The sequence below is a fragment of the Asticcacaulis sp. DW145 genome, assembly GCF_037101385.1.
Classification (GTDB): domain Bacteria; phylum Pseudomonadota; class Alphaproteobacteria; order Caulobacterales; family Caulobacteraceae; genus Asticcacaulis; species Asticcacaulis currens.
In genome coordinates this window covers 704718-762388 of the sequence record NZ_AP029024.1, presented here as the reverse complement: position 1 = coordinate 762388, position 57671 = coordinate 704718, and the positions used below count along the sequence as shown (strand labels likewise).

The 57671-nt window shown below is 61.6% G+C and carries 49 protein-coding genes and 2 tRNA genes (2 of these 51 cut by a window edge); 19 read left to right on the top strand and 32 right to left on the bottom strand.

Translation table 11 applies throughout. From position 1 onward, the window contains the following. A protein-coding gene (locus AACH73_RS03510; RefSeq protein ID WP_338735438.1) for a methyl-accepting chemotaxis protein crosses the window boundary here: on the bottom strand, nucleotides 1-463 show its 5' end (the start). 1484 nt of this gene lie to the left of the window's left edge; the window shows 463 of its 1947 coding nt (coding positions 1-463); its start codon is at nucleotides 461-463; the stop codon falls past the left edge of the window. Nucleotides 464-619: 156 nt separating this feature from the next. Continuing rightward, nucleotides 620-1891: an amidohydrolase family protein gene (locus AACH73_RS03505; protein ID WP_338735718.1), complete on the bottom strand. Its 1272-nt coding sequence runs from the start codon at nucleotides 1889-1891 to the stop codon at nucleotides 620-622. Between the two features lie 151 nt (nucleotides 1892-2042). On the opposite strand from AACH73_RS03505, the gene AACH73_RS03500 reads away from it, so the two are divergent. Then, on the top strand, nucleotides 2043-2207 hold the full coding sequence (locus tag AACH73_RS03500; protein WP_338735436.1) for a hypothetical protein: 165 nt from the start codon (nucleotides 2043-2045) through the stop codon (nucleotides 2205-2207). Here AACH73_RS03500 and aguB read toward each other — a convergent pair. The 3 genes from aguB to AACH73_RS03485 form a co-directional block, all read right to left on the bottom strand. Next, complete coding sequence (gene aguB, locus AACH73_RS03495; RefSeq protein WP_338735434.1) at nucleotides 2204-3088, bottom strand: N-carbamoylputrescine amidase; 885 nt, start codon at nucleotides 3086-3088, stop codon at nucleotides 2204-2206. The two genes, AACH73_RS03500 and aguB, sit on opposite strands and share 4 nt — an antisense overlap. Nucleotides 3089-3188: 100 nt before the next feature. Next, a complete protein-coding gene (locus AACH73_RS03490; RefSeq protein ID WP_338735432.1) occupies nucleotides 3189-4235 on the bottom strand; it encodes an agmatine deiminase family protein in 1047 nt (348 codons plus the stop codon). 176 nt (nucleotides 4236-4411) lie between these two features. After that, nucleotides 4412-6859, bottom strand: coding sequence for a TonB-dependent receptor (locus AACH73_RS03485; protein WP_272740583.1), 2448 nt, complete (start codon nucleotides 6857-6859; stop codon nucleotides 4412-4414). A gap of 374 nt (nucleotides 6860-7233) precedes the next feature. Between AACH73_RS03485 and AACH73_RS03480 the strand changes: the two genes are divergently transcribed. Next, the gene (locus tag AACH73_RS03480) at nucleotides 7234-8859 is read left to right on the top strand and encodes a glycosyltransferase family 39 protein (protein WP_272740584.1); all 1626 of its coding nucleotides are present in this window, start codon (nucleotides 7234-7236) and stop codon (nucleotides 8857-8859) included. A 211-nt stretch (nucleotides 8860-9070) separates the two neighbouring features. On the opposite strand, the gene AACH73_RS03475 is transcribed toward AACH73_RS03480, so the two are convergent. Further along, nucleotides 9071-10300 (bottom strand): OmpA family protein, encoded by a 1230-nt coding sequence (locus AACH73_RS03475; RefSeq protein WP_272740585.1) that lies wholly within the window; start codon nucleotides 10298-10300, stop codon nucleotides 9071-9073. A 368-nt stretch (nucleotides 10301-10668) separates the two neighbouring features. Here AACH73_RS03475 and AACH73_RS03470 point away from each other — a divergent pair. Continuing rightward, nucleotides 10669-10758 (top strand) — tRNA-Ser (locus AACH73_RS03470). A gap of 219 nt (nucleotides 10759-10977) precedes the next feature. Here AACH73_RS03470 and AACH73_RS03465 read toward each other — a convergent pair. The 6 genes from AACH73_RS03465 to AACH73_RS03440 all read right to left on the bottom strand — a co-directional run bounded on the left by AACH73_RS03465 (nucleotide 10978) and on the right by AACH73_RS03440 (nucleotide 21002). Continuing rightward, on the bottom strand, nucleotides 10978-12672 hold the full coding sequence (locus AACH73_RS03465) for a hypothetical protein (RefSeq protein WP_272740601.1): 1695 nt from the start codon (nucleotides 12670-12672) through the stop codon (nucleotides 10978-10980). Between the two features lie 163 nt (nucleotides 12673-12835). Beyond that, nucleotides 12836-13906 carry a serine hydrolase domain-containing protein gene (locus tag AACH73_RS03460; protein ID WP_272740602.1) on the bottom strand — a complete coding sequence of 357 codons (1071 nt, stop codon included), beginning with the start codon at nucleotides 13904-13906 and terminating at the stop codon, nucleotides 12836-12838. Between the two features lie 273 nt (nucleotides 13907-14179). Then, nucleotides 14180-17092, bottom strand: a complete 2913-nt coding sequence (locus AACH73_RS03455) for a TonB-dependent receptor (protein ID WP_338735428.1) — start codon at nucleotides 17090-17092, stop codon at nucleotides 14180-14182. 186 nt (nucleotides 17093-17278) lie between these two features. Continuing rightward, nucleotides 17279-19264 carry a prolyl oligopeptidase family serine peptidase gene (locus tag AACH73_RS03450; RefSeq protein WP_338735427.1) on the bottom strand — a complete coding sequence of 662 codons (1986 nt, stop codon included), beginning with the start codon at nucleotides 19262-19264 and terminating at the stop codon, nucleotides 17279-17281. Nucleotides 19265-19458: 194 nt separating this feature from the next. Continuing rightward, nucleotides 19459-20454: an endonuclease/exonuclease/phosphatase family protein gene (locus AACH73_RS03445; RefSeq protein WP_338735426.1), complete on the bottom strand. Its 996-nt coding sequence runs from the start codon at nucleotides 20452-20454 to the stop codon at nucleotides 19459-19461. Between the two features lie 17 nt (nucleotides 20455-20471). Then, the gene (locus AACH73_RS03440; protein ID WP_338735425.1) at nucleotides 20472-21002 is read right to left on the bottom strand and encodes a hypothetical protein; all 531 of its coding nucleotides are present in this window, start codon (nucleotides 21000-21002) and stop codon (nucleotides 20472-20474) included. 201 nt (nucleotides 21003-21203) lie between these two features. Here AACH73_RS03440 and AACH73_RS03435 point away from each other — a divergent pair, with 201 nt between their 5' ends. Both AACH73_RS03435 and AACH73_RS03430 read left to right on the top strand, forming a co-directional pair. After that, on the top strand, nucleotides 21204-22409 hold the full coding sequence (locus AACH73_RS03435) for a pyridoxal phosphate-dependent aminotransferase (protein WP_338735424.1): 1206 nt from the start codon (nucleotides 21204-21206) through the stop codon (nucleotides 22407-22409). A 120-nt stretch (nucleotides 22410-22529) separates the two neighbouring features. Then, nucleotides 22530-23591, top strand: a complete 1062-nt coding sequence (locus tag AACH73_RS03430) for a glycosyl transferase family 4 family protein (RefSeq protein ID WP_272740608.1) — start codon at nucleotides 22530-22532, stop codon at nucleotides 23589-23591. 88 nt (nucleotides 23592-23679) lie between these two features. On the opposite strand, the gene AACH73_RS03425 is transcribed toward AACH73_RS03430, so the two are convergent. The 3 genes from AACH73_RS03425 to AACH73_RS03415 form a co-directional block, all read right to left on the bottom strand. After that, nucleotides 23680-24192 carry an N-acetyltransferase gene (locus AACH73_RS03425; RefSeq protein WP_338735423.1) on the bottom strand — a complete coding sequence of 171 codons (513 nt, stop codon included), beginning with the start codon at nucleotides 24190-24192 and terminating at the stop codon, nucleotides 23680-23682. Continuing rightward, entirely contained in the window at nucleotides 24182-24613 is a 432-nt protein-coding gene (gene arfB, locus AACH73_RS03420; RefSeq protein WP_272740610.1) for an alternative ribosome rescue aminoacyl-tRNA hydrolase ArfB, read from the bottom strand. The genes AACH73_RS03425 and arfB overlap by 11 nt, the downstream gene beginning before the upstream one ends. 229 nt (nucleotides 24614-24842) lie before the next feature. Further along, a complete protein-coding gene (locus tag AACH73_RS03415; RefSeq protein WP_272740611.1) occupies nucleotides 24843-25304 on the bottom strand; it encodes a Dps family protein in 462 nt (153 codons plus the stop codon). Nucleotides 25305-25566: 262 nt separating this feature from the next. Between AACH73_RS03415 and nadA the strand changes: the two genes are divergently transcribed. The 3 genes from nadA to nadC all read left to right on the top strand — a co-directional run bounded on the left by nadA (nucleotide 25567) and on the right by nadC (nucleotide 29227). Continuing rightward, nucleotides 25567-26682: a quinolinate synthase NadA gene (gene nadA, locus AACH73_RS03410; RefSeq protein ID WP_338735422.1), complete on the top strand. Its 1116-nt coding sequence runs from the start codon at nucleotides 25567-25569 to the stop codon at nucleotides 26680-26682. A gap of 144 nt (nucleotides 26683-26826) precedes the next feature. Next, on the top strand, nucleotides 26827-28377 hold the full coding sequence (locus AACH73_RS03405; protein ID WP_338735421.1) for an L-aspartate oxidase: 1551 nt from the start codon (nucleotides 26827-26829) through the stop codon (nucleotides 28375-28377). A gap of 1 nt (nucleotide 28378) precedes the next feature. Then, nucleotides 28379-29227 carry a carboxylating nicotinate-nucleotide diphosphorylase gene (gene nadC, locus AACH73_RS03400; protein WP_272740614.1) on the top strand — a complete coding sequence of 283 codons (849 nt, stop codon included), beginning with the start codon at nucleotides 28379-28381 and terminating at the stop codon, nucleotides 29225-29227. 26 nt (nucleotides 29228-29253) lie between these two features. Here nadC and AACH73_RS03395 read toward each other — a convergent pair whose 3' ends face one another. The 4 genes from AACH73_RS03395 to AACH73_RS03380 all read right to left on the bottom strand — a co-directional run bounded on the left by AACH73_RS03395 (nucleotide 29254) and on the right by AACH73_RS03380 (nucleotide 33449). Further along, on the bottom strand, nucleotides 29254-30360 hold the full coding sequence (locus AACH73_RS03395; protein ID WP_338735420.1) for an acyltransferase: 1107 nt from the start codon (nucleotides 30358-30360) through the stop codon (nucleotides 29254-29256). Nucleotides 30361-30553: 193 nt separating this feature from the next. Then, nucleotides 30554-31573, bottom strand: a complete 1020-nt coding sequence (locus AACH73_RS03390) for an efflux RND transporter periplasmic adaptor subunit (RefSeq protein WP_272740616.1) — start codon at nucleotides 31571-31573, stop codon at nucleotides 30554-30556. A 17-nt stretch (nucleotides 31574-31590) separates the two neighbouring features. Next, nucleotides 31591-32322 (bottom strand): ABC transporter ATP-binding protein, encoded by a 732-nt coding sequence (locus AACH73_RS03385; protein WP_272740617.1) that lies wholly within the window; start codon nucleotides 32320-32322, stop codon nucleotides 31591-31593. Continuing rightward, nucleotides 32319-33449: an ABC transporter permease gene (locus tag AACH73_RS03380; protein ID WP_272740618.1), complete on the bottom strand. Its 1131-nt coding sequence runs from the start codon at nucleotides 33447-33449 to the stop codon at nucleotides 32319-32321. Before AACH73_RS03380 ends, AACH73_RS03385 begins: the two co-directional genes overlap by 4 nt. Nucleotides 33450-33812: 363 nt before the next feature. On the opposite strand from AACH73_RS03380, the gene flgF reads away from it, so the two are divergent. The 5 genes from flgF (at nucleotide 33813) to AACH73_RS03355 (ending at nucleotide 38379) form a co-directional block, all read left to right on the top strand. Beyond that, nucleotides 33813-34562 (top strand): flagellar basal-body rod protein FlgF, encoded by a 750-nt coding sequence (flgF, locus tag AACH73_RS03375; protein WP_338735419.1) that lies wholly within the window; start codon nucleotides 33813-33815, stop codon nucleotides 34560-34562. 12 nt (nucleotides 34563-34574) lie between these two features. After that, on the top strand, nucleotides 34575-35363 hold the full coding sequence (gene flgG, locus AACH73_RS03370; protein ID WP_272740620.1) for a flagellar basal-body rod protein FlgG: 789 nt from the start codon (nucleotides 34575-34577) through the stop codon (nucleotides 35361-35363). A gap of 12 nt (nucleotides 35364-35375) precedes the next feature. After that, complete coding sequence (gene flgA / locus AACH73_RS03365; protein ID WP_338735418.1) at nucleotides 35376-36188, top strand: flagellar basal body P-ring formation chaperone FlgA; 813 nt, start codon at nucleotides 35376-35378, stop codon at nucleotides 36186-36188. Between the two features lie 9 nt (nucleotides 36189-36197). Then, nucleotides 36198-36926, top strand: coding sequence for a flagellar basal body L-ring protein FlgH (flgH, locus tag AACH73_RS03360; RefSeq protein ID WP_338735417.1), 729 nt, complete (start codon nucleotides 36198-36200; stop codon nucleotides 36924-36926). Nucleotides 36927-37065: 139 nt separating this feature from the next. Beyond that, a complete protein-coding gene (locus AACH73_RS03355; RefSeq protein ID WP_338735416.1) occupies nucleotides 37066-38379 on the top strand; it encodes an O-antigen ligase in 1314 nt (437 codons plus the stop codon). Nucleotides 38380-38481: 102 nt separating this feature from the next. Here AACH73_RS03355 and AACH73_RS03350 read toward each other — a convergent pair whose 3' ends face one another. The 3 genes from AACH73_RS03350 to AACH73_RS03340 form a co-directional block, all read right to left on the bottom strand. Further along, on the bottom strand, nucleotides 38482-39570 hold the full coding sequence (locus AACH73_RS03350; RefSeq protein ID WP_338735415.1) for a quinone-dependent dihydroorotate dehydrogenase: 1089 nt from the start codon (nucleotides 39568-39570) through the stop codon (nucleotides 38482-38484). Next, a complete protein-coding gene (locus AACH73_RS03345; protein ID WP_338735414.1) occupies nucleotides 39570-40079 on the bottom strand; it encodes a histidine phosphatase family protein in 510 nt (169 codons plus the stop codon). The genes AACH73_RS03350 and AACH73_RS03345 overlap by 1 nt, the downstream gene beginning before the upstream one ends. 197 nt (nucleotides 40080-40276) lie before the next feature. Continuing rightward, complete coding sequence (locus tag AACH73_RS03340) at nucleotides 40277-42163, bottom strand: ABC transporter ATP-binding protein (RefSeq protein WP_338735413.1); 1887 nt, start codon at nucleotides 42161-42163, stop codon at nucleotides 40277-40279. Between the two features lie 63 nt (nucleotides 42164-42226). On the opposite strand from AACH73_RS03340, the gene AACH73_RS03335 reads away from it, so the two are divergent. Further along, the gene (locus AACH73_RS03335) at nucleotides 42227-42646 is read left to right on the top strand and encodes an MAPEG family protein (protein ID WP_272740627.1); all 420 of its coding nucleotides are present in this window, start codon (nucleotides 42227-42229) and stop codon (nucleotides 42644-42646) included. Nucleotides 42647-42687: 41 nt separating this feature from the next. On the opposite strand, the gene AACH73_RS03330 is transcribed toward AACH73_RS03335, so the two are convergent. The 9 genes from AACH73_RS03330 to AACH73_RS03290 form a co-directional block, all read right to left on the bottom strand. Then, nucleotides 42688-43806: an ABC transporter ATP-binding protein gene (locus tag AACH73_RS03330; RefSeq protein WP_338735412.1), complete on the bottom strand. Its 1119-nt coding sequence runs from the start codon at nucleotides 43804-43806 to the stop codon at nucleotides 42688-42690. Nucleotides 43807-43819: 13 nt separating this feature from the next. Then, nucleotides 43820-44638, bottom strand: coding sequence for an ABC transporter permease (locus tag AACH73_RS03325; protein WP_272740871.1), 819 nt, complete (start codon nucleotides 44636-44638; stop codon nucleotides 43820-43822). Nucleotides 44639-44715: 77 nt separating this feature from the next. Further along, the gene (locus tag AACH73_RS03320) at nucleotides 44716-45627 is read right to left on the bottom strand and encodes an ABC transporter permease (RefSeq protein ID WP_272740629.1); all 912 of its coding nucleotides are present in this window, start codon (nucleotides 45625-45627) and stop codon (nucleotides 44716-44718) included. Nucleotides 45628-45696: 69 nt separating this feature from the next. After that, nucleotides 45697-46806, bottom strand: coding sequence for a spermidine/putrescine ABC transporter substrate-binding protein (locus AACH73_RS03315; RefSeq protein WP_338735411.1), 1110 nt, complete (start codon nucleotides 46804-46806; stop codon nucleotides 45697-45699). Between the two features lie 187 nt (nucleotides 46807-46993). Beyond that, nucleotides 46994-48367 (bottom strand): glutamine synthetase family protein, encoded by a 1374-nt coding sequence (locus AACH73_RS03310; RefSeq protein WP_338735717.1) that lies wholly within the window; start codon nucleotides 48365-48367, stop codon nucleotides 46994-46996. 63 nt (nucleotides 48368-48430) lie between these two features. Next, complete coding sequence (locus AACH73_RS03305; protein WP_338735410.1) at nucleotides 48431-49771, bottom strand: aspartate aminotransferase family protein; 1341 nt, start codon at nucleotides 49769-49771, stop codon at nucleotides 48431-48433. Then, a complete protein-coding gene (locus AACH73_RS03300; RefSeq protein ID WP_338735409.1) occupies nucleotides 49768-51219 on the bottom strand; it encodes an NAD-dependent succinate-semialdehyde dehydrogenase in 1452 nt (483 codons plus the stop codon). The genes AACH73_RS03305 and AACH73_RS03300 overlap by 4 nt, the downstream gene beginning before the upstream one ends. A 4-nt stretch (nucleotides 51220-51223) precedes the next feature. Then, nucleotides 51224-52744, bottom strand: coding sequence for an aldehyde dehydrogenase (locus tag AACH73_RS03295; protein WP_338735408.1), 1521 nt, complete (start codon nucleotides 52742-52744; stop codon nucleotides 51224-51226). 223 nt (nucleotides 52745-52967) lie between these two features. Next, on the bottom strand, nucleotides 52968-53675 hold the full coding sequence (locus tag AACH73_RS03290; protein ID WP_272740634.1) for a GntR family transcriptional regulator: 708 nt from the start codon (nucleotides 53673-53675) through the stop codon (nucleotides 52968-52970). Between the two features lie 127 nt (nucleotides 53676-53802). On the opposite strand from AACH73_RS03290, the gene AACH73_RS03285 reads away from it, so the two are divergent. Then, the gene (locus AACH73_RS03285) at nucleotides 53803-55134 is read left to right on the top strand and encodes an aspartate aminotransferase family protein (RefSeq protein ID WP_338735407.1); all 1332 of its coding nucleotides are present in this window, start codon (nucleotides 53803-53805) and stop codon (nucleotides 55132-55134) included. 192 nt (nucleotides 55135-55326) lie between these two features. On the opposite strand, the gene AACH73_RS03280 is transcribed toward AACH73_RS03285, so the two are convergent. Continuing rightward, entirely contained in the window at nucleotides 55327-55590 is a 264-nt protein-coding gene (locus AACH73_RS03280; RefSeq protein ID WP_338735406.1) for a hypothetical protein, read from the bottom strand. A gap of 179 nt (nucleotides 55591-55769) precedes the next feature. Between AACH73_RS03280 and AACH73_RS03275 the strand changes: the two genes are divergently transcribed. The 4 genes from AACH73_RS03275 to AACH73_RS03260 form a co-directional block, all read left to right on the top strand. Then, nucleotides 55770-56237 (top strand): hypothetical protein, encoded by a 468-nt coding sequence (locus AACH73_RS03275; RefSeq protein WP_272740637.1) that lies wholly within the window; start codon nucleotides 55770-55772, stop codon nucleotides 56235-56237. 63 nt (nucleotides 56238-56300) lie between these two features. Further along, nucleotides 56301-56576, top strand: coding sequence for a metal/formaldehyde-sensitive transcriptional repressor (locus tag AACH73_RS03270; protein WP_272740638.1), 276 nt, complete (start codon nucleotides 56301-56303; stop codon nucleotides 56574-56576). Further along, a complete protein-coding gene (gene dmeF, locus AACH73_RS03265; RefSeq protein WP_338735405.1) occupies nucleotides 56573-57529 on the top strand; it encodes a CDF family Co(II)/Ni(II) efflux transporter DmeF in 957 nt (318 codons plus the stop codon). The genes AACH73_RS03270 and dmeF overlap by 4 nt, the downstream gene beginning before the upstream one ends. A 71-nt stretch (nucleotides 57530-57600) precedes the next feature. Further along, nucleotides 57601-57671 (top strand) — tRNA-Leu (locus AACH73_RS03260); it runs 13 nt beyond the window's last position.

Genomic DNA, 57671 nt, shown 5'->3' with positions numbered 1-57671 from the left:
TGCTGCCTTCCATCGCCTTGAACTGCGCATCAAAGGCGTCCCGCAGGGCGGGTTCGGTTTCGGGCGTCGCGGTCAGCACGGCCTGCCCGGCGGCGCGGTAGGCCTGAAGCGCCGTCAGCGTTTCCGCAAACCGCTTTTTGAGGTTGTCCGGCACGTCTTCGGCCTGATTGGCCCGCAGATTTTTTTCGAACGTATCGGCGTGGTCCTTAAAACCGTCGGCCACAGCCGCCGCGCCCGCCACATCGCCCGTCTGATGTGCCAGAAGCGCTTCCAACACGTCGGCGCGCATGGCGTCGTGCATCATATCGGCGGTCATGTGCCGCTGTGTAATCTGGCTGATCAAAGACGACTGATGCGCGTGCGCCTGCGCGTAGCGCGACGCGACGCTATTGGCCGCCACCATGCCGAAGACCAGAACCGCGCAGATAACCCCCAGACCGATAAATTTTGTACGTAGCTGCATTCCGGCCTTCCCCAACGCTGATAATCGGGCCCGTTAAGACCCCGCGTCAGGGTTGCAGCAACAGCCTTAACGTTCATTTAACGTAACGCCGTTCACTTTTTCGACATAATAAAAAGGGGCAACCAATTCAATCGCGTAGAAAACATACCCTCGTTATCACAGCTTTGTGATCACGACCCCGCCCTTCATGACGAAGACCGGGCGTTCCAGCACCGTCACATCGCTGAGCGGATTGCCCGTGACCCCCACCATGTCGCCATAATGACCGGGACGCAGACTGCCGACATCCTCGCTGCGCCCCAAAGCCTCTGCGGCGATCACCGTGGCCGACTGAAGCGCCTGAAGCGGCGTCGCCCCATAGCGCACCATGATGGCAAATTGCCGGGCATTGTCGCCATGCGGATAGATACCGGCATCGGTTCCATAGACCATCTTTACCCCGGCCCTGAGGGCCTTGCCGTAGTTCTGACGCTGCACCTCGGCGATTTCACGATCCTTGCGCAGGCTCTCTTCGGCCACGCCGTTGCGCTGGCCTTCAGACTGCGTATAGTCGGTATTATAGATGTCCATCGAGAAGTAGGCCCCCTTCTCTTTCGCCAGGCGGATACCTTCGTCATCGACAAGGCTGGCGTGTTCGATCGTATCGACCCCGGCCCGCAGCGCCACCTTGATGCCATCGGCCCCATGCGCGTGGGCGGCCACCTTCATGCCGGCCATGTGCGCTTCGTCAGCCACTGCGGCCATTTCCTCATAGGTCAGTTGCCGCGCCCCGACGCTGGCCCCGCGCGAAAAGACGCCGGAGGTGGCGCAGATCTTGATGACGTCAGCGCCATATTTTTTCAGGGTACGCACCGATTTGCGCGCTTCCCACGGGCTGTCGGCATTGAGCGGGTTTCTGGCATCGAACGACGGTGGCAGCCAGGTGGAGTCGCAGTGTCCGCCGGTAGCGCCAAAGCTCATCCCCGCCGCCACGATCCGCGGCCCCGGCAGCACGCCTTCGTCGATCGCTTCGCGCAGGCCGATGTCGTTATAATCCCCGGCCCCGACATTGCGCACGGTGGTGAAGCCGGCCTTCAGCGTCTTTTCGGCATTGGCCGCCGCCACAAAGGCCCAGAAGCGATCCGTGTGCGACAGGCCACTGTAGCCGCCGTATTCCGGGCTGTTGTCGAGGTGCACATGCATGTCGATCAGGCCGGGCACCAGCGTCACACCGGGCAGATCGACATAGTCCGCACCGGCGGGCGGCTTCATCGTCAGGGCGCTGCCGACCGCCGTGATGCGCCCATCGGTGACGATCACCAGCGGCTGCTCGATCACCTTGCCGGTTTCGACCTCAATCAGTCGCTCGGCCCTGACCGCCACCGTATCGGCCTGCGCCGCCCCCGCCATCATCATCAGGGCCGCCCACGCCACACCCACCTTATGCATCTTCATATCCAGCCTCTTAACGCTATTCGGGTAGGATAGGCACAAGGCGACAGGGAATGTAAGGGTTTATTGCGCGCTTACGGAGGTCGTTCACAGCCGTGTTTCGGCCTTATACAGAAGGCGACAGGCTCCGGCAAAAAGGAGCCCTGCCATGGACGATACGTCTCATACCCCCTATCGCTGTGACCACACCGCGCCGGGTCACCCCCTCCGCACGGCGCGTAACGCCGCCGAATGGAGCGGACTGGTGCTGGCGGTGCTCGGTCTGGTCGGGTTCAGCCTGTACGTCTATGAGTTACTGGTGGGTATGTTCTAGGCCACCGGACGCGGGCTGGCCAGCGCCCCGTAAAGATCGGTGCGCCGGTCGCGGAAAAAGCCCCAGGCGGCGCGGTGCGTATTCAGGTAGTCGAGGTCGAATTCGGCCACCAGAACGCCCTCTTCACCCTTACCGTATTCCTCCACCTTGTCGCCGCGGTGGTTGGCGATGAAGCTGTGTCCATAGAAGGTCTGACCACAGCCGTTTTGCGGCGAAATCAGGCTTTCAGTGCCGATGCGGTTGGAGGCCACCACCGGGATAACATTGGCGACGGCGTGGCCCTGCATGACGCGCTGCCACGGGGCGGCGGTATCCAGCTCCGCATCGTGCGGCTCGGAGCCAATGGCGGTGGGGTAGAACAGAATCTCCGCCCCCAGCAGGGCCATGGCGCGCGCCGCTTCCGGATACCACTGATCCCAGCAGATGCCGACGCCAATACGGGCGAACTGCGTATCCCACACCTTGAAACCCGTATCTCCCGGACGGAAATAATATTTTTCCTGATAGCCGGGGCCGTCAGGGATATGGCTCTTGCGATAGACGCCCAAAAGCTCACCGCCCGCGTCGATCATGACCAGCGAATTGAAATAGTGCGGGCCTTCCTTCTCGTAGATCGAGGTGGGGATGACGACATTCAGCTCGGCCGCCAGCTTTTGCATGGCGAGGACACACGGATGGGTGCGCCACGGGAAGGCGGTAGCAAACCAGCGCTCCTCCTGACTGACGCAGAAATATTCGCCCTGAAACAGCTCCGACGGCAGGATGATCTGCGCGCCCTTGGCCGCCGCTTCGCGCACCAACGCCTCGGTTTTGGCGATGTTCGCGGCCATATCGGGGCCATAGGCGGTTTGCAGCGCGGCAACGGATACGGTTCGGGTCATGCTGGATACTCCGCGAGTGTGAAGGGGGAAAGACCCCCACCACCCCGGCCATAAATGGCCGCGGTCCCCCGCCCCACAAGTGGGACGGTATGAATTATTTTCAGGCCTTGATCAGCGGCACTTGCTGGCTGATGCAATGGAAGGAGCCGCCACCGGTCAGGATGGCGTTGGACGGCAGGCCGAACACCTGACGTTCGGCAAACAGGGTTTGCAACGCCTCAACCGCCATTTCGCCCGGCCGCTCATTATAGACCGGCACGATGACGCAATCATTGGCGATCAGGAAATTCATGTGCGAGGCCGGGATGATTTCGCCGTCCTCGTCCAGCGTGCGGCCCGGCGACGGAATACGCACCACCTGAAGCTTGACGCCGCGCGCGTCGGTCTGCTGACTGAGGGTTTTCGCCACCGCATTGTAAAGGTCGGCATTGGGATCATCCGCGCCATAGGCGACGGGGCAGACCACCACACCGGGCGCCACAAAGCGTGCCAGATTGTCGATATGGCCATCGGTATGGTCGTTGAGCAGGCCGTCATCCAGCCAGATGATCTTGCGCGCCCCCAGCGCGGTTTGCAGCGCGCGCTCAGCCGTGGACTGCGTCCAGTCGGGATTGCGATTCGGGTTCAGCAGGCACTGGCGCGTGGTGAGAACCGTACCGAACCCATCGTGTTCCAGCGAACCGCCTTCGAGCACAAAGTCCTGCGTTTCCGGCACGAAGCCGTCGTGGTCAGCCACCTGAGACGCGACCTGATCGTCATATTTCAGATGATACTTGCCGCCCCAGCCATTGTTCAGGAAGGCGACCGGCAGGGGCAAATGGCGGTCCTGCGCGTCTTCGGCATTGACATAGATGGGACCGGTGTCGCGAAACCAGATGTCACCGAAACGCCCATCGACGATCTCGACCTTTTTCATGTCGGACAGCAGCGATTGCGCCGCCTTGCGCGCTGCGTCGCCCATGACCATCAGCTTGACGTGCTCGTCGCCGGCTTCGGCCAGCACGCGCACCAGCGCCGCGACCTCGGCCTGCGCCTCGATCAGGTCTTCCTGCCACAGATTTTCGTGGCTGGGAAACCCGACCCACATGGCCTTGTGCGGCTCCCATTCAGCCGGAACGATACGGGAAAGGTTCGGATTTTGGCTCATGCCAGACCCCGGTAAAATGCAGGAGGACAAACGTAAGGCTTTGAATGGGGGTCTTTTACACAGCGTCAACCCGTTTGGCCATGCCTTTCCGCGACGACAGGTCGCAGAATGCACCACAAAAAAAGCGGCCCTCCGTTTCCGGAGAGCCGCTCATGTTCATCAAACCGTGTCCGGTCTTAGAACTTGGTGCTGAGGGTCAGCATGACCGTGCGTGGTGCACCCACGTTGTACGACGGGGTTTGCGCCGTGCGGATGGTGGTGCCGCTCGGAGTCGCCAGCAACTTGGTATTGCTGACGGTCGTCAGGTTACCGTAGTACTTTTCATCAAACATGTTGATGGCGTTCAACTGCAGGAAGGAACCTTGCTTGAAGAACGGCACGTAATAGCGCAGCGAACCATTCCACACCGTGTAGCGCGGCGACTTGGCGTCGTTTACGTCAGATACAAAACGCTCGCCGACATACTTGCCGATCAGGGTAAGCGACAGCTCCTTCGAGATGTCGTAGGTGCCGCCGTAGTTGAACATCCATTCCGGCACTTCAACCAGCTTCTTGCCCTTGGTCGGGATGTAGAGGGTATCACCCACATTATCGGTTCCCTTGGCAACGGTGACCTTGGCTTGCGGCAGGTCCGACTGCACTTCGGAATCAGTATAGGTTACACCACCGAGCAGCGACAGGTTTTCGACCGGCTTGAAAGCAAACGAGCCTTCCCAACCGTTCATCTTCACCTTGCCGACGTTGCGGTCGAAATAGGTGTCGGTCGCCGTGTCGTAGGACGACACGATGCGGTTGTTATAGTCCTTGGTCCACACAGCGAAGCTGGCGGTCAGGTTCGAAGCGTTATAGCGGTAACCGCCTTCAATGCCCTTGGTGGTTTCCGGCAACGGGTTAGCGACTTGCGTCTTGCCGTTCAGGAGCGTGATCGCATAGTACTGGTCGGTCTTGGGCGAGGACAGGTTCTCGGTGTAGCTCACGAACACCTGACCATGATCGGAGACCTTGTAGGTCGCGCCGAAGCTGGGCAGGGTCTTGGCAAACTTCACCTTGGTGTTGTACGGACGGATAAAGGCACCCGACACGTCGGTGAAGGTCACGCTGCCATCCGCATTAACCGCGGCAGGCGCTTGGGTGGTGCAGAACGGCGAGGAAGAGCCCGTACCCGTGACCGACGAGTAGCACTTCTGGTGCAGGTGGCGCACCATCTGCTGATCGCGAGCACCGATGGTAACGAACAGCTTGTCGTCGAAGAACGAGCCACGATATTCGAACGACAGAACGTCAACGTTCGCTTTCGAATATCGGTCGCGGCGCTGATACATCGACCCGTCGCGGCCGTAGAGACCGATCGAGGCATCGTCTTTGGCACCAAACACATCCTTCGGCGAACCATCGGCGTTGACGAAGGTGCCTTCACCCGTTTGCGTCGTGCGGCCGCGATCAGCCGAGTAGTTGACACGCAGAGTATGCTGATCGTTGAAGCGATAGATGGCCGACGACTGGAAGCCGATACGATCGGTGTGGGTCGTATTCGGGTTGTAGATGGTGAGCGCCGTCGAAGAAATCACGCCGTCTTTATTGGCGTCAAAGTTCTTGAAGTTGGCGTTGGTCCACGAACCAATACGGCCCGTCGTTTCCGTCAAGGTCGAGGTACCGCCACCGTTGGCCAGTACGTACTGATAGTTGGCATCCGCCGTAAAGGTCAGCTTATCGGTGAGGTTCCACTTCGACTTGAAGCGCAGGTTACCCGTGTTGGACGGGTTGACGTTGGCCGGGCCCGCGCTGTTGTAGTAGAAGCCGTTGGCGTTCAGCGTGGCTTCGTTCTGGCTGAAGATGAAGCGGTTGCGGTTCTCGTTGTAGTGACCCGACAGGCTCATATAGCTGCCGTTGTCGAGAACCGGCTGATAGATGCTGAAATTGACCTGCTTCTTTTCCAGCGTCGGATCGCCTAGGTTGGCCGGCTCATCCGTGAAGGTGTCATACTTCTGGTAGGAAGCGGCAAGGAAAGCCTTGGTGCCCCACGGCCCCACCTTGCCGGTGTCCAGCAGAGCGAAGATGCGCTTGTAGTTGAAGTCACCGACTGACAGGTTGGTCAGGACGCCGAACTCATCGGCCGCCTTGCGGGTGGTGTAGTTGACGGTACCACCGGTCGCCGAGGCCGACATGGAGTCGATGTCGGTCGCCATGGTTAGAACCGAAGCCGACGAAATCAGTTCCGGGTCCATCTGCTGATTGGTGTAGATGGCGTAGTTACCGGCGTCGTTCAGTTGAACACCGTCAAAGGTCAGCGACACGCGCGAATTGTCAAGGCCGCGCACGAAGATATCGCCACCCGACGAACCATAGGGGTCGTTAGATGTGAAGTTGACGCCCGGCAGGACGTTCAGGGTTTCGGCGATCGTCTGACCAGCCGACTGAGTGGAGATGAAGTCCTGACCGATAGTCGATTTCGACTTCGTGCCGGTTTCCTTGTCGATTGGGCCAGCGCCGCGCTTGGAGCCCTTAACGACGATTTCCTTGACGGTTTCGACTTCCTGCGTCGCCGTCGATTGGGCCAGAGCGCCATGGGCGGCGAAGACGCCCGTCAGGGCCGTACCGGCCAGAATCCACTTGTTCATTTTCATATCGGAGTATCCCCTCTCCAGGTTTACAAAAGAGAAAAGCAGCGCCGTGGCGCGGATCACGCCATTGCCCGTTTTCAAGCACCATCACTTAAACGTTTAGGTCGGTTTCCACCTTTAGCCGCTTTTGTGCCGCTTTCTGAGCCAAAAGTGCGAAGGTTTGATGACAATTGTGACAGGCGGAACGATCTGCGCTGAAATTGCCACAGTTTATGTCAGCGAAAAGCGCTTTTACGACACAGTCCGTAATCATTCGTGTTTGCGCGTCGCGCGGAGGCGTGTCATTCAGCGAAGATGCGTCTGCCTGCCCGACTTGAGGACGACCTCAAACCATGGCGCACCGCACAAGGCTCCTTCCCGCAAGCGATCGTTTCACCATGTCTCAGCCCGCCGCCCCTGCTCCCCTGTCCGCCCCTGCGCGCTACGTCCTGTGGGGGCTGGGACTGTTGTTTCTGCTGCGCGTCGGGCTGCTGTTTACCACCTATACCAATCTCTACCCTGACGAGGCGCAATACTGGCTGTGGTCGCGGAAACTAGACTTCGGCTACTATTCCAAGCCCCCGATGATCGCCTGGCTCATCCATCTGTCCACACTGACCTCCAGCGCCGAACCCTTCGTGCGGTTGTTTGCGCCCCTGCTGCATTTAGGGGCCGCCCTGTGCCTGTGGGGCACCGGGAAACGGCTGTTTAATGAAGCCACAGGCCTGACCGCCGCTATTATATACAGCCTGATGCCGGGCGTGGTTCTGTCGTCGGCCATCATCTCGACCGATGCCCCGCTGATGTTCTTTCTGTCGGCAACTCTCTATTTTTACAGCCTTTTCCTGACGACTTCCGGTGAGAACACGCGTCTGAAGACCGCACTGGGCATGGGACTGGCCTTCGGAGCCGCCTTCCTCAGCAAATATGCCTGCCTCTACTTCCTGATCGGTGCCGCCGGTCATGCCCTGTGGGTGCCCTCGGTCCGCAAGAGCTGGAGCCTACGCAGTCTGGCGCTGTTTGTCGGGGCCTTCATCGTGCTGATGTCGCCCAACCTGTACTGGAACGCCACGCATGGGTTTCAGACCGTGTCCCATACGGCGGACAATGCCAACTGGCACTGGGGCAAGCTGTTCAACCCCGGTTCTTTGCTGACCTTCTGGCGCGATCAACTGGGCGTCTTCGGTCCCGTGCCGGTTGTCCTGATGCTGCTTGGCCTCGCCGGTCTTGTGCGCCCCCGCGCGGGCCTGTTGCAGCGCGATAACAGCGGGAGTAAGGGCGACCATCTGATCGGGTTGGCGTGCCTCACCCTGCCCCCTCTGATCTTTGTCAGCGTTCAGGCCTTGCTGTCGCGCGCCAATGCCAACTGGGCCGCCGCCGCCTACGTGCCGGCCAGCGTACTGGTCGCGGCCTTTGTGACCTGCGGTTTAAGCGTGTCTATCCGGTCACACACATTGTGGCGGCCGGCACTGGCGGCGGGCGTGGTGATTCAGGTCGCGATTATGGCCGTCTTCATGCTGGGAGTCGCGTCACCGGAACTGACGCAGGCTCTGGGCCTGAGCAATACGGTGAAACGCGCCCGCGGTTGGGACACGCTCACCCAGGCCATTATTGCCAAGGCCCAGACGGACGCGCGCCCTACGGCCATCGCCGTCGATAACCGCAATGTCTATAATGCCATGGCCTATTATGGTCGGGACTGGTTCGCGGCCAACCCCGATGTGCCGCTTAAGGCCTGGGTGCGCGAGGCCCATCCCAAATCACAGGCGGAAACCGAAGCGCCTCTGACGACCGAAGCCGGCCAAAATGTGCTGATCGTCTCCTATGTCGATGGCTTTATCCCGGATATTCGCCGGGACTTCGCGGCCACCGGTCCGGGCGAATCTCTCAAAATTGCGCTGGATCACAAACGCACCCGCGATTTCACCCTGTTCCGAGGGTACGGCTTCCAGCGCGCCCCGCGTGATCCGGTCACGGGTCATCCGATAGGCTCGGCGCTGGATACACCTGACGACGATCAATAGGCGGGTTTTTGGAAGCCTAAATCCCAAGACATTAAGACGCAGGGGCCTCAGGTCCCTGCACCCCATCCCCATCCCCATCCAGCAGGGGGATGGGCCCGCCGGTTCACAATCTTCCTCTATAAACGCCAGATCCCAGCAGCGCAGGCACAAAAAAACCCGGCCTGCGAACAGGCCGGGTTTCTTGTTGTCTGTCGATACCGACAGCGTTCGATTAGAACGCGATGTCGATGGTCGAACGACGGTTCAGCGGTTCCTTCACGCCGTCGCCGGTGGCGACTGCCGGAGCCGATTCACCCTTCCAGTCAACGGCCAGGATCGAACCCGACACGCCGAGACCGGCCAGAGCGTCAGCCACGGTCTTGGCGCGACGTTCCGACAGGCGGATGTTGTAGGCAGCCGAACCCGAGGTATCGGCGTGACCAACGACAACCACGCGGGTCGCGTTACCGGCCTTCGCGTAATCAGCGGCCTGTTGCACGATCGCTTGCGCGTCGGCGGTCAGGGTGGACTGATCGAATTCGAAGTACACGATGAATTCGCGCGCTTCGTACTTCACCGCTTCTTCAACCGGCGGCGGAGGCGGCGGCGGAGGCGGGGGAGGCGGAGGCGGCGGGGGGGGAGGCGGAGGCGGCGGGGGCGGCGGGGGCGGAGGCGCACCGAACGTCCAGCGCAGACCGACGGTCACGGTTTGGTCGTTGAACTTGCCTGAGAACGAACCGGGGTTCAGCGCCGTGGTGGTCGAGGTCGAGTCGAAGTTGACATCTTCCGTCGTCAGGTAACGGTAGGTAAGGTCAAGGTTCAGACGATCCGACAGAGCCCAGGCAAAACCGGCCAGCGCCTGATAGGCGGCGACGGTGTCTTCACCCGAGATGGTCAGGTTCTGACCGGTACCGGTCGGGTTGACCGAATACTGACCCGTGAAGTCAGCCTTCACGCGGTCCAGACCGACGCCCAGACCGACGAACGGATGGAACTTCGATTCCGGAATGAAATCGTAGATCAAGTTCGCCATGAAGGTCGTCTGATCAAACGAACCCACCGGGCTGCCACAGGGGGTCGAAGCCGTGCGGGTCACGCCCGGCGTGCAGAGCGCGGTAGCGGCCGGAGCCGAACCGGCACCGTAAGACGCCGGATAGACGCGTGCGAAACCGCGAGCGGCATCGACGTCACCCGGACGGTAGCCGCCTTCGAATTCCACGCGCCAGTTCGGGTTATAGCGGTAACCGAGGCGCGCAAAGCCCGCCCAGTCGTCCTTCGTCGAAACATCATAGACGAACGGCGAACCGTCCGGCATGTTGTTGGCCGAACGCGCGCCATATTCGGATTTCGTGTTGTAGCCGAGGTCGACAGCGCCGTACCAGCCTTCGGCTTCCTGAGCGGCGGCGCCAGACGCCATCGCCAGTGCGACGAGCGCAGCGCCCGCCAGCAAGTTGAGTTTCATGTGTAATGCCCTCTCTTGGCCATCGATGAGGCCGCCGAATGTACGCACGACGGGCTAACCGTAATTACAAACGCCTACATAACTGCGGGAACATATCTTGCCTAGCACCTAAAATGCCATTTTGGTTGAAAATGTGCCCATTAATACGTCTTTAACGACGACTGACACCCGAAAGACACTACAGGAAGTCGTGCCATTTTTCGAACGCAGTTGCCCTACGTCGTCGCTTTCGGGCCGTAAGTTTTCAATAATTAAATGTGCAGAACTGTGGAAAGGGGCTTGCGTTGCGGACGGCTTGTGAGTAGGAGAACGGCCCTGCCCGCGACCACAGGGCGACGTCCACGGACGAAATATACACCTTGATATACGGAGAGGTGGCAGAGTGGTCGAATGTACCGCACTCGAAATGCGGCGTAGGTGCAAGCCTACCGTGGGTTCGAATCCCACCCTCTCCGCCATCAAAACTTACAAACCCGAATTTATTATTTCTGCAGCCCACCCTTCTGATCAAGACCGGTATTTACCGCGCTGGTTGGGGCGGATTCAGAGGAATGCCGCTGGACGCATTGAGCGGCAGCGCGTTGTTTACGCAACACACCTCATCAAAACGACCCAGCCTCTCGACCCACTTCGTCAGGTTGACCGTTTGTGCGGAGGTAAGGGCTGAGGCCTGCCTGTCACGCACGACGACCTGTAAGTTTACGAATACCGGCGGCCAGCCAGCCGGTGACGGTTTTGGGAGCTTCGATATTGCCCCATACCAATCGGTGTGAAGCACGCCGCTGGCGCAGTTCCTCGAAAGGCGGCAACAGAGACAGGCGGCAGGATTCATCAGCCACATAGCGTCCAAGCGCAGGGTTCCAATGAACAGACGGCTCACGTCGCGGAAAATCTTCGGGCAGCAAGCGCACAATCTCATCGTCCACCGTGTTCCATAACCAGGCCAGATCGTGCCGCCCGGCATAGGAGGTGATATAGTTGAGGATGCACCAGTCGTCATGCCCGCGTTCGATGGACAGCCCTCCCTGAAAACTGCGGATACGGTGCTTGTCGGGCGGCTGATGGCGAAGCAGGGCCATATTGACCGTATAGTCGTCGTGCAACCCCTCCAGTTTCGCCTGTTGCCACGCACCTGAACGCAGATTGAAACGCACCAGCCACCCCGTGGCCTCAGTTAAGGCGGCATGGGTGGGATGCGCCGCCTGAGTCGTGCGGACATAGACGATGTCGTCACCCCCAAGCACGAACAGACCCTCCAGAGTCGTTGGTTGGGCAAACGGCAATTGCCCCTTGCCCATTACCACCCCCGTCCGGCTGTCAATAAGATGATAACTGACTGCTGCCGTGTGCCCGCTTTCATCGGGATTGGCCGCGCCGAAAACGGCGATCTTATCTGCGTCGAGCGGTAAAAGGTGGGCCTGCGCGTGGAGCTCGGCAATGTGTTGGAATTGCGCGCCGTCAAAGCGTAACAGGGACGCCCGTGCCTCCGGTGTTACGGGCTGGCGGCCGATCCGCAGGGCGGACGCATTGTGCCACGTCGCCGCCTCATCCGCGCGCACCTTCTGAAACAATACCTGACCGAAGCCGGTAAAGCCCAGATTATCGCCGTGACGGCGTTCGCTGCCGGGAATTTCGGTGACGATCGGCGTGTTGTAATCGCTGATCAGGGCCACGCAACTGCGGTAATCGTCATAAATCTTCTGACGTTTCTGCGGCTTTTGCCATTCCCAATACTGACCACCTTCGATGCCGTAGAGGGGCATAAAACTATGGCCGGCCGCCTGCAGGTCATAAAAGCCCGTGGCATCGACCTCTGTCAGGGGGAAGGTATGCAAATCGACCAGCCCCGATACGTCTTCGCCCGCCTCGTTTTCGAAATCCAGAAAGACCTGACGCACATCCGGCCTCCAGACACCCCCATAGCTTCGATGCCAGTCGTCTTGTGTGGCGATGGGCGGCAATTTGGCCTTCACCGCCTGTTTGCGTCCGGGTTTCATCGATTTGGCGAGGGGTGCCAGACGTTCAAAACCAAAATCTGGTATGTCCTCCGCGTCATCCCATTCGGCCGCTATACCGTTGAGAGCGGCCCGGCAAACAGTCTCTCCCTGCCCGGAGGGCGCGACCAGAAGCCTGTATTCGTCGCCTAGGGTATCAATATTCCAAAGCTCATAGCCATACTCGGCCAGAAACACCGACAGCCGCTCGAAGCAGGTTTCCGGCAGTTCATTGGTCAGCTCATCGCGAAGATGCTCAAAGGCATCGGACTTGAAAAAGGCCAGGTCGGGGTAATGCTCCGGGAAAAAACCCAGATAGTCCCGGCCAACGAACTTCCAGTCGATGCCTATGATGGGGGTATTTTCCAAACTCATCATAATTCAGCCGAAACTTCCCATGTGAGCATCCTGTGGGCGCCCGATCGGTGCAGAAATACCACCCAATCCGACTGCGGGGAAGCCGGAAGGTGGTGTTTTGACCATCAGCAGCCGGTGCTGAAACAGGCGTATTTCGACCTTACGATGCGGCATCTCCAACGGTCTATCCGTCCATTTGACCGCGCAGAAAGTCGATCAGTTCAGGATTGCTGCGTGTGCGCTCAAGAAGCGGCAGAATAATGCGCCACCCGTTATCGCTGTTGGTGAGGATGACTATGCCATCCCCATGGGCACGATCAATCGCGGCGAAGGTGAATGCGCCCGCATCCTTACCCGTATGCAACAGGGTCGTACCGCCGGGAAACCCGAGGAGTTGCCACCCCAGCCCGAAGCCGATCCACGGCGGACAGGTGGCCGCTTTCGCGCCACCACACGTCTGGGGATACAGATCCGCCTGAGACCGGCTGCGTTCAGCCGCGACCCCCGAGGATAGGCCCTTGTCTTGCCATACCGCGATAAGAAAGCGCGCATAGTCGCTGGCCGTGGCGTGGGCCAGATCAGCGGCATTGTAATGGGTAACGGGTTCAACCGGTAGGGTCTTGCCCGTGTCATCATAAGGCGTGGCGAACAGCCCTGACACCCCCTGGGTGGATACATACCCCGACGCACGCATATTGGCAGGTACAAACAGCCAGCGCTTGGCCAGAGCTTCGAATGACTGCCCTGTGCGATGCTCAGCATAGCGTGCCGCATACTGGTAACCTTCGCCCGAATAACCGGTCGTCGTCCCCGGGTCGTGATCAAAGGCAAGGCCCCTGGCATCGCGCCAGTTCGGTAATCCGGTGCGATGACTCAACGCCATGCGAACCGTAAGGCTCTTCCTTCGGGGGTCACTCGCCAAATCGGGATCGCTCCAGTACGCATCCATCGGTTCATCCAGCGAGAGTTTGCCCGCCGATACGAGTCGCAGGATGATCTCTGCGGTCAAGGGCTTGGTCAGCGAAGCCAGATTGTAGCGTGTGGCAACGGTCGCCGCGCGGTCAGGTCCCGCCATACCCCAAGCCTCTGCCGCGACCATGCGACCGTTCCGGATCAGCGCGACCGATGCACTCTCCACGCGGTGTTCGCGTAAGGTCTGGGTCATATCCGGTAAAGTGACGCCCGATCCGGCTTTCGCCAGAGAGGCCTGCGCCAGTGCAGAGACCGCGCCGCACAGGACCGTTCGTTTTGACAACGCAGCAACTTTATTCTTCATATACAACAGCTACAGAGATTATCTGATCTGCACAAGCCTGATGATCTCTATGCCTCAGGTTTAGAAAATGGTCCTTTTAGACTCCGATCCTTTTTAGACTTAGAGACGTCTTTCATCAGAGGGCGTGAATGTCTGCTGATTCCGGAAGTAAATAGGCATTGGCACTGCGGAAGCGAGACACTACCCTCCCCTATTTTTCACAAAAAAAGAGCGGCAGTTGCCTGCCGCTCTCTCTTATTAGTCCCGGTGGGATCAGAAGCTCTTGGAGAGCTTGAGATAGAACTGACGCCCCAGATAGCCTTCGAAATACTGGCTGGACAGGGGGTAGTTACCCAGACGGGTGATCGTGCTGCCATTGCCGAGGACCGTGGGCTTTTCGTCGGTCAGGTTCGAAACCGCTGCGGTCACGTACCAGTCCTTGCCACGATACTGCACGCTCAGATCATGCGTGATAAAGGCTTCGACGTCCGTGCGATATTTGGCGTTCGGGATGATCGAAGTGGGGCTCGTCTTACCCTCTTCACCAAAGCGGCCGAGGTTTTCGGTGTCTCCCGTGTAGTTGAGGGTCCACACAACGCGCCAGTCGTCCTTCTTGAACGAGGTCTGGATGTTACCCACCCAGGCCGGCTGACCCGCAATGCCCTGATAGTCATAGACGACATCGCCGGGGAAGAGCTGCGAGAGATACTCTTCGGTGTGGGTCGCCTGCAGATCAATCAGCAGGTTGCCGAAGTTGAAGTCCTTTTCATAGCTGGCGACGATATCCACACCCTTGGTCGTTTCCGTCGGGATGTTGCGATAGCTGGCGTCGATGACATCGATGCCCTTGTCGGTGGCGCGGCGGCTGAACAGCGTACAGAACTTGTTGGTCGCGAAGTCCACGGCGTTGTAGCACGCCCCGACAACACCCGCACCCGTCGAAGAGATCTGATCGCGAACTTCGATTTTCCAGAAATCGACCGCCAGACGGAAGCCGGTTTCCGGCGGCGTCAGCACGATGCCGTAGGTCGTCGCCGTCGAGGTTTCAGGCTTCAGATCAAGCCCGCCACCGGTCTTCACGATCGCCGACGACCCCCCACCGGCGAAATCCGCCGGAAGGCCTGCCGCAGCGCAGTTGGCGCGGACGCGGTCATTACGCACGAAGCCGCCGTCTTCACCGACCCGACCGTAGTTGATACACGGATCAACCGAAGCCTGTTGCAGGAAGCCGGTCTGGTCCTTCAGGTAAAGCTCGTAAAGCGCCGGTGCGCGGAACGAGGTGCCATGGGTTGCCCGCAGGCGCAGGACATCGTTCAGAGCCCAGTTCAGCCCCAGCTTATAGGTCGTATCGTCACCGACGCTGTCATAGTTCGAGTAGCGACCCGAGGCGTTCAGCTTGAGGTCCTTCACGAGGAAGACATTGTTGACCAGAGGCACTTCGAATTCGGCATAGACTTCCGAAAGCGTGTCAGAGCCCTTGGTAACCCCGGCCGTGGTGCGGCCCCAGATATTCTTCGTCAGCGACAGTTCACCCGGCTGATCGTCGATCTTATCACGACGGAAGCTGACACCGAAGGCGCTGCCGACCGGGCCGGCCGGAAGTGTGAACAGATCGCCCGTGACAGAGCCTTCGAGGATCGTCTGGGTATACTTGGTGGAGCCGTTGTCGCGCGTAAAGTACCAGTCACGAACCGCCTTCGAATAGTTACCGTCCTCAAGACCGGCTTTCGAGAAGAGTTCGGTGAACGGGATACAACCCGCCGGCGCGCCCGTGCCACAGACATTGCCCGGCATCAGTTCAAGCGTGTCCTGATCGGTACCGGTACCCCAGTTCAGGCGATCCAGAATGATTGCGTCGTTGGAATAGGTGCCGTTGCTGACAGAGTGCGACAGATAAACGTCCCACGCCCAGCTGTTCCATTCACCGCGGGCCCCGCCCAGTGCACGCAGGGTGCGTACTTCCTGCTCGGAAGATTGGCGGTACAGGCTGATCGGGTTGGCGCCCATGCCCGGATAGCCGAGTTGCGCGAGAGTCGCATTGACCGGATAGTTGGGAATGATGGAGCGGATAGGCACCGTACCGGTACGGAACGGGTTGATGGTGGACTTTTCGTGCACATAAGGGAAGAATTGGGCGTAGGCCACCTGCTCGGAATTACGCAGGGTGAACATGAGTTCGCTATACAGTTCACCGCCGCCCAGCCAGTCCGGACGATACTCGCCCTGCATGAAAAAGGACAGGCGCTTAACCGGCGATATGATCGTGGCGTCGTGCGACTTCGGATCGTTGAAGCTGCGCTCGGCGTAGGGGATAAAGGCCCAGCCGGGGACGCCTTCCGTAGGCGTGCTGCCCGGCGAGATCTTGCGGCTGCCCCAATAGCTGCTCAGACCAAAGGCGTCGAAGGGCGCGTAAACGCCGACATAGCCTTCGATGCCGTGGGTATAGCACTTGATATTGCCCGTCGTCGGGTCGATCAGGTCGGCGCGCGAACCGTCGGCCTTGTAATAGTTGTCCTGCGGGCAGAGGAAGGCGTCACGATCACCGACCGTCAGCGCATCCTGCTTGAAACCTTCGAGCGACAGGGCCAGGTGCCCCTTATCGAACGACTTGCCCCAGATGGCGCTGAGGTTGGCAGTACCGCCACCGCCGTCCTGCGTGCGGTTCGTCTGGGCCTCAAGGGTCAGGCCTTCAAAGTTCGAGCGCGTGATGACGTTGACCACGCCCGCAACCGCGTCAGAACCGTAGATCGAGGAGGCCCCGTCCTTCAGGATTTCATAGCGCGAAACGAAGGCCGAAGGGATGGTGTTGAGATCGACCGGACCGACCGTACCGCCGACACCGGCGGGGGGCATACGACGACCGTTGATCAGAACCAGCGAGCGCTGGGCACCCAGACCGCGCAGGGAGATGGTGTTGATACCATCGCCGCCACCGACGATATAACCCGTAAAGGTGTTGTTGATCTGACCCGACGAAGCCGCCGTGGTCGAGCTTTGCAGAATTTCGGTCGCTGAGATCAGGCCGGCGGCCGAGGAACGTTCCGCCGTGATCACCGTTACCGGCGACGCCGAAGTGTATTCCTTACCTTTGATGCGCGATCCGGTGATCACGACTTCGGTCGTTTCATCGGCCGCAGGCTCTTCGGTCTTTGCAGGCTGAGCGTCTTGCGCGTTGGCAGCCGCCACGCCGAAGAGGACGCCGGTTAAAACCGTACCAGTTTCCTGTAGAGATGACCACTTAAATGAACGCTGTTTTTTTATGAGAAGGCGCAACAAAGCAAAACTTTAAAGCGAAACATTATGCCGTGGGCGAACACAAAAAACCCCGCCAAGAGTGGCGGGGTTAAGCTAAAGCCCTTTCTCAGAACCGATTCACAGCAAACCGCACTTATCGGACTTGAGGTAGTTTTCGATCAGGGTCAGGCTTTGGGTATGCCACTCCGGACGCCACGGCAGAGTGTGCCACATGTCCTTGATTTCGACATATTGGACATCCTTTCCGGCGGCCTTCATGGCCTTGAAGAACATGCGTGAGTGATCCGTATCGGCCTGACGGTCACGGTCACCGTGATAGAGCAATATAGGGATATTGGCATTGGCGACGTTTTTCAGCGGGTCCATGCCTTTGACCGTATGCCCCTGAACGTCGCGCTGTATGTGGTTGCCGCCCCAGAAACTGCCGAGCCGCTCCAGACTGGAAACCCCGGCGCCGGCAATGGCGCAACGATATGGGCTGTTGGGACGCACGCTGGCCGCTATCGCTGCGAAGCCCCCATAGGAATAGCCGAAGATCGCCATCCGCTTGGGATCGGCAACGCCCTTGGTCACCATAAAGGCGGCCGCGTCGTCATTGTCATCGGACATCTTCTGACCCCACTCGCGGTCACCTGCCTTCCACAGCTTGTCACCCCAGCCTTCGGAGCCCCGGTACTGCGGCTGAATCACCGCGATACCGCGGGTCGCCAGGAATTGCGGCCAGCCCGAACCATCCCAGGTCATTTCATCGCGCGCCCACGGGCCACCATGCGGCAGAACCACGAGCGGCACAGGTCCCTTGGCGGGCGTCCATTCCGGCGGATAGGTGACAATCGCCGGAATATCCAGTCCGTCTCTCGCCTTATAGGTAACGAACTCCCCCTTACCCAAGGATTTGGGGTCGATCCAGGGCCGCTCGTTACCCATCTTGGTCAGGGCACCGTTCTGATAGATATAGTAGTCGGTCGGATAATCGACCGCATCAACGGCAACGACAGCCTTATCGTCGCCGCGATTCACGCGGAACGTGACGTTTTTGCCTGGGAAGGCCGCCTTGACCTGCTTTTGCACGGCAGCCCATTTTTCATCCAGAAACACCTGAATTTCCGCCGGGCCACCCAGATAGATCGCGGACACGGAGTCGAGCTTCTTCTCCGCATAGTTCTGCTTCAGGCCGATGGCCATGATATTGTACTTGTCATTGGCAAAGAGCGGCTCTTCAGAGAAGGTCTTGGCCTTGATGTCGTAGCTGTAGATAGCGCTCTTGTCGCGGCCGCGATTGGTGCGCACAAACAGCTTGTTGGTGTCCGTATCGTAACCCAGTATGGCAAGATCGACCCGTTCTTCGAGGACATAACCCAGTTGCGGGTGATCGACCCACTCTCCGGTGGCCGGATTCTTGATCTGGGTGATGAGGTAGAACTTACCCCCTTCCCGAACATCGACCGCCTGACGGATCAGGGGCTCAGCCGTGGTGAGGTTGACACCGGCCGCAACAAATTCCCACTTCTCGCTGTCCTTGGCGACAAGGCGCGTAGCCCCTGTCTTGCGGCTCAGCTCGTAATATTCCCACGCCCCTTCACCGGGCTTGCGGATAATGACCTTGTCCTCGTCATAGAGGTTGCTGAGCCAGACCGAGGCGGCATCACCGACCGCATTGGCCTCGCTGCGACCGCCTGTCTTGAACGGCTCGATGATGTTCTTGCCGTCGATGTCGGCCATATAGGTTTTGACGGTAAAGCTCAGACGGCCATCACCACGCGTGATCTCCTGTTCGGCGCGGAACAAAATCTTGTCATTGCCGAAAAAGCCGACACCGGTGATGCGATTGGTGGCCGACGGGATCCACACCGGCGGCTTGGCCAGATCAGATGCATCCCACACCGAAATGACCGGCCACTTCTGGTTCGGCGCTGACACGATCGCCGCGACGTGCTTCCCGTCGGGCGAAATGGTGACATTGTTGATCGCCTCGAACTTCGCGAAGGATTCGATAGGTACCGGCGCAGCCATCACTGGGGTAACGACAGCGGCAACCGCCAGACTTGCCGCAAAGGCGAATAACGCACCGGCGCGACGGCGGGCGAAGGGAAGGCCAGTCATGGGAAACTCCGTAACGTCCCTTGGAAAAGTATCCAATGAGCCTTTTTTGAGGCTTGCCGTCAAGCTGCACAACTCAAAAACGCACGTTATTCGCAACCGTTGTAAAAGTCTTCCCGCTCCATCTGCTTGATCCGCAAGTGATATCTGCACCCACTGCCTTCTGGGTCAGATGAGAACAAAGATTTCAAACGACGCTATTCTTTTTGAATGACCGCGTTATTTGAAAATGTCAACTTCGCACGACTTTCGGGCAAGGCAAGGTCCGCCCTCACCGGCAGATGATCCGAGCCGACATCGCGCAAAACCGTCAGTCGGCCGGCCCGCAGACCCTTCGTCAGCACATGGTCGATCTGTATGCCCAGAAGGGCGCGGCCGGTCGGCCAGGTGTGGCGCAGGCCCGATCCCGCTGGCCAGCTCAGTCTGGCGCGCATCAGCGGTCCCATGCTGCCGGACCACAGGGTGGCGTTGAGATCGCCCGTGACGATAACCGGTTTTGTTTCTGAGGCCACCCGCCGGGCCAGATCCGCAATATACAGCCGGTTATCTTCGCTCAGGCTGGCATTGGCGGGTGGCATGGGGTGGGCAACGTAAACCACATAGTCGGCAAAATCGGCGCGCATCAGAGTCATATTGTAGCGCCCGATGCGATAAAGGGTCGGCGTGAAGGGGCGCTTGGCATAAAGCGCCACGCCGAAAACGCCCGCCTCCGGGGCATAGCTGTAAGGATAGGTCGCGCGCAGTTCCTTCAGCCGCTCTATCCACGCCGGAGAGGTTTCAGCGGCGGCAAACAGGTCGGCATTTTCACCTTCGGCCAGCGCAATCACCCGGCCATAGTCGCGATTATCGGCCAGTACATTGCTGAAAACGAGGCTGAGCGGCCGCCCGGCATCGCTCGTCGCGGGCAGGACCGGCCGTTGCATCAGCCGCAGGGCCACAGGGGTCGCGTGCAGCATCAGCACGACAGCGGCAAAACCCATCAAGGCCCGACGCGCCAGACACAGGCTGATGAGCAGCCCCGCCACGGCCAGCACCACAAGCTGCAACCGGAAGGGTACGATCATATCGCCGGGCCAATGCGGCCACAGCGAAATCAGGCCGATCAACAGCCCCGCACTCAGCCCCAGCCCGACCGTAAAGCGCGTATTGCGGCTGAAACCATCGGCCCAACTCAACTCAAAATGACGGGCCATCTGCTCTCCTCGCCGGATCAGAAGGATACCATCTCGGCGTAGACGTCGGGCGTTCCGCAAGCGGTCGCGCCAACCTCCGGTGCAACGCGGCGCGCCACCGCCTGCGCGCAGACATAGGCGGCCCTAGCCTCGCCGGCGGTCACCTCATAACGCGGCACATTGATAATGGCTGTGCGCCCCAGATTGCCATTGAGCCCGGCTATATATTGCGTGATGGGCATGTAACCTTTGGCGCTCAGGGCCTGTTGGCGGTAGGTCGTGGCCTTTACCGGGTCGGCGGGCGTGCCCTGTAGCCCGTACTGATAGACCAGCGAGGTCGAAAACTGCGCGCGGGCGTCGCCGCTGGCGGCCCTGGTTTCCAGTTCAGCCACCGGCACACTCAGCGCATCGCGCAGCAGCGAGCGCCCGCCCGAATGACTGGCCACGGGCACAGAGGCGCATCCGGACAGTGCGATACACAGCATTAAGGAAACGGCCAGAACCTCGCTACGCATACATCCCCCGTTGCGATGCGTGATGGCGCATTCGTCGTCGCCAGCAGGCTTCATCCTACCCCTTCCCTCGCCCCCTGTCACCCATGTGCCGCGCCACGATTCGTTCCGGACGAAACCATCTGTACGACCTCTGGGCCACGCCTTTGCGAAAATGTCGCACAATCCTGCAACAGTGCTGGACAAACGCCGCCCTTCGCGCAAAAGAGGGGCGAACCTCCACCGCCCATAAAGCCAGATATTTAAGAGGCGACACCCATGACCTTCGTCGAATCCGATACGCTGAAGCGCGTTAAGCCCTCCCCCACCCTCGCCGTGACCGCCAAGGCGCGCGAACTGGCCCGTCAGGGCAAGAAGGTCATTTCGCTGGGTGCGGGTGAACCGGATTTCGACACGCCGGAAAACATCTGCGATGCCGCCATCAAGGCGATCAAGCGCGGCGAAACCCGCTATACCGACGTCGATGGCATCCCGGAACTGAAGGCGGCCATCGTCGAGAAGTTCAAACGCGAAAATGGCCTGGAGTACAAGACGACGCAGGTGTCGGTGTCGCCGGGCGGCAAGCCGGTCATCTATAACGCCCTGATGGCCTCGGTGAATGTCGGCGACGAAGTGATCATCCCGGCCCCATACTGGGTGTCCTATCCGGACATGGTGCTGCTGGCCGGCGGTACGCCGGTGTTCGCCGTCGGTGAAATGTCCACGGGCTTCAAGCTGAAGCCGGAAACGCTGGAAGCCGCCATCACGCCCAAGACCAAGTGGCTGATCCTCAACTCGCCGTCCAACCCGTCGGGCGCCGCCTATACCGAGGCCGAGTTGAAAGCGCTGGGTGAAGTGCTGAAGCGTCATCCGCAGGTGTGGATCCTGACCGACGACATGTATGAGCACCTGACCTTTGATGGCTTCAAATACACCACCATCGCTCAGGTCTGCCCGGAGCTTTATGACCGCACCCTGACCATGAACGGCGTGTCGAAGGCCTATTCGATGACCGGCTGGCGCATCGGCTATGCGGCCGGGCCTGAGCCGCTGATCAAGGCGATGTCAAAGATTATCTCGCAATCGACCTCCAACCCCTGCTCGATCGCGCAGTGGGCCGCCGTCGAAGCGCTCAACGGGCCGCAAGACTTTATCCCGGAGCGCGCCGCCGTGTTCCAGAAGCGCCGCGATCTAGTCGTCGCCGGGCTGAACGCCTGCGAAGGCATACACTGCCCGACGCCGGAAGGCGCCTTCTATGTCTATCCGTCGATCGAAGGCCTGATCGGCAAGACCGCCCCGTCGGGCAAGGTCATCCAGACCGACGAGGACTTCGCTTCGGAACTGCTGCAACAGGAAACCGTGGCCGTGGTGCACGGCGCGGCCTTCGGCCTGTCGCCCTTCTTCCGTATCTCCTACGCGACGTCGGAAGCGGTGCTCACCGAGGCCTGCGAGCGTATCCAGCGCTTCTGCGCCTCGCTGAAGTAAGCCGGTACGGGCACCGCGTCTGCGCAGCCATTCGACCCTATCCCTTCACCCGGCCTCAGCGCCTTACGGAGCGGAGGCCATCCTCCTCCTGCCGGGGCGAGGATGCGTTGAGGTGCGCCTGTGACGCAGTGGCTTCTCTCTCCCCTCGCCTGTCTGAGCATTGTCGCCATCGCGGCGGGCCTGGCGGCGCTGCTGGCACAACTGGCCATCCGCGGCGGGCCGGTCGATATTCCGCGTGAGCGCGGGGCGCACAAGGCTCCGACCCCGACCAGCGGCGGGCTGGCCGTCATGGCCGCCAGCGGACTGGCCATCGCTTTTGGCGTTTTAGAACTTTCCGTTCATGTGCCGCAGACCGGCCTGTGGCTGTTTGGCTTTGCCGCTCTGGCCGGGTTGTCGGGGGCGATTGACGACGTGCTGGATCTGCCTGCCAAGGCGCGTCTGCTGTTTCAGATCATCCTGTGTGCGGGTTTTGCCAGCCTCTATCCGGTGCATGAGCTGATCCTCGCCCCCGGCCTGACTCTGGCCGTGCCGTTTCCGCTGGGGGTGCTGGCCGCAACCGCGTGGCTGGTGCTGGGGCTGAATGCCATCAATTTCATGGACGGGTCGAACGGTCTGGCTATCGGTACGCAGGCCGTGTGCCTGCTGATCTATGCCGGGTTTGTGCTGGCCTTCGGGTCGCAGCCCGTGTCGATGCTGGGCGGTGTGCTGCTGGTGTTTTTAGCCACCGGCGGGGCCTTTGGCGGGCTATTGCCGTTCAACCTGCCGCTCAACCGCGTGTTTCAGGGCGATGCCGGGTCGCTGTTCGGCGGGGCGCTGGTGACCGGCGGGGCGCTGGTCCTCAGCACGCATCAGATCGCCTCGATCTGGCTGGGCGGCTTCCTGCTGGCCCCGCTGCTGGTCGATGTGCTGCTCACCCTGATCTGGCGCGCGCGGCGTAAACGCAACCTGTTTGAGGCGCACAAGGACCACCTCTATCAGCAGTGGCTGATCCACCGCGACCCGGATCATGGGCGTCTGGCGCTGAAAGTCTGGGGACTGTGCGCCGTGTCGTGCGCCATTGGCACAGGGGCCCGCCTGATCGGCATAACCACCGGCGTCGAACTGCGCTTTGCCGCCCTGTGCCTTGTGGTCGCCGCCCTGTGCTATGGCTGGTTCAGAGTACGCAAAACGCTCACAGCGTGAGCGTTTTTTGCAGCTCAGACGCCGCATGGCTCGCCGCATAAGCGGCGGCGGGTGGTCGCCCTTGCCAAACCTTGATGCGTAAGGCGCATCAAGGTTTGGAGTTCAATATAAGCCCAAAAAACAGATCGTCTTCGACCGTGCCGTCGGGCAGGTGGACGCGCCCTTTCAGCCGCCCCTCCCGCACAAAGCCCAGACTTTCATAGAGGGCGATGCCGCGCGCATTGCCTTCGCGACACAGAAGCTCGATGCGCCGGATGTGCGTTTTCTGGCGGCTATGGGCAATCAACGCCTCAAACAGGCGACGCCCGATCCCCTGCCCCTGCGCCGAGGGCGACACGGCCACGGTCAGGTCGCTGAGGACGTGGGCAAATTGCTTCGGCATCGGCGCGATGGCGTGGATTTCCCCGACGCAGCGCCCGTCACTTTCGGCGATCAGACACACCCCGCGCGTCAGGGCCGCCGTCAGGTTGCCGGTAATATAGTCCGCCGTAATCTCGGCTTCGGTACGCGCCAACCCGCCGCTTAGGCGCGCAACGTCGCGATACAGCGTCAGAATGGCGTCGGCATCGGCGGCGGTGGCCGGTCGGATCTCAGTCTTCATCTTCGCCCAAAGGTTTCTGGCGGCCGGATTTGATGCCCGACCGGATGGATTTGGCCACCAGACGCCGGCGCACCGCCCCTTGCGTCGGTTTGGTCTTGATGCGCGGCGGCGGTGGCGGGGCGGCCGCGCGTTGCAGCAGTTCAACAAAGCGTTCGCGCGCCGCCTTGCGGTTCATATCCTGCGTGCGGTGGGTCTGTACGAACAGGACCAGCACGCCGTCCTGCGTCACGCGCCGCCCGCCCAGCGCGATCAGGCGCTGCTTGACCTCATAGGGGATCGTCTGGTTTTCCCATATCGAAAAGCGCAGCTCAACGGCGGTCGAGACCTTGTTGACATTCTGCCCGCCCGCACCGGATGCGCGCACAAAGCTCTCGCTCAGTTCGGCCTCATCGACAGAGATTTTGGGCGTAATGAAGATCATGACTTTTCTTTTTGACGCGCATCTGGACCCGAAAACCGCTGCACACTTTTCGGGATGCGCTTGCATAACAAAAATGCGCCCGATCTGAACCTGCCAAATCGAGCGCATCCTGATTTTGTTTGGCGCGGACGGCCCACCCGCTCCCAGTTACGGGTGCAGGGGCCGTGCCCCTGCATTTTTTAACACCTCATGTGCATCCGAAAAGTGAGACCACTTTTCGGCATGAGGCTCAATCCTCCAGCGAGGCCGAGATCATCCACAGGTGCTTTTCGTGGCTGCCGAGGCGCACGGTCAGGAGGTCCACCGTGGGGTCGTCGCTGGCCTCTTCGGCGACTTTCAGCGCGTTTTTCAGCGTGGCGATCAGGGTCTTGTGTCCTTCGGCCAGCTCTTTCAGCATCTCATTGGCCGATTTGGTGGCATCGCCTTCCTTGATCGAAGACAGGTTGCCAAAGGCCGCGCCCGACATGGGGGCCAGTTCGCCCAGGGCGCGGATGCGCTCGGCGATTTCGTCCAGCGCCGTCCACATCTCGGTGTACTGGGCCATGAACATGGCGTGCAGGCTGTTGAACTGCGGCCCGCGCACATTCCAGTGATAGCCGTGCGTCTTCAGATAGAGGTTATAGCTGTCGGCCAGCACCTTCGACAGTTCGAGGCAGACGGGGGTGTCAGGCGTTTCGGCGGCTTTCGGCATAATGGTTACCCTTATAAACAGACGTCCTCAGCGATATGCGCACCTCGTTATAAAGTTTCAATGACCCATAACCGACAATTCCGGTTTTCACGGATTTTGTGAAACCCCGGCGAGACACATCCCCAAAGCGATACAATATGTGATGGTTTTTTTACGGGGTGGCCTTGCAATGATCGGCCAAAGGCGTATTTTAATGCCACTTATGCTGAAAATGAGCATAAGGGTCACCGGAGCGGTCCGGCGGCGCGAGGAGACGAATAAAATGCTGCACAGCAAAAACCCGATCGTGGACGAAGCCCTTGGCGCGCTGGCCTTTACGCCCGACATCGAGGCGGAAACCGCAGAGATTTACGCGCGCCTCAAGGGCAAGGTGTCGCCCATTGAATGGCAGATTCAGGCCCCGCTGATCGCGGCCATCAACCGTCTCAAGCGTGAGACAAACGCCGTCGTTCTGGCGCACAACTATATGACGCCCGACATCTTCCACGGCGTCGGCGACTATGTGGGCGACTCGCTCGGTCTGGCGCGCGAAGCCGCAAAGTCGGACGCGAAGATCATCGTGCAGGGCGGCGTGCACTTCATGGCCGAAACCTCGAAGATTCTGGCCCCGGAAAAGACCGTGCTGATCCCCGACCTGCGCGCCGGCTGTTCGCTGGCCTCCAGCCTGACGGGCGAACAGTTGCGCCTGATCAAGCAGCGCTACCCCGGCCTGCCGGTCGTCTCCTACGTCAACACCACCGCCGATGTGAAGGCCGAAACCGACATCTGCTGCACCTCCGCCAATGCGGTGCAGGTGGTCGAATGGGCGGCGAAGGAATGGGGCGTGGACCGCGTCATTCTGGTCCCCGATGAGTTTCTGGCCCGCAACGTGGCGCGGCAAACAAACATCGGCATCATCGCCTATAAAGGCGCGTGCGAAGTGCACGAACGTTTCAATGCGCAGGACATTGCCGAAGTGCGCGCCGCCCACCCCGACGCGGTGGTGCTGGGCCACCCGGAATGCCCGCCGGACGTGATCGCCGCCTGTGACTTCACCGGCTCGACCACGGCCATGGCCGACTATGTGATGCAGAACAAGCCGAAACAGGTGGTGCTGATCACCGAATGTTCCATGGCCGATAATGTCACGGCTGATGCGGGCGAAGGCGTTGAGTTCTTGCGGCCGTGCAATCTGTGCCCGCATATGAAGCGCATCACGCTGGAAGGCATCTATGCCTCGCTGCTGACTATGACGCACGAAGTGACGGTGGACGCCGCCATTATCGACAAGGCGCGCTTGTCGGTGCAGCGCATGATCGACATGCCGCCTACCATCACCCCGGCCCGCTACGATATGATCAAGGCCCGCCACCATGTCGATGTCGAGTTGATAAGTTAAATCTCCCTCTCGTCTCCCCTGTGGGGAGAAGGTGGCCGACGCGAAGCAGAAGCCGGATGAGGGGGAGTCAGGGGCACAGGTATGGCCCCCTCACCCCAACCCTCGCCCCGTACACGGGGAGAGGGGTTTGAAAAGGCGCTGAAAATGCCTGAAGTTTACATCCATAACGGTCCGCTGATCATCGGTGCAGGGCTGGCCGGGCTTTCGGTCGCGCTTAATGCCGCGCCGCAGCCGACTCTGGTGCTGGCCCCGGTCGAGCTGGGTGCCGCCTGTTCTTCGGCCTGGGCGCAGGGCGGTATCGCGGCGGCCCTGTCGCCGCAGGATTCCCCCGAAGCGCACGCGCAGGACACGCTGATCGCCGGGGCGGGCATCAATGACCTTGCCGCCACCCACGCCCTGACTGGCATGGGGCCGGACGTGGTGCGTCGCCTCAACGCCATCGGCGCGCCCTTCGACCACCATGCAGACGGTTCGTTCGTGCTCAACCGCGAAGCCGCGCACGGCCTTGCCCGCGTAGCGCGCGTCGGCGGCGATCTGGCCGGCAAGAAGATTTTGGAGGCCGTAGTCGTCGCCGCGAAGGCCGCGCAGCATATCGACATCTGGGAAGGGGCGGTCGCCACCGGCCTGATCCGATCCGACGCCCAGACGGTCATCGGGGCCGTGGTCGAACGCGGCGGTCGCCCGATTGAGGTCTTTGCCCCCGTCGTGGTGCTGGCGTCAGGCGGATCGGGCGGGTTATTTGCTGTGACCACCAACCCGGCCAATCTGCGCGGCGAAGGCATGGCCATGGCCGCTCTGGCCGGAGCCGAAATCGCCGATCCGGAATTCGTTCAGTTCCACCCGACGGCCATCAATATAGGGGCCGACCCCGCCCCTCTGGCGACCGAAGCCCTGCGCGGCGAAGGCGCGACCCTGATCACCAAGGACGGCTATCGTTTTGCCTTTGACGATCACCCGGACGGCGAGCTGGCCCCGCGTGACATTGTGGCTCGCGCCGTGCACCGCGCCAATACGACTCTGGGGGGGGCCTTCCTCGATTGCCGCGAAGCAATAGGCGAGCACTTCCCGCAAGAATTTCCGACCGTCTTCGCCTCGTGTATGGCGGCGGGAATTGACCCGCGCACGACGCCCATCCCGGTCGCCCCGGCGGCGCACTATCACATGGGCGGCATCCGCACCGATATCGACGGCCAGACCAGCCTGACAAACCTGTTTGCCGTTGGTGAATGTGCGTCCACCGGTGTGCACGGGGCCAACCGTCTGGCGTCGAACAGCCTTCTGGAGGCCGCTGCCTTTGGGGAGCGCGTCGGTCGCAAGGTTGCTGAGGTCGCGGCGCGCACCACATTCGCGCCCGATACGGCACAGGCGCAGCGCCCCCTGACGCCACCACGCCTGACGCCCCAGGCGCTCAAAACCCTGCGTACCGCCATGCAGGCGCACGCCGCCGTCATCCGTGACGAAACGGGCCTCAAAACCCTGCTGGAAACGCTCACGGGGCTGGAGGCCGCGTTCAAAGGTGCGTTACCTCTGGTCGCGGCGCGCCTGATAGCGCAATGCGCCTTGCAAAGGCGTGAGAGTCGCGGTTCTCATTATCGTCAGGACTATCCCGAAACGGCCGCAGAGGGGCAGCGCACCTTCATCCGTTTGACAGAGGGTGGCCTTATACAGATGGAACCCCAGAAGGAAGTGGCCTGAGATGTACATTACCGGACTGCCTGATCTGCTCATCGAACCCGTGGTCCGCGACGCCCTGCGCGAGGATCTGGGGCTGGCCGGTGACGTCACCGCCGACGCCGTCATACTGCCGCGCGCACGCTTCAAGGCGGAGTTCAAGGCCCGCGAAGCCGGTATCCTCTCTGGCATCGACTGCGCCCGTCTGGCCATGAACCTGATGGACCCGCATATCCGTTTTGAGATCGTCAAGCCCGACGCCGCTGAGGTGGTGGCCGGCGACGTCATCGCCCGCGTCGAAGGCAATGCGCGTGCCATTCTGGCGGCCGAGCGCGTGGCGCTGAACCTGCTGTCTCATCTGTCGGGCGTAGCGACCCTGACGCGCACCTATGTACGTCTTGTCGCCGACCTGCCGACGCGCATCGCCTGCACGCGCAAGACCCTGCCGCTGCTGCGTGGCCTTCAGAAACACGCCGTCAAGTGCGGGGGGGGGCACAACCACCGCTACGGGCTGGACGACGCCATCCTGATCAAGGACAACCATATCGCCATCTGCGGCGGGGTCGAAAAGGCGCTGGAACTGGCCAAGGCCTCCGCCGGTCATACCATGAAGATCGAGGTCGAGGTCGATTCGCTGGCCCAGCTTAAACAGGCCCTGCCGTTCCGGCCGGACGTAGTAATGCTCGACAACTTTACGCTGGAGCAATTGCGCGAAGCGGTTGCGCTGGTCAAGGGCGAGACCATTCTAGAAGCATCTGGCGGCGTCAATCTTGATACGGTGCGCGCCATTGCGGAAACCGGGGTGGATGTGATCAGCGTGGGTGCCCTCACCCACTCGGCCCCGGTCTTCGATATCGGGCTTGATGCGGTTTAAAACACAGTTTTTGAACGAAACCAGCTCTAAGCCTCAGCCTTGACCCCACGGTTTAGACGCGCCGAGACCCACTGGCTCAGCGGGCGATCGACCCCTGCCTCGAACACGAACGCTGCGGCGATCGCCGCCACCACACACAGGCCCCAGCTCAGCCAGTGCAGCGGCTCCGGCAGGGCAAAACGGTGGACCAGCATCCCGTCCATCCCCAGCGCGATGGCGCCGACGACCGAGTGGATGAGGAACAGGGCGTAGGCGGCGCGCCCCATTCGCTTGGTCAGAGGGGTTTCGGGCAGACTTACCCCCGCCGACAGCACCAGAACCGCCGCAAGCGCCCCCAGAATAATGAAATCCGACAGGGTATGGCGCGGCAGGCTGGCCAGACCGACGACGATCAGACCGCTGAGGGCCATGCCGGCCGCATAGATGCGGGGCGATACGGCGACCCCGGCGGTCAGTCGCTCCATCAGCGCGCCAATAAAAAACAACGGCAGGGCACGCACAAGCCCGTAACGAAATGGCAAATCGACAAAGGAGTGGCCGATCAGGGCCGCGAGAGCCAGCGCCAGAGACAGCGCGGCGAGCAGCCCGGTGATCAACGCCATGCGCCGCCAGCGGAAGACCGAACCGGCGCACAGGCTGAAGACGCTGTAGCAAACGACCAAAGCCGACAGGGTCCAGGTCGGCACGTTCCACCCCGGTGTGTCGCTGAGGCCCCAGCCATGAATCAGGATCAGTTGCTCGCAGAAGGCCCAGACCGTGTATTTTTCGGCATGGCCGGGCGGATGGCCCTGCATGGTCGCTACCCCCACGACCAGCAGCATCAGCAGGAGCGCCACGATGTGCGACGGCCACAGGCGCAGGACCCGGCGGCTGACGAAGTTCACCGGGCTGACGCGCTGTTCCGCCAGGCGCGGCCCATAGGCGCGCATAAGGATGAAGCCGGACAGCATGAGGAAGAAATCGGTGGCCAGCCAGCCCTGAGTCATGACCGGGGCCAGTTCACCCAGGGGGCGGGGAGCCGATTCGCCGAAGTGAAACAGTAGGATAAAGCCCGCCGCCAGAAAGCGCAGAACATCCAGACTGGCCCCGCCGGCTCTGGGCAGGGGGGCGGTGGGGGTAACGCTAACGCTCATCCTGTGGGGCTCATCCTCTGGTCCCGTCAGGATAAGCAGCGCAGTCTGAAAGATATGGTTAAAATGGACTAAGGCTGTATGTGATCGGGAGCGACGGTGCGCGCCATAACAGACAACCCCGGCACGAACCGCGCCGGGGTTGTTTTCGCATCGCATTGGCAATCCGGCCGCCAGGGGCCGCTAAGTGCCAGTCTTACTTCTTCTCAGGCGTCGTCGGTGCCGGCGGCGTGCGCTTGATGCCCGCCTTTTCGCCCGGCTTCATAAACTTGACCAGAACGCGCTGACCGATCAGCAGCGGCGCGGCATCGGCGGTGACCACGACTTCGACGACGCGTTCATCCGAGGCTTCGTTGCCGCTGTCGGACAACAGCTTGCGCGAGCCGAAGGTCGCGGCCATGCGCTTCACCGAACCGACATAGACCTTGGTCTGATCGGTTTCCGGCACGATCTCGACCTCTTGCCCCGGCTTGACGTCGGGGATGGAGCTTTCGACGATTTCCGAACGCACGATGCGTTCGGCATTGGCCGGGACCAGCTGGAACATGGTCGAAACGTTCAGGGTCGACGTCCCCGAACCGGGGTTGGCGAAACGACGGATGATGCGGCCATCCATCGGGGCGCGCACATAGGTCTGTTCCAGATCGAAATTGGCCTGCGCCAGGGCGGCCTGCGCCGATTGCACCGACGCCTGTTGCGCCGCCAGACGCGCCTCGGCCTCACGGATCAGGTCGGCCTGCGCGTCGAGCTTCTGACCGGCGACGAAATTGGTCGCGGCCAGCTTCTGATAGCGGGCATATTCCCGCTTGGCGGTGTCGATATTGACCTCGGTCAGGCGCATGGCGGCCTGTGCCTCAACGACATTGGCGCGGGCGCGCTGCACGGCCAGTTGCGCCGTGTCGGCTTCCTGACGGGCCAGAACCTGCCCCTTTTTCACGTCGTCGCCTTCCTGGACCAGCACCTCGTGCACGACGCCGGCGCGGCGGGCGGCGACTTCGATGACGCCGCCTTCGACGTCGGCCTTACCGTTGGCGATGGCCGCATAGGGCGAGACGATGGGCTTGGCCGCCGCCGCTTCGCCCTTTTTGGCGTCCTTGCCACCGGGGGCCGGAGGGTTACAAGCCGCCAGGCTGAGGATGGCCGGGGCCGCCAGAAGGAGGAGCAGTGCCTTTGACGGGCGTTTGCGGGTCGGGAGGGAGGAAGGAGAGGTGCGCATGGTATATCGTTCTCTGATCAGGCGTGGGGGGCGGAAGGCGGAACGTCTTCAGGCCTGTTGACAAAGGTGTCGCTGAGGATCTGGCCGTCTTCCATATGAATAACACGGTCGGCATAGGCTTCGAGTCGCGGGTCGTGGGTCACCACAATGACCGCGGCGCCGTGCTCCTTGGCTGCCCGGTGCAAGAGCTTGATGACCACCTGCCCGGACACGGAGTCCAGAGCCGAGGTCGGTTCGTCGGCAAACAGCAACTGCGGGTTCTTGGAAAGCGCGCGGGCGATGGCGACGCGCTGCTTTTCGCCGCCGGACAGGGCCGAAGGCGTCTGCTTCAGACGCTTGTCGAGACCCACCTCGGTCAGGGCCTGAACCGCGCGCTTTTTCGCCTCGCCCTTTTTCACCTTGCAGTATTTGAGCACCTGCTCGACCTGCTGGGTGGCATTGAGCGCGGGGAAGAGGTTGAAGCCCTGAAAGATGAAGCCGCAGTGATCGAGACGAAACTGGTCGATCTTGGCCTTTTTCTTCTTCCACAGGCTTTCACCCAACGCGATCACTTCGCCTTCGTCAGGCTTCATCAGGCCCGACAGGGCAGCAATCAGGGTCGATTTACCCGATCCCGACGGCCCCATGACCATGGTTACCTGACCATGATAAGCGGTGAAATTCACTTCCTTGAGCACCGGCTGCTTGATCTTGCCGATTTTGTAGCTCTTGGTCAGCCCTTTGGCTTCGATAGCAAGTTTTCCGGTCATCGCAGCAGATCCGCAGGTTGGCTCTTCTTGAGCACGCCAAGCGACAGAAGGCCGGAAATGACGGCGATCGTCAGCAACATGATGGCGATGGTGATGATCGACCACAGGGGATAGAACATGGTCAGGCCCACCGCATTGGCCAGCGCGGTCACGCCCACCAGCAAGATACCCGTCATCAGCAGGCCCGCGACCCCGACCCAGAAGCTCAGCTCCATGATAATCAGGTTAAGGTTGCCCATCGACACTCCCAGTGCCCGCAGCGACGCGAACTCTTTGATATTGGCCAGAATAGCCCCCTGTAGCGTCTGCCAGGTGATGACAACCCCGATGAAAACACCGACGATCAGCATAAAGCCCAGCATGATGACGATAAAGGATTCCTTGAACATCTCGGCCTGATTTTCGCGGGCCAGATCTTCTCGGGTCCAGGCGCGGAACTGCTTGTTACCCATGTCGTTCAACTCCTTGGCCACGATCGCCGCCCGCGCAGGATCGCGCAGCTTGACCAGAAGCGAACCGACGCGCGGCCCTTCGTCATAAAGATTGAGGAGCTTGGCCGTCTGACGCGACATGAAGACCATCGAGTTGAACAGGCTGGGATAGTTGGTGATGGTAGCGCGCACATTGACCGTGCGGCCGTTCATCTGCGCCTTATCGCCAACCTTGACCCCCAGCTTGGCCAGAGAGGTGGCATCGACGACGACCGAATAAGGTTCCTGAAGCGCCAGAATGACGTCTTCGGGGAAATCGTTCGGCAGGGTCACCGCGCCCGCAATGGGGTCTACAATAATGACCTGTACGCCGTCGCGCTTGGCCGACTGCCCCGGCGAGGGGAAGTTCGCCCACATTGCCCAGCGCTGGGTATAGGGCATGACCTCCACTACTTCGGGGTGCTGATAAAGGGTCGGGATATTGCGGCGCGGCTGGCTTGAGCCAAAACCCTGCGAGTCGGGCGGCAGCACCATGAGGTCGGCGGGCGAACGGTCGATGGTCGCGGTAAAGTTCTTACCGATCCCCATGAACATGCCGACCAGCGACAGCACTAGCAGACCCGCCACAGCCAGCGCTATGACTGCGGCCATGTAGCGCCGCCATTCATAGATAAGCGTAGATAGAGCCAAAGACATATAAAAGTTTCCCCAGGCGACGGGCGGCGAGCGGATATCTCCGGCCCCTTGCGCGCCTAAATCAGATGAGAAACGACCGCCCTTCCGGCACCCGTGCCGGACGTGCCCCGCCCTCTTCGTCCTAACATCGTTAGTTTCATCCTCCACGTCCAATTAATTCCACGTAACGAAAGCGAAAGCACCGGGCGGATACATCGCGGCGCGCAGCGCTTAAGGCACTTTTTGCCGCCTGCACCGCCCAGCCACGCCCATCTTCCGTTTTTACCCAACAAATTCAGTATATTGAATTTTTCACCCGACTGGCATGGCTCTTGCTTCTTCAAAAACATGGTTAATGCCCGCCGTCGCTGAAGGAGGCCGACAATGGATAATGCGAGCTATGTCGCCCTGTCGCGTCAGTTGGTTCTGCGCCGCGAACTGGACGTAACGGCCAACAATCTGGCCAACATGAACACCAATGGCTACAAGTTCGAGCAGTTGCTGATCGAACCCGAAGAGGGCCGCCCCGCCTACAACCTGCCGATCAAGGCCCCGGCCAATTTTGCCTATGACAAGGGCGTCGGGCGCGACTTTTCGCAAGGGGCCCTGACCCCGACGGGCGGGGATTACGACGTGGCCATCGAAGGCGAAGGGGCGTTTTTCGTCATTAACGGCGCCAATGGCCCGCTCTATACCCGCGACGGTGCCTTTACCGTGTCGCCGCAGGGCGTGCTGGTCACCGGTGACGGCCTGCCCGTGCAGGGCGACGGCGGCGAAATCCGCCTCAACCCCGAATTCGGTGCCCCCTCCATCTCCGCTGACGGCGTGGTCTCGCAGCGCAGCACCGACGGCTCGATCCGCATTGGCAAGATCAATGTGGTGCGATTCGCCAGCCTGTCGGCCCTGCAAAAACAAGGCGATAATCGTTTCCGCGCCACCACCAACACCCCGCCCGACCCGGCCACCGATGTGCGCCTGCGGCAGGGGATGATCGAAAATTCAAACGTCAACGCCCTGAGCGAAGTCACCCGACTGGTCGAAATCAACCGCGCCTATGCCTCGGTCAGCAAGATCATCGAACAACAGGCCGAACTGAACCGCAGCGCCGTCGAGCGCTTGGGTAAGGCGGCTTAAGGAGTATAACCCATGCGTGCTTTGAGAACCGCCACCACCGGCATGTCGGCTCAGCAGCTCAATGTCGATACCATCTCGCACAACATCGCCAACATGAACACGGTCGGCTTCAAGAAGCAGCGGGCCGAGTTTCAGGACCTGCTGTATCAGAATGTCGAGCGCATGGGCGCGCAGTCGTCAGAGGCCGGCACGGTCGTGCCCACCGGTATTCAGGTCGGCGGGGGTGTGAAGACCGGCAGCGTCTATCGCATCCTGACGCAGGGCTCACCCACCCGTACCGACAATCCTTACGACATCATGGTCGATGGCCGCGGCTATTTTCAGGTGCTGATGCCGTCGGGCGAAACCGCCTATACCCGTGCCGGGAACTTTGCCGTCAACGATCAGGGGCAACTGGTCACCGATGACGGTTACCTGGTTCAGCCGCAGATCACCCTGCCGCAGGACAGCAAGGAAGTGACCATTTCCAAGACCGGTCAGGTCTCGGTCACGCAGGACGGGGTCACGGCCCCCACTGTGGTCGGTCAGCTTCAGATCGCCAGTTTCTTCAACGAAGCAGGCCTCGATGCCATCGGCGACAACCTGTTTCTGGAGTCCGGTGCGTCGGGTGCGGCCAATATCGGCACGCCGGGCAGTGTCGGCTTCGGCACCCTGATGCAGGGCTATACCGAAGCCTCCAACGTCGATGCGGTGTCGGAAATCACCTCCCTGATCGTCGCGCAGCGCGCCTACGAAATGAATTCGAAGGTCATCAAGACCGCCGACGACATGCTGTCGGTGACCAGCAACCTCCGCAGCTGATAGGGGCCACCCATGCACCGTTCGGTCTATATGCTGATGCTGACCGGGGCCGCGGCCCTCAGCCTGCTCGGACTTACCGCCGCCCCCGTTCAGGCGCAGGACACACTGGTTCTGAAGGCGCAGGTGACCGATGGCGACGGTCGGATCACGTTGGGCGACCTGTTCGACAATGCGGGCCCCGCTGCCGATGTGGTGGTGGGCACACGCGTCGGGCCCATCGCTGTCCTCGATGCCGGTGAGGTGCAGGCCCGGGCGCGTCAGGCCGGTCAGTCCTGGCCCAATCCGCAGGGGCTGCGCCGCATTATCGTCAGCGCCGGGGCCGATGGGGCGTCTGCGACGCAGATCCGCGCCGGGGCCGATGGGGCGTCTGCGACGCAGATCCGCGCCGAGGCCGGGCGCACCAAGGAGGTTCTGGTCTTCACCCGCGCCCTCAGCGCCGGGGAGATCGTGGCGCCGACCGACATCGCCTGGCAGCCGGTGCAGGCGCATCTGACCGGCGGCAGCCTGATCAGCGATCCCGAAACCGCCATCGGCAAGACGGTGCGTACACCCGTGCGCGAAGGGGGCGTCGTGCGCCCCGGCGACCTGACCGCCCCGGTGGTGGTGAAGCGCACCGAAATGGTCAAGGTCAGCTGGCAGCTCAACGGCATCAGCCTGTCCATGACCGGCCCGGCCCAGAAGGACGGCGCGATCGGCGACCTGATCCTTGTGCAGAACCCGCAGTCGAAAAAGCTCATCGAGGCCGTCGTCACCGGTCCGGGCAGCGCCGCCGCCGGCGACACGGCCCAAAACCTGCGCGCCCGCGCCCTCTATTCCTCCCGTTAAGGCAGACCCATGCGTTTCCCCGTTCTTGTCACCGTTGCTGCCCTGTCTGCCGCCGCCCTGTCGGGTTGCGCCAGCGTCAACGAAGCCGTCAACGGCCCGTCCCTGCAACCGATGGGCTTTCCGGCACAACTGGTGCCGCAGCAGCAGATCTATGCCACGCCGGAATCGACCTCGGCCTCGGCCAATTCGCTGTGGCGCACGGGGGCCAAGGCCTTCTTCAAGGACCAGCGCGCCCGCCACGTCGGCGACATCCTGACCGTAACCATCGACATCGACGACAAGGCGCAGACCCAGAACACCACCTCACGCAAGCGTGACGGCAAATACAGCGGGGCCATCCCCAAGGTGTTCGGTCTGGAATCGTCTCTTGGGAAAATTCTGCCCAGTGAGTACAATCCTTCGTCTGGCCTGTCGAACAACTCCTCCACCGAATTTTCCGGCAGCGGCAGCGTCAACCGCTCGGAAAAGATCTCGCTCACCGTCGCCGCCATCGTCACCGGCGTGCTGCCCAACGGCAATCTGATCATTCAGGGCTCTCAGGAGGTGCGCACCGACCGCGAGGTGCGCGAACTGATCGTCTCCGGCATCGTCAATCCGCAGGACATCTCCTCGGCCAATATCATCAAGCATACGCAACTGGCCGAAGCGCGCATCTCCTATGGCGGGCGCGGCGACGTCAGCCGCATGATGGCCGCACCGGCGACGCAAAACCTGATGGAAAAGTTTTCACCGTTTTAATTGGGATGCGCCGACATGCCGCTACAGCGCCGCCTCTGACTATAGTGGCGGCGCGGAGGTGACGGGCTTGGCCGGACGGCGAATTTAAGCGCATTTTGACATTTCGGTGTTAGGGTCAGGGGCTCGCTACTGGACGCCCATGCCCGCCATCCCCGCCTACGAACGCGACGACTATGTGCGCCCGTCCCCCGCCAAGGGGCCGGGAGGCGCAAACGAAACGCCGGAACCGCCGCTGAGCGGCCCGGCTCTGGTCATTTTTCGCCTCGAAGCTCTGCTGGCGGCCTTCTGCGTCTTCATGTTTTCCGAAGCCCTGTGGGCGCCGCTATTTGCCCCCAATCAGGAAAACGGTGGCGAAGTGTCGTGGATGCGCCTTTTGTGGTTGCCCGTCTATGGACTGACCCTGCTGCTCAGCCTGATCCGCGCCGACCGTTTCCTGCGCATTCTGCCCGCTCTGGGTATGGGTGCGGCGCTGGTGGCCCTGTGCTATGCCTCCGGCTGGTGGTCGATAAATCCGGAGGTGACGAGCCGCCGCTCACTGGCGCTGGCCTTCACCATTCTCTTCGGCCTCTATTTGGGGGCGCGTTTCAAGGGCAGCGACCTGACGCAAATCGTCGGCGGCACCTTCTCCGTACTGGCCGTCGGCAGTATTCTGGCCGCCCTCTTCTACCCCGCCATGGGCGTGCATCACGACATCAATGCCGGGGCATGGCGCGGCCTGTGGCACGAAAAGAACCAGATGGCGGCCCTGATGACCTTCGGCTTTGTGGCCTGCTGCGCCAGCGCCTTCACCCTGCCGCAGCGGCGCGGCCTGTGGATCGGGGCGGCGGCCCTGATCTTCTTCCTGATTATCATGTCGCGCTCAAAGACTTCGCTGCTGGCCTGTTTGCTGGCGCTGGCGGCAATGCCGGTCCTTTCGGCATTACGCAGCGGCGGGGTACGCGGCGTACTGTTTGTCTGGGGCGCGGCCACCTGTGCGCTGATCGGCGGCGCGGTCTTTTTTGTGATGCCGGAAGCGGTGTTCAAGGCACTGGGCAAGGACCCGACGCTGACTGGGCGCACGGCCATCTGGGACTCCTTATTACGGCTCTCGGATCAGCGGCCGTGGCTCGGCTATGGCTATAAGGCCTTCTGGGGCCCGGACTCCATCCCCAACCAGATCGTCAAGAAGGAGACGCACTGGGACGTGCCGTCGGCGCACAATGGCTGGCTGGACCTGCTGGTGCAACTGGGCTGGGTGGGGGTGATCCTGTTCGCGGCCTGTCTGGCGGCGACCTTTTTCTGCGGCGTGTTCCGCTTCGCGCGGGTCCGCGACGGTTATTTCTCAGTGCTGAGCCTGTGCATCTTCAGCTTCCTGATCCTGTCCGAAAGCTTCATCCTGGGGCAGAACAACCTGATCTTTGTACTGTTTATCTGCGCCATGGCCCGACTCACGGCTAACCGGATGGAACCTTGATCACACCTCCCCAGCTTGCTGGGGTATAGCGACAGCGAAAGTATAGCTTTCGTCAGCGTTAGGACCATCAAGCGAAGCGCAGATGGGGGTGGGGGCCCAAACTTAAGCCCCCGAACCCACCGCCTGGGACACATGCGTCAGGCCATCGGCGTGCAGGCGCTGCACCAGATCGCGCTTGATCTCATCAATCAGCCCCGGCCCCTTATAGACCAGCGCCGAATAGAGCTGCACCAGCGACGCCCCGGCGCGGATCTTGGCATAGGCATCGGCCCCGGAGGCAATGCCGCCCGCCCCGATCAGGGTCAGCCGCCCCGCCGCCACCTTATAGGCGCTACGCAAGGCCGAGGTCGAAAGACCGAATAGCGGCGCGCCCGACAGCCCGCCCGTTTCCGTCGCCAGAGCTGAGCGCAGAGACTCCGGCCGCTCGATCGTGGTGTTGGAGACGATCAGCGCATCGAGCCCGTGCGCGATAGTCGCTTCGACCGCATCGGCGATTTCTTCCTCGCTGAGGTCAGGCGCGATCTTGAGGAAAATCGGATAGTTGTTACCCGTCACCCGCACCAGATCGGCGCGCGTCGTCGCAATCTGCCCCAGCAGCTCATCGAGGTGCGCCCGCCCCTGCAAGGCGCGCAGGCCCGGCGTATTGGGCGAGGAGATGTTGGCGGTAAAATAGGACGACAGGCCCCACAGGCGTTTCAGGCCCGTGACGTAATCGGCCATACGATCCGTAGCGTCCTTGTTGGCCCCGATATTGGCTCCCAGAACCGGCGCCGAGGCGCGGCCCTGATAACGCTCCAGATGGCTGGCAAAGACTTCAAGCCCCTTGTTGTTGAAGCCCATACGGTTGATTACCGCCTCGTCTTCACTGAGGCGGAACAGACGCGGGCGCGGATTCCCGGCCTGCGGCAACGGCGTCACCGTACCACATTCGACAAAGCCGAAGCCGGCGCGGCTCATGGCCAGCGGCACATCGGCATTCTTGTCAAACCCGGCGGCCAGGCCAACGCAGTTGCGCACGGCCAGCGCCCCGCCCTTAAAAGCGATGTCCGTGCGCAGCTCCGGCGGATCATAGCTGGAGCGCGGCCCTAAATTAAGTATCTGGCCCGATTTCAGCGCCAGAATCGTCGCCGCATGGGCGTCTTCGGCCTCCAGAAGATGCAGCGGTTTCAGCGCCAGCCGGTAGAGGTCCATCACTCGCCCCCGATCAGGTCTTTGGGCTTTAGCAGGTCATCGAAGATCGGGCGACCGGCCACATCGACCGTAAACACCGTTGCGGCGGCCGTCGGATACGAGCCGCGCGCCCGGTCGATATCGACCTGAGACGCCGCGCCTTCGGTCATATAGTCGACCACCAGATACTGAACGCCGGGATTGTGCCCGATGATCAGCAGGCAATCGCCCGCCCCTTCGTGCGCTTCGACCAGACGGCGCAGGTCGGACGCGCCCATATTGAACATGTCGTCACGCACCTCACCGGCTATGTCACCCAGCACGCCCTTGACGGCCTCGAAGGTCTGGTGCGTGCGGTGGGCGGCGGAGACCAGCGCGTAGTCGGGTTTGAGGCCGCGCGCTTTCAGCGCCTCGGCGACGGCGGCGGCCTCGCGCAAGCCGCGCTGCATCAGATTGCGCTCGAAATCCTCGCCCGACGCGCTGTCCTTTTCGGCCTTGCCGTGGCGCATGACGATCAGGTGTTTCATCATGAGTCGTGTTCCTTGTTCTGGCCCGCTTATGGACGCGAAAGCCGTCGCGGTTCAAGCCATATTCGCGGTGTTAGGCGGTGGCGTTGTTCAGCGGCCCTTCCTCCTCCCCACGGCTTGCCGTAGGGAGGAGACAACGCGCACCTCTCCTCACCCGGCCTTCGGCACCGGGAGGAGACAAACGCTGCCGCGAGCGCGAATCACTCCGCGATAAAGCCACCGGTCTGGCGGGCCCACAAGCGGGCATAGAGGCCCTGCGCCGCCAGAAGCTCGGCGTGGGTGCCGGTTTCAATAATCCGCCCCTCTTCCAACACCACCAGCCGGTCCATCCGAGCGATAGTGGAAAGCCTGTGCGCGATGGCGATGACCGTCTTGTCGGCCATAAGTTCGATCAGGCTGTCCTGAATGGCGGCTTCGACCTCGGAATCGAGCGCCGCCGTGGCTTCGTCCATGATCAGGATGGGGGCGTTTTTGAGCAGGACGCGGGCGATGGCGATGCGCTGTCTCTGCCCCCCGGACAGCTTGACGCCGCGCTCGCCCACATGGGCATCAAGGCCGGAGCGACCCTTATTGTCGCGCAGGTCGGGGATGAAGTCCCAGGCGTGGGCGCGGCGGGCGGCTTCGATGATCTCTTCATCAGAGGCCCCTGGCCGGCCATAGGCAATATTGGCGCGGATCGAGCGGTGCAGCAAAGACGTATCCTGCGTCACCATGCCGATATGGGCGCGAAGGGAGTCCTGCGTGACGTGCGCAATGTCCTGCCCGTCGATCCGGATGTGGCCTTCGCTGAGGTCGTAGAGGCGCAGGAAGACATTGACCAGCGTCGATTTGCCCGCGCCGGACGGCCCGACCAGCCCGATCTTTTCGCCCGGCGCGATGGTCAGGTCGATGCCATTCAGCGCCGGTTTGCCTTCGGCGTAATTGAAGCGGATGCGGTCAAATTGCACCTCTCCCGTCGTGACGCTCAGCGCTTTGGCGTCCGGGGCGTCGCTGACGCTGTGGGCTCTGGCGATGGTCTCGATGCCGTTCTGCACCGTGCCGATGTTTTCAAACAGGCTGGTGACCTGAAACATCACCCAGCCGGACATGTTGAGCACGCGCTGCGTCAAGGCGCCGACCAGGGCGATGGCCCCGACGGTGATCAGCCCCTGCCCCCACAGCCACACGGCCAGCACGCCGGTCGAAAGCAGAAGGGCGGCATTGAGACAGGCCACAAGGATATCCAGCCGCGTGATCAGGCGCTGTTGCTGCTGCCATTTGGCCGTATTGTCTTCCAGCGCCTCACGAACATAGGCGTCTTCGCGCGACGGGTCGGCGAACAGCTTGACAGTCTGGATATTGGTGTAGCTATCGACCACGCGACCGACCAGCGCCGAACGGGCTTCGGAGGCCTGCTCAGAGGCGCTCGACAGCTTGGGCACAAAGCGCCAGCAGATCAGGCCATAGACGATCAGCCACAGGCTCAGCGGCACGATCAGGCGGATATCGGCCTGAAAGAACATGTAGAGGGCACTGGAGAAATAGACCAGCACGTAGAGGAAGGTGTCGCACAGGGTAATCAAGGTGTTGCGCACGCTCGACGCGCTATCGACGACCTTGGACGCCACGCGACCGGCAAAGTCGTTGGAGAAAAAGCTCATCGACTGACGCACCACGTGGCGGTGCGACTGCCAGCGGATCAGGGCCGGGAAGTTGGTCGTCACCCCCTGTTGCAGCAGAAGCGACTGGATCAGCACCAGCAGCGGCCAGCCAAGACCTAACAACAGCAGCATGGCGATAAAATAGTGCCCGTGCTGCGCCCAAAGCTGCGACGGCTTTGTGGTGTTGAGAATATCCACTATGTCGGCGATGAAGCGGAAGATCATCACCTCGGTCAGGGTGACCAAGAGGCCCGCCGCCAGCACGCCGGCGAAGACGGGCCAGGTCTGACGTAGATAGACGAGAAAATAGGGCACGATCGACGCCGGCGGGGTCGTTTCCAGATAGGGCCGGAATGGGTCGATCAGGCGCTCAAAACGGCGAAACAGGGCGGTCAGCATGGCACAGCTTTCGGATGGGGCCGCACGCATGGCAGCCGCGCCGGTCATGAGGCGTCAGTAGCCGAAAGCGGCGGATCGTGTCATGCTCAAAAAGATGAAAACGGAGGGTCCATGCCCAATACGCTTCTGATTCTGTGGCCGATGGGCGCGCTGGCCGCCCTCACCTTTGTCATGCTGAGCGGTATTCTGATTACGCGCATCGCCGCCGCGAAGGCCGGACAGGTGACGCCGCGCGACTTTGCCTTTGGCGAAAGCGAGCGGGTGCCGAAGCAGAGCCGCCTGATCAGCCGCAACTATTCGAGCCTGTTTGAACTGCCGGTGCTGTTCTATGTGATTTGCGTGTTGCTGTTTGTCACGAAAACGGTCAGCGATGTGCAACTGATACTGGCCTGGGCCTATGTGGGCTTACGTATCCTCCACAGCCTGATCCATGTTACGATCAACCACATCCTCTTCCGCTTGCTGGCCTTTGCGGGGTCGGTGACGGTGCTTCTGACGATGTGGGTGCTGTTTTTTGTGCGGCTTGCCTGAACCTATACCTCCCCGGCATAGCCAAGGAGGTATAAGAACGTTTAGCTCAGCAAGGCCGCCGGGGCGCAGGCGTTGAATGACAGCCACACCTTTTCGTCCCAGGTGAAGTCTTCCTGATCCCAGCGCGTCAGGTTGGAGCGCAAGACCTTGACCATGCGGCCGCTTTCCAGCTCGACCTCATAGACCGTTTCCGACCCCAGATAGGTCATCAGGCGGATAGTCCCGGCGACGATGTTATAGCCTTCCGGGGCGTCTTCCATCTTGGTCGGCTTGTGATCGAACTTTTCCATCTCGATCTTTTCCGGACGCAGCGCCGCCCACACGGTTGCCCCGGTCGCGCCGGTCACCCCGTGGTCGAGATAGATGGGGCCGATGTCACGGCTGTTGATGATGGCGTGGTCCGGCTCATCGACGTCGAGCGTGCCTTCAAACAGGTTCACGCTGCCGATAAAGTCGGCGACAAAGCGCGAATTGGGGAACTCATAGAGGTCAAAGGGCGTGGCCACCTGTTGCAGCAGGCCGCGGTTCATCACGGCACAGCGCGTGGCCATGGCCAGCGCCTCGTCCTGATCGTGGGTGACCATGATGAAGGTGATGCCGACCTTCTCTTGCAAAAGCGCCAGTTCGGTGCGCATGGCGTCGCGCAGCTTGGCATCGAGCGCCGACAGGGGCTCATCGAGCAGCAGAACGCGGGGCTTTTTGACCAGCGCGCGGGCCAGCGCCACGCGCTGCCGCTGACCGCCCGACATCTGGTCGGGCTTACGCTCGCCGAAGCCACCGAGCTTGACCAGCTCCAGCGCTTCCTCGGCACGCTGACGGCGCTCAGCGAGCGGTACGCCGTCCATCTTCAGGCCATAGGCGACGTTATCGAGCACGCTCATGTGCGGGAAGACGGCGTAGGACTGAAACACCATGTTCACCGGGCGCTTGTTCGGCGGTGTGGTCGAAACGTCCTTGCCGTCGATCAGGATACGGCCCTCAGACGGCATCTCAAACCCGGCCAGCATACGCAACAGCGTGGTCTTGCCGCAGCCCGACGGACCGAGCAGGGAGAAAAATTCGCCCTCCTTGATGTCAAGCGACACATTGTCCACGGCGGTATTCTTGCCAAAGCGCTTGGAGACGTTCTCGAAGCTGATGATGGTCTTCTCTTCGGACATCAGTATGTCTCCGTCACTTCTTTTCGGGGCCGTGGCCGGCGGTCAGGGCGCTGGTCCCCTGGAATTTCAAGGCGAGGAAGGTGAGCAGGACCGTCACCACGATCAGTATGGTTGAGGCGGCGTTGACCTCAGGCGTCACCGAGAAGCGCACCATCGAATAGATCTTCACCGGGAAGGTCACAGTGTCGGGTCCGGAGGTGAAGAAGGTGATGACGAAATCATCGAGCGACAGGGTGAAGGCTAGAAGGGCGCCGGCGATCAGCGACGGCTGGATATGCGGCACCAGCACGTCCATCAGAGTGCGCCATTCGCTGGCCCCCAGATCCTTGGCGGCCTCCTCAAGCTCACGGTTAAACGAGGCGAGACGTGCGCGCACCACCACCGCTACGAAGGGGAAGCTGAACGAGACGTGGGCGATAATGATGGCCCCCAGATTGAGCGGCCACGGCAAACCCTGCGGCCAGGGGAAGATTTTGGCAAAGAAGACCAGCATCCCGACGCCCATGCAGATTTCCGGCACCACGATGGGGATGGCCATGCCCGCGTCGAAGGCCGTGCGGCCGGCAAAACGGAACCGCCACAGGGCAATCGCCGCCATGGCCCCCACGATCACCGAAATAACGGTCGAAAACAGCGCGATGACGATGGAGTTGGTAAAGGCCTCGATCAAACTCGAATTGGTCAGAGCCTTGGCATAGTAGTTCAGCGTGAAGCCTTGCCATACGACGTTACGCTTTGAGTCATTGAAAGAGAACACCATCAGCGAGATCAGCGGCGCGTACAGGAAGACGGTCACCGCGATCAGCCAGGCCTGAATGGGCCAGCGGCGCATATAGTCCAGGGGACCGGGACGCTCCTTCACAGGACGCTCTTTTTCCACCGGCGTGGCCCTGACGGAAGCTGAGTCGCTCATGCCATCCCCCGCTTCTTCGCCGAGCTGTCGAGCAGGCCCTGAATGGCGATACCGATAAAGGTCAGATAGACCAGAATGAAGCACAGGGCCGCGCCGAACGGCCAGTTATTGGCGCGCTTGAACTGGCTTTCGATCACATTGGCGATCATCTGCGAGTCCGTGCCGCCCAGAAGGTCGGGCGTCAGATAGGCTCCCAGCGCCGGGATAAAGGTGATCAGCACGCCCGACGCTATCCCCGCCCCGGCCAGCGGGATGACGATGGAGAACATGGTGCGGATATGACCGGCCCCCAGATCAAGCGAGGCTTCCAGCAGTGAACGGTCCAGCCGGTCGAGCGTCGAATAGAGCGGCAGGATCATGAACGGCAGATGCACATAGACCAGACCCAGCACCACGGCGAAGTTATTATAGAGCAACTCCAGCGGCTGAAACGTGCCCAGCGGCTGAAGCCCGATCAGGGTCATCAGGCCCGACGCATTCTCCCACAGAAACCGATAGGTCTGATTGACATAGCCCTCGCTGCGCAGGACCGCGATTAAGGCATAGGTGCGGATCAGCAGATTGGTCCAGAAGGGCAGCATGACCAGCAGTAAAAGCCACGGCTTCCACTTGTCGGGCGAAAAGGTGATGGCCAGCGCCACCGGAAAGCCGATCACCACACAGAGGAAGGTGGTCAGGGCCGCCACCCACAGGGACTTGACGAAGATGCCGAGGTAGAGCGGCTCCAACGCCTTGGCGTAGTTGCTCCACGTCCCCGTGAAGGCAATGTCGATCAGGCCGCGGTTTTCACCGAAGCTGTAGAGCCAGACGATCCCCAGCGGCACGAAGAAGAAGAAGACCAGCCAGATGAGCGGTGCGCTCATCAGGGCGGCAAAAAGTCCCTTGGCCTGACGCCAGCTCTGTTCCATAGGCAGTCCCCTTTGCACACACAAAAGCCGAACCGCCGCAGATGCGGGCACCTGCGGCGGTTATGGGTATCAGGCGGCCTTGATCTTGGTCATGGCGTCTTCATAAACTTGCGCCTTGGACGCGTCGAAGGCCGCGTATTCGCAGCGCGCCAGTTCTTCGGCTGTCGGGAAGATGATGGGGTTGTTCTTGTAGCTGTCCGGCATCAGCGCCTTGGCGGCGGCATTGGTCGTCGGATAGAGGATGGTCTCAAAAATGTGCTTCGAGGCCTGCGCATCCATCATGTAGTTGATGAACTTGTGCGCATTGTCCGGACGCGCCGAATCCTTGGGGATGCACCAGTTGTCCGAATTGAGCTGCGAGCCTTCCTTGGGGATGATGAAGTCGATATCGTCGTCCTCGGTCTTCACCTGAGCGATGTCGCCATTGTATTCGAGGACCAGATCGACCTCCTTCGACAACAGCATGTCCTGACCATTGTCTTCGTGGAAGGCCTTGATATTGGGCTTCTGCTTGATCAGCATGGCGGTGACCTTGTCGATGGTCGCCTGATCGAGGCCGTTGACCGAGTGGCCGAGATATTTGGCTCCCAGGCGGATCATATCGCCCGCCTCAGACAATACGGCGATCTTGCCCTTGAACTGGTCGGACTCGAACAGATACTTCCACGAATCCGGCTTGAAGCCCGCCGGCATTTTCGACTTGCGATAGCCGATACCCAGCACCAGCCAGGTATAGGGGGCCGACCATTTGCGGCCCGGATCATAGGGCACATCCATGAAGGCCGGGTCGATATTCTTTAGGTTGGGCAGCTTGGTGTGATCGAGCGGCAGCAGCAGATCGGCCTGCGACAGACGCTCCACGAAGTCGTTGGACGGGACGATAACATCGAAGCCGGAATTACCGGTCTTCATCTTGGCAAACAACTCGTCATTGGTGGCAAAGATCGACATGTTGACGTCGATACCGGCGGCCTTCTTGAAGTCGGCCAGCGTATGGGTGCCGATATAGGTGTCCCAGTTGTAGAAGTTCAGCTTGTTGCCTTCGCCGCCAGAGGTGCTGGCCCCCTGCGAACAGGCCGACAGGCCGCCGAAACTGATGCCCACCGCCGCGGCCCCCAGGCCTTGCAGCAAGGAACGACGCGATGCCCCAAAACTTTTCATATGGCGCGATGAACTCATGTCCGGTCTCCTTCGGTTTCGGCCCGTCGGTGCAGGACGGGGCGGGGTGCGTAAACCTCAGTGCGAAGACCTATCCAGCCCCGCCTGAATATGAAGATAAGTTAACAGAATACGGGATTGGGTTTCTGTCAACCGGCAACTGTGATCACGTTCGCAAATGCGTCATATTTCTTGCCGCCCGCACGTCTCAGGCGTTTCTTAAGTACCAGTCGTAGTCCAGTTCGGTGATTTCCTCGAAGAAACGCGCCTGTTCGGTCTTTTTGACCCTGACGTACATCTCAATGAAACGCTCGCCCAGATAGTCGCGCAGCACCTGAGACCGGTCGAGATACTCGACCGCGGCGAACCAGTTGGTAGGCAGCGTCGCGCCGGTTTCGGCGGCCACCGCATAGCCATTGCCGACCACGGCGGGGCCGGGGTCGATCTTCTGCGTCAGGCCGTGGTGGGCGCAGGCCAGAATGGCCGCCAGCACCAGATAGGGGTTGCCATCGGCCCCGGCGACGCGGTGTTCGACGTGGCGCGTATGGGCGGGGCCAGCGGTGACACGCAAACTCACCGTGCGGTTATTGACGCCCCAGGTCAGGCCCACAGGGGCGTAGGAATTGGCCTTGAAGCGCTTATAGCTGTTGGCGCCCGGCGCAAGGATGCCCATGCAGTCGGCCAGATGATCCTTCATACCGCCGATCATGTGCTTGAGCAGGGGCGAGCCTTCCGGATGGGCGTCGGCACAGAGGTTTTTGCCGTCCTTATCCGCCACCGAGACGTGGACGTGGAAGCCGGAGCCTGCGCGATCGGCCCACGGCTTGGCCATAAAGGTCGCTTCGATGCCGAGGCTGAGCGCCACGCCCTTGGCCATGCGCTTGTAGAGAACCGCATCGTCGGCGGCGCGCAGCGCGTCCGGCTTGTGCTTCAGGGTCAGCTCGACCTGACCGGGGGCAAATTCGGAAATCGCCCCTTCCAGCGGGATGTTCATCACATCGGCTGTCTCCCACAGAGTGCGGAAAAACTCACCGTGCGCTTCGACTTCGGGCAGGCCATAGACCTGAATCCCCTTGGGCGTCTGGCCGGTGTTGAAGCCGGCGGCGGGCACCAACTCGCCGTTGTGACCCCGCTCGATATCGACGAGGTAGTATTCCAGCTCGCAGGCCACCACCGGCGTCAGGCCATCTGCCTCATAGCGGTCGAGCACCCGTTGCAGGACATGGCGCGGATCGAGGTCGTTGGGCGTGCCGTCCAGCTCATAGAGCGAGAGCATCACCTGCCCCACATCGTCCCCCAGCCACGGCGCGGGCGTGAGCGTCCCCGGCACCGGTCGCGCCACGCGATCGGCGTCGCCGTCTTCCCAGACAAGGCCGGTCTCTTCGCAATCGGCCCCCAGCGTATCGACCACCAGAATCGAACCAGGCAGGAAGCGGCCATATTCGTAGATGGGCAAAAGCTCGTGACGACGCAGACGTTTGCCGCGCGGCACCCCGGTCATCGAGGTGAACAGTATCTCGAAGTAGTTGATGTGCGGGTGGGCCTCCAGAAAGGCCTTGGCCTCATCAACGGTGGCGACCATGGGGTGTGGCGGTAAAGACATGTTCGATCCTTCCTACTCCCCCAGCAAGCTGGGGAGGTCGGTTTAAAAACGCTTGTACTCAGTGATAAACCCTTCCACCGCCGCCACGAGGCGGTCAATGGCCTCCGGTGGGGTTTTGGGCGAAATCAGCATCATATTGTGGAAGGGCGCGATCAGCACCCCGCGATTGATCAGATAGAGGTGCAGGACCTCCAGCAGGTGCGGGTCCAGCGCGCGGCGCATGTCGGCGGCGTTTTGCGGGGCCGGATCGGCGAAGACCAGCTCGGCCCGCGCGCCCACATGCACCACCGACCACGGCACCTGATGCTGCGCAATGACGGCCCGCAGCCTCGTCACAAGGGTTTCGGCCCCGGCCTGCATCCAGGCGTAGGCGTCCGGGGTCATGACCTCGCTCAGCATGGCCTTCATGCCCGCAATGGCGAGTGCGTTGCCGGACAAGGTGGTGCCTATGCCGGACGACCCCGGCCCGATGGCCGCCTGAGTGGCGTCCATGCGCGCGGCGACCTCGGCGGTCACGCCCCACACGGCGGCCGGCACGCCTCCGGCAATGGCCTTGCCTACGGTCAGGACGTCGGCGCGCAGACCGTGTTCGCGCACATAGCCGCCAAAGCCGGACGACAGGGTGTGCGTCTCATCGTAAACCAGCAGCGTGCCCGTCTCGTCACACAGGGTGCGCAGGCGCTCATGATAGCCCTCAATCGGCAGGATCATGCCGCAATTGGTCATGACGGGTTCGAGCATGACGGCGGCGATCTCACCGGTGCGCAACGCCGCCTCCAGCGCCGCTAGGTCGTTAAACGGCACGACGACGCTGTGCTGCGTCAGGTCGGCGACCTGCCCGATCAGACCGGTTTTATGGACGATCTGCCCGTCCTTCAGCACCACAAAGGCGTCATCGACCATGCCGTGATAGGCCCCGTCGATAAACAGGATTTTGGCGCGACGGGTGATGGCCCGCGCCCAGCGGATGACGGCGCGATTGGCGTCAGACGCCGTGGTGGCACACTGCCATACCGGCAGGCCGAAGCGGTCTTTCAGAAGCTGACCTACCTCCAGGCTGGAGCGGGTCGGCAGCATGAAACCCACCCCCTGCCCGGCCTGGGCGGCGATGGCGCGTTGCAGTTCCTCGCGCCCGTGGCCGAACATGGAAGGGGTGTCACCCAGACAGAAGTCGTCATAGGCGTGGCCATCGACGTCCCACAGGGTCGCGTCCTTGGCCCGTTCAGCATACAGCGGCACGGGCGAGGCCCAGTCGTGCATCCAGTGCATCGGCACGCCGCCGCGCCACATACCCTTGGCCGCTTCGGCCAGAGCGACCGTTTTCGGGTGGGTGGCGGTGAACAGGCGCTTTTGTTCAGCGAGGAAGTCAGACAGAGACGTCAACCCAGCCCCCCGAAGCTGATGAACTTGGTCTCCAGAAATTCCTCAAGGCCTTCGACCGCGCCTTCGCGGCCCAGACCCGATTCCTTGACCCCGCCAAAGGGCGCGACCTCGGTGGACATGACCCCGTCATTGAGGCCGACCATGCCCGCCTCAATGCCCTGCGTGACGCGCCAGCCGCGTTTGATGTCCGTCGTGAAGGCATAGGCCGCCAGACCGAATGGCGTGTCATTGGCCAGAGCGATCCCTTCGTCTTCGGTGTCGAACGGATAGAGCGCCGCCACGGGTCCGAAGATTTCCTCATCGAACATGCGGGCCTCACGCGGCACGTGGGTCAGGATGGTCGCCGGGAAGTACAACGGCCCCTGAGTCTCATCGACCTTACCGCCCAGCACGACCTTAGCGCCCTTCGCCACCGCGTCGTCAACCAGTTGCGTCACCTTGGTCGCCGCCTTCTGATTGATCAGCGGCCCAAGGCCTGTGCCCTCTTCCCAGCCCGGCCCGAGTTGCAGACGTTTGGCTTCGGCGGTCAGACGTTCGACAAAGGCGTCATAGATGCCGCGCTGCACGAAGATGCGGTTGGCGCAGACGCAGGTTTGCCCCGAATTGCGGAACTTCGACAGGGCCGTCGCCGGGACCGCGATATCGAGGTCGGCGTCGTCAAATACCACCACCGGCGCATTGCCGCCCAGCTCCAGCGAGATCTTCTTGATGGTCGAGGCGCACTGTTCATAGAGTTTTTTGCCGACCGGCGTGGACCCAGTGAAGGAGAACTTTTTGATGCGCGGATCGGTGGTCAGGACCTTACCCACCTCGGCCCCGGTGGCCGCCGTCACAATGTGGATCAGGCCTTCTGGCACCCCGGCCCTGTCGGCCAGTTGCTTCAGCGCCAGCGCGCTCAGGGGCGTGTCTTCGGCGGGCTTCAGCACCGCAGCACACCCGGCGGCCAGCGCCGGCCCCAGCTTGCGCGTGATCATCGACAGGGGGAAGTTCCACGGGGTCACGGCGCCGACCACGCCTATCGGCTGTTGAATGGTCAGCAATTGTTTGCCCGCCACCGGGGCCGGTATGGTGCGGCCATAGGCGCGCTTGCCCTCTTCGGCGAACCATTCGATGAAGCCCCCCGCATAGGCCACTTCGCCGCGCGCTTCCTTGATCGCCCGACCCTGCTCCAGTGATACCAGAAGGCCCAGCGCCTCCTGATTCTGCATCAGCAGATCGTGCCATTTTTCCAGAATTTTGGCGCGTTCCTTGGCGGTTTTGGCGGCCCATTCGGGCATGGCGGCCTGAGCGGCAGCGATGGCGGCCTCAGTCTCCGCAGCGCCCATATCACGCACATAGGCCAGCACCTCGCCGGTCGAAGGGTTGTAGGAGGCAAACGCCTTATAGGCGGGCGGCGTCTGGCTGATGGCGTCGCCGAGGATGTCGAGAATGGCGGGGGTGAGTTTCATGGCTTTATACCGTATAGCTGATCGAGACGGACTTCAGATCGGCATACTTATATAGGGCGTGCAGGCTGCGATCGCGACCAAAGCCCGACTGTTTAAAGCCGCCGAAGGGCAGCGTAATGTCGCAGGCGTCCCAGCCATTGACCCAGACCAGCCCGGCCTTGAGCTGTTTCGCCGCCCGCATGGCGCGCCCGACATCCGCCGTCCACACCCCGGCGGCCAGCCCATAGACGGTATCGTTGGCCAGTCGCAAGGCCTCGGCTTCGCCCTCAAAGGTCAGGACCGACAGGACCGGCCCGAACACCTCTTCGCGGGCCAGCACATTGTCCGGCGTGATGCCGTCAATCAGCGTCGGCTCGACATAGAAGCCGCCGGTGTCGCGCCTGACCCGGCCGCCACCCAGCCGCAGCGTGCCGCCCCCCGCCTGCCCCTTGGCGATATAGTCGAGCGCCGTGTTCATCTGACGCTCGGAAATCATCGCCCCGAAGGCGGTTTGCGGATCGAAAGGATCGCCGACCGTGATGGTCTTGGCCACGGTTATGACCTTTTCGAGGAAGGCGTCCTTGATGGCGGCTTCGACGAATAGACGCGAGGCCGCCGTGCACACCTGACCCTGATTGTAGAAGACGCCCCAGGCGGCGTTCTGGGCTGCCGCTTCAAGGTCGGGGCAGTCGGCAAAGACGATCTGAGGCGACTTACCCCCTAATTCCAGCGAGACGCGCTTTAGGTTCGACTCGGCCGACGCCTTCATCAGTTGCCGCCCCACCGGGCCCGACCCGGTAAAGGCGATCATATCGACCTCCATATGGCGGGCCAGCGCGTCCCCGGCCTCATGGCCGAAGCCGGTTACCACATTGAACACCCCGGCGGGCAGTCCGGCCTCGATGGCCAGCGCCGCCACATAGAGCGCCGTCAGGGACGACAGCTCGGCGGGTTTGAGCACCACCGAATTACCCATGGCCAGCGCCGGGGCGACCTTCCACATGGCCATGTGCAGGGGGAAGTTCCACGGCACAATGGCCCCGATGACGCCCAGAGGCTCGTGTTCGGCATAGGAGAAACGGCCCTGCGGGGCGGGTGCCACCTCGCCATAGATCTTGTCGAGCGCCTCGGCATAGTAACGCACGCTGTTGATGGCCAAAGGGATATCGACGGCGCGCGCATCGCGGATCGGCTTGCCCGTATCAAGACATTCTAGCAGGGCCAGAGTTTCCGCGTGCGCCGTCATCAGATCGGCCAGGGCGTGCAGTACCTTTTTCTTGGCCTTAGGCGCGACGTGGTGCCAGCGCCCGTCTTCAAAGGCCTGACGCGCCGCGCGCACCGCCGCATCAACATCGGCGGCGTCACAGGCGGGCAGCCGGTTGATAAGGCTATGGTCGCGCGGAGTATGATTATCGAAGGTGCGACCGGACGCCGCCGCCGTCCATTGCCCGTCGAGAAAGGCCTTGTCGGGCTTGTACACGACTTTCAGGGCTTCAAGCACCCCGGACAGGTCGGCAGCAGACGTGGCAATCGGCGCGGGCAGCATGGCAAAACCTCCGGCAATTTGTGATCACAAATGGAACATGGCGCAAACGCAGTCGTCAAGCCTTAATCTCCCGCCTGCGGCGCAGCCGTGGGAGGGGGACCATCCGCGAAGCGCAGGGACAGCGGATGTTGGGAGCCGGTGACTCGGAGACGTCAACAGCCGCGTCCCTTGTCACCTTCGCTGGTCTTGCCCCCATGCCGTCGGCACAGGGAGAAGAAAAGGTTTACCTCTTCAACGCCTCCAGCATCAGCTCCATGCCCTCGTGCACGTCGTCCGACATATGCTGACGCACGGCCGCGGCATCGCCGGATTCAAAGGCGCGGATCAGTTCCTGATGGTGGTCCTGCGGCAGTTGCACGGTCCCTAGCCGCCCGAAGACCACACGCATGAACGGCCCCGATTGCAGCCACAGCGTCTTGGCCATATCGAGAAACAGATCCGCCTGCGCCAGCCTGTAGATGCGGAAATGAAAGGCGTGGTTGGCCTGCATATAGCCATCGACATCGCCCTTGGTCAGCGCCGCCATCAGGCGCTGATCGTCGGCTTTCAGCTCGGCAATCGTGTCCCTCGTCATCGCCGCCACGGCGCGGAAGGCCAGTTCCGGCTCAACCCACTGGCGCGCCATCATCAACTGTTTCAGGCGGTCTTCGGATAGGGAGGGCACACGCAGGCGCTTATTCGATGGCTGAAGCTCAAGCGCCTTCTGCGCGATCAGGCGGCGCACCGCCTCACGCACCGGCATGGGGCTAACGCCCAGCCCGCTGGCCAGGGTGCGCAAACTGACCGACTTCCCCGGCGGAATCTGCCCCTGAATCAGCAGGGTGGCCAGCGCCTCATAGACCTGATCATGGACAGAGGCGTCCTCGTCACGCCCATCGAACCCACCGCTTAGGGCGTTGGGCGTAAAGACGTTCAGCGCCGGAAAGGTCATAAAGACGGCCTCGAAAATGTGATCACAAAACAGCGGACGAGCGCACAAAAGGACTGGCAGAGCTGTGTATAGCCTGTAAGCTGTGGACGGACAATTGAAATGCCTGTTGTTTAAGGGAGACCCGGCCATGGACTCGTCTGATCATTTCCCCTCACCCGACGCGCTAAGTTCGTTCTGGATGCCCTTCACGCCCAACCGGGCCTTCAAATCCGGGCGGCACAAACTGCTGGTCGAAGCCGACGGCATGTATTACCGCAGCCACGACGGCCGCGAGATTCTGGACTCCACGGCAGGCCTTTGGTGCTCTAATGCCGGGCATAATCGTCCCAAAATCACGGCGGCCATTCAAAAGCAGGCGGCGGTGCTGGACTTCGCACCGACCTTCAATATCGCTCATCCGCTGGCGTTTGAATTTACCCACAAACTCAGCCACATCCTGCCCTACGACCTGAAAAAGGTCTTTCTGACCAATTCCGGTTCGGAGGCCGCCGATACGGCGCTGAAGATCGCCCTCGCCTATCATCGGATGCGCGGCAATGGTGCCAAGACGCGCCTGATCGGGCGTGAGCGCGCCTATCACGGCACGGGTTTTGGCGGCATCAGCGTCGGCGGCATCGTCAAGAACCGCATGCACTTCGGCACGCTGCTGACCGGGGTCGATCATCTGCCGCACACCCACTTGCCGCAGAATGTTTTTTCCAAAGGCGAACCGGAGCATGGGGCCGATCTGGCTGACGCACTGGAACGGCTGGTGACGCTACACGACGCCTCGACCATCGCCGCTGTCATCGTGGAGCCGGTGGCCGGTTCTACCGGCGTGCTGATCCCGCCGAAGGGCTATCTGAAACGCCTGCGTGAGATTTGCGACAAGCACGATATTCTACTGATTTTCGACGAGGTGATCACAGGTTTCGGGCGGCTGGGGACGCCGTTTGCGGCGAACTATTTCGGCGTGCGCCCGGACCTGATCTGCATGGCCAAGGGCATCACCAATGCCACCGTGCCGATGGGGGCCGTCGGCGTGTCGAACCGCATCTACGACACCTTCATGCAGGCGTCGGAAACCCCGATCGAGTTGTTCCACGGCTACACCTATTCCGGCCACCCGCTGGCCTGCGCCGCCGGGATAGCCACGCTGGAAACTTATGAAGACGAAGGCCTCTTCGCCCGCGCCGCTGAAATTTCGCCCTACTGGCAAGACGCCGTCCATTCTTTACGCGACGCGAAGCACGTCATCGACATCCGCAATCTGGGCCTAATCGCCGGGATCGAGCTGACCCCGCGCGAGGGGGCCCCGACGGCCCGCGCGCTGGAGGTCTTCGACCGCTGTTTTGAGGCAGGCCTGCTGATCCGCGTCACCGGCGACATCATCGCCATGTCACCGCCGCTGATCATCGAAAAGGCGCACATCGACCGCATAATCGAAACCCTGCGCCGCGTGCTGGATCAGACGGCTTAGGCTGAGGTCACGATCAACCTTGTCGATTTACCTCCTCCCTATTTTATCGGGAGGTGCCGAGTTTACGAGGCGGAGGGGTATCTCACGGATGGTTACGCCCCTCCGGCAGCGTCGCTTCGCTCGCTGACATCTCCCCACGCAAGCGTAGGGAGGAGAAAATAGCCATTCACGGTCTTGAACTTCCAACAGGGCCTAACTCACCGACACGATCAGGGCGAACAGGCCAAAAATCACGCAGCCCAGCCCATTGACCCACCGCCCGCCCAGCCTGCGCACGGTTGGCGCAAAGCGCGCGACCAGCAGGATCAGCACCAGCCAGATTGCCCACATCCCCTCGGGCTCACCCTCACCATTGAGGATCATCCCGCCCCACAGAAACAGGACCGACAGCAACCAGTAAAGCGGTGCGCAGAGAACGCCCGTCATGTGCCAAAGGGCGGCGATCAGCGTTTTCAACAATGAGCCTCTGCTTTTACGGAATTCTTACGGAATCGCGTGGATATCCTTGCCTGAAATTTTGTGTTCGCGCGCATTTGATTCCGAAAACCGTTTCACACTTTTCGGAATGCGCTCTAGCCTGTCAAACGGCCATAGTGTGCCGCACAATCGATCTGTTCAATTTCAAGGGGCGCGTCATGTTTAATCTGTCGGAACAGCTATCTGAGCTGCGGACCACCCTGATCGTCGTCGTCCTGATGGTCGCCGCAGCCATTATCGGTCTCGCCTGGGCCAGTATCGGCCTGTTCAACGCCCTGCAAATCTGGCTGGGGCCGATCTGGGGGCCGGTGGCGCTGGGCGGCGCGATGATCCTGCCGCTGATCTTGTATGTACTGGTCAAGCAGGCCGGCAAGCGCCGCCGCGAGGAACAGCAGGCCCTGCTCCGGGCCCAGACTCAGGCGGCCCACGCGCAGTCATCCATCGTGCATATCCAGCGCATCCTAGATGCCCTCAAAGGCCGCTCGCCCGTACTGGCCAGCGCCGCCGCTGTGGTCGCCGGGCTTCTGGCCTCGCGCTTCCCGTCGCTGCTGGCCATCGTGTCCGAGCTGATCTCGGCCTGGGGCGAAGACATGCGTCGCCGCGCCGCCGAACGCGACGACGACTGAGGCTTCCCCTCACCCCTTCCCGCAGATTGACCTGACACTTAACATACTATAGGGGGGTATAGTATGGGACATTTGCACGCCAATAAGGACAACCTCACCGCCCGCGTGCGCCGCATCGCCGGGCAACTGACGGCCATTGAAAAAGCCATCGACGCCGGCGCGCCGTGCGCCAGTGTGCTGCAGCAGGCGGCCGCCGTGCGCGGCGCTGTCAACGGGCTGATGGACCAGCTGATCGAAGAGCATCTGCGCGAACACGTCGCGCGCCCGGACCTGAGCCCCGAAGCCCGCGCCAGCGGCACCGAGGAGCTGCTGGCCGTTATCCGCCGGTACGCCAAATGACGCACACCCCGCACGATCACGTCTATCTGAGCGCCGCCCACGACGCCAATACCCGCCGCACCCTGTGGGTCGTCGGCCTGACCGCCGTGACCATGGTGGGCGAAATCGTAGCCGGTTATCTGACCGGGTCGATGGCCCTGCTGGCCGACGGCTTTCACATGGCGACCCACGCCGGCGCGCTGACGGTGGCGGCGCTGGCCTATCTCTATGCGCGCAAGCACGCCCATGACCGCCGCTACAGTTTCGGAACGGGCAAGGTAGGCGATCTTGCCGGGTTTGCCTCGGCACTGGTGCTCGGCATGGTGTCGCTGGGTATCGCGTTTGAGTCGATCCTGCGCCTATTTCAGCCGCAGGCGGTGGCCTTTACCGAGGCCACCCTCGTGGCGGTCATCGGCCTGATCATCAACCTGCTCAGCGCCCTGCTGCTGGGGCACGGGCATGATCACGGACATGGGCATGACCATAGCCATTACCGCGGGCACGATCACCACCATCATCATGAACATGAACATGAGCATGAGCATGAGCACGCGCACGCGCACGGCTCTACCGACAACAACCTGCGCGTCGCCTATATGCACGTGCTGGCCGATGCCCTGACCTCCATTCTGGCCATTGCTGCTCTGCTGGCCGGGCGGATTGCCGGGTGGTGGTGGCTCGATCCGCTGATGGGCGTGGTCGGCGCGGTCGTCATCGCGCGCTGGGCGTTGAGCCTTGTCAAGGACACGTCGGGCGTCTTGCTCGATCGCAGCGACGCGCAGCTTGAGGCCGAAATCCGTGAGTGTGTCGAGACCGACGGCACGACCCTTGCCGACCTGCACGTCTGGCGCATCGGTCCCTCCGCGTGGGCGGCCATCGTCAGCACAAAGGGGCCCGCCGACAGCGCGACCATCCGCGCCCGCCTGACCCCTGTGCACGATATACAGCACCTGACGGTTGAAACACAGGCCTGAGGGGCTTGCCAGTCCCGGCAAAAGCCGATAACTACGCCTCCCTCACCCCGCCGCGATCCGTCGCAAAGCGTGCCCCTGTGGTGAAATGGTAGACGCGCCGGATTCAAAATCCGGTACCGAGAGGTGTGTCAGTTCGAGTCTG

Bases quoted from the DNA above. Each gene is read 5' to 3' on its own strand.
- AACH73_RS03505 (WP_338735718.1), bottom strand. From the start codon at position 1,891: ATGCATAAGGTGGGTGTGGCGTGGGCGGCCCTGATGATGATGGCGGGG.
- AACH73_RS03500 (WP_338735436.1), top strand. From the start codon at position 2,043: ATGGACGATACGTCTCATACCCCCTATCGCTGTGACCACACCGCGCCG.
- aguB (WP_338735434.1), bottom strand. From the start codon at position 3,088: ATGACCCGAACCGTATCCGTTGCCGCGCTGCAAACCGCCTATGGCCCC.
- AACH73_RS03490 (WP_338735432.1), bottom strand. From the start codon at position 4,235: ATGAGCCAAAATCCGAACCTTTCCCGTATCGTTCCGGCTGAATGGGAG.
- AACH73_RS03485 (WP_272740583.1), bottom strand. From the start codon at position 6,859: ATGAAAATGAACAAGTGGATTCTGGCCGGTACGGCCCTGACGGGCGTC.
- AACH73_RS03480 (WP_272740584.1), top strand. From the start codon at position 7,234: ATGTCTCAGCCCGCCGCCCCTGCTCCCCTGTCCGCCCCTGCGCGCTAC.
- AACH73_RS03475 (WP_272740585.1), bottom strand. From the start codon at position 10,300: ATGAAACTCAACTTGCTGGCGGGCGCTGCGCTCGTCGCACTGGCGATG.
- AACH73_RS03465 (WP_272740601.1), bottom strand. From the start codon at position 12,672: ATGATGAGTTTGGAAAATACCCCCATCATAGGCATCGACTGGAAGTTC.
- AACH73_RS03450 (WP_338735427.1), bottom strand. From the start codon at position 19,264: ATGACTGGCCTTCCCTTCGCCCGCCGTCGCGCCGGTGCGTTATTCGCC.
- AACH73_RS03445 (WP_338735426.1), bottom strand. From the start codon at position 20,454: ATGGCCCGTCATTTTGAGTTGAGTTGGGCCGATGGTTTCAGCCGCAAT.
- AACH73_RS03440 (WP_338735425.1), bottom strand. From the start codon at position 21,002: ATGAAGCCTGCTGGCGACGACGAATGCGCCATCACGCATCGCAACGGG.
- AACH73_RS03435 (WP_338735424.1), top strand. From the start codon at position 21,204: ATGACCTTCGTCGAATCCGATACGCTGAAGCGCGTTAAGCCCTCCCCC.
- AACH73_RS03425 (WP_338735423.1), bottom strand. From the start codon at position 24,192: ATGAAGACTGAGATCCGACCGGCCACCGCCGCCGATGCCGACGCCATT.
- arfB (WP_272740610.1), bottom strand. From the start codon at position 24,613: ATGATCTTCATTACGCCCAAAATCTCTGTCGATGAGGCCGAACTGAGC.
- AACH73_RS03415 (WP_272740611.1), bottom strand. From the start codon at position 25,304: ATGCCGAAAGCCGCCGAAACGCCTGACACCCCCGTCTGCCTCGAACTG.
- nadA (WP_338735422.1), top strand. From the start codon at position 25,567: ATGCTGCACAGCAAAAACCCGATCGTGGACGAAGCCCTTGGCGCGCTG.
- AACH73_RS03405 (WP_338735421.1), top strand. From the start codon at position 26,827: ATGCCTGAAGTTTACATCCATAACGGTCCGCTGATCATCGGTGCAGGG.
- nadC (WP_272740614.1), top strand. From the start codon at position 28,379: ATGTACATTACCGGACTGCCTGATCTGCTCATCGAACCCGTGGTCCGC.
- AACH73_RS03395 (WP_338735420.1), bottom strand. From the start codon at position 30,360: ATGAGCGTTAGCGTTACCCCCACCGCCCCCCTGCCCAGAGCCGGCGGG.
- AACH73_RS03390 (WP_272740616.1), bottom strand. From the start codon at position 31,573: ATGCGCACCTCTCCTTCCTCCCTCCCGACCCGCAAACGCCCGTCAAAG.
- AACH73_RS03385 (WP_272740617.1), bottom strand. From the start codon at position 32,322: ATGACCGGAAAACTTGCTATCGAAGCCAAAGGGCTGACCAAGAGCTAC.
- AACH73_RS03380 (WP_272740618.1), bottom strand. From the start codon at position 33,449: ATGTCTTTGGCTCTATCTACGCTTATCTATGAATGGCGGCGCTACATG.
- flgF (WP_338735419.1), top strand. From the start codon at position 33,813: ATGGATAATGCGAGCTATGTCGCCCTGTCGCGTCAGTTGGTTCTGCGC.
- flgG (WP_272740620.1), top strand. From the start codon at position 34,575: ATGCGTGCTTTGAGAACCGCCACCACCGGCATGTCGGCTCAGCAGCTC.
- flgA (WP_338735418.1), top strand. From the start codon at position 35,376: ATGCACCGTTCGGTCTATATGCTGATGCTGACCGGGGCCGCGGCCCTC.
- flgH (WP_338735417.1), top strand. From the start codon at position 36,198: ATGCGTTTCCCCGTTCTTGTCACCGTTGCTGCCCTGTCTGCCGCCGCC.
- AACH73_RS03355 (WP_338735416.1), top strand. From the start codon at position 37,066: ATGCCCGCCATCCCCGCCTACGAACGCGACGACTATGTGCGCCCGTCC.
- AACH73_RS03350 (WP_338735415.1), bottom strand. From the start codon at position 39,570: ATGGACCTCTACCGGCTGGCGCTGAAACCGCTGCATCTTCTGGAGGCC.
- AACH73_RS03345 (WP_338735414.1), bottom strand. From the start codon at position 40,079: ATGATGAAACACCTGATCGTCATGCGCCACGGCAAGGCCGAAAAGGAC.
- AACH73_RS03340 (WP_338735413.1), bottom strand. From the start codon at position 42,163: ATGACCGGCGCGGCTGCCATGCGTGCGGCCCCATCCGAAAGCTGTGCC.
- AACH73_RS03335 (WP_272740627.1), top strand. From the start codon at position 42,227: ATGCCCAATACGCTTCTGATTCTGTGGCCGATGGGCGCGCTGGCCGCC.
- AACH73_RS03330 (WP_338735412.1), bottom strand. From the start codon at position 43,806: ATGTCCGAAGAGAAGACCATCATCAGCTTCGAGAACGTCTCCAAGCGC.
- AACH73_RS03325 (WP_272740871.1), bottom strand. From the start codon at position 44,638: ATGCGCCGCTGGCCCATTCAGGCCTGGCTGATCGCGGTGACCGTCTTC.
- AACH73_RS03320 (WP_272740629.1), bottom strand. From the start codon at position 45,627: ATGGAACAGAGCTGGCGTCAGGCCAAGGGACTTTTTGCCGCCCTGATG.
- AACH73_RS03315 (WP_338735411.1), bottom strand. From the start codon at position 46,806: ATGAGTTCATCGCGCCATATGAAAAGTTTTGGGGCATCGCGTCGTTCC.
- AACH73_RS03310 (WP_338735717.1), bottom strand. From the start codon at position 48,367: ATGGTCGCCACCGTTGATGAGGCCAAGGCCTTTCTGGAGGCCCACCCG.
- AACH73_RS03300 (WP_338735409.1), bottom strand. From the start codon at position 51,219: ATGAAACTCACCCCCGCCATTCTCGACATCCTCGGCGACGCCATCAGC.
- AACH73_RS03295 (WP_338735408.1), bottom strand. From the start codon at position 52,744: ATGCTGCCCGCGCCGATTGCCACGTCTGCTGCCGACCTGTCCGGGGTG.
- AACH73_RS03290 (WP_272740634.1), bottom strand. From the start codon at position 53,675: ATGACCTTTCCGGCGCTGAACGTCTTTACGCCCAACGCCCTAAGCGGT.
- AACH73_RS03285 (WP_338735407.1), top strand. From the start codon at position 53,803: ATGGACTCGTCTGATCATTTCCCCTCACCCGACGCGCTAAGTTCGTTC.
- AACH73_RS03275 (WP_272740637.1), top strand. From the start codon at position 55,770: ATGTTTAATCTGTCGGAACAGCTATCTGAGCTGCGGACCACCCTGATC.
- AACH73_RS03270 (WP_272740638.1), top strand. From the start codon at position 56,301: ATGGGACATTTGCACGCCAATAAGGACAACCTCACCGCCCGCGTGCGC.
- dmeF (WP_338735405.1), top strand. From the start codon at position 56,573: ATGACGCACACCCCGCACGATCACGTCTATCTGAGCGCCGCCCACGAC.